The following is a 50,650-nucleotide window of genomic DNA, read 5'->3' as shown; positions in this document are numbered from 1 at the left end:
GAGACGATGAGGTCAATAGGTCCGAGGTGGAAGCGTGGCGACACGTGCAGCTGACGGATACTAATCAATCGATGACTTAACTACATCCCTTTGTGAAAAATTAACGAATCGAATCCTGATGTGTTGTATAACCTCTTATCCAGTTTTGAGGGTTTACCTCAAACCAAATGATGTGGTGGTGACAGCGAAGAGGTCACACCTGTTCCCATGCCGAACACAGCAGTTAAGCTCTTCAGCGCCGATGGTAGTCGGGTTGATCCCCGTGAGAGTAGGACGCTGCCACGTCAATATAAAAGCCTTAGAAGTATACATGCTTCCAAGGCTTTTTTGTTGTCTCAGAAATTATATATGTTCTACAGGTTGGTGAAAAGCTTGAATGGATGCATTCATGGTTCCTCTATTAAAATATGAAGAAAAGGGACCAGGAAAAAAACCTTTTAATCGGGGCAGGAGAAAACTCCTCCTTGATCTGCGAGTGCCGGAGCCACTCCTGTCTGCTCCTTCCTCAGTAATGGAACTTGGAGACTTGTGAAAGGGCATGCCGCCTCTCCTTCCTTTAGACGTTTCGGTTATTCGTTCGCGTTTACCCGGACGCGTGCGTCTTTGTTTTGTATACCCCAAGCCTGCCGTCCTCTATTACCGGAAAAATTCTTTGAGAAATTAGTATAGATTTCATAGATTCGGAGATACTAATGTTAAAGATAGCTTGTCTTTATAAAGACAGCTGAAGGAGGTAAACTAATGGAAAGCAAAGAGTGTTGCAGCATTTGTTCCATGCAGAAAGCCGACGGGATTTATTTACTCCGCATTTATATTTGTTCTTCCTGTGAAAAAGAAATGATTCAAACGTCAGTAGACGATCCGAAGTACAAGTTTTATATTGAACAGATGAATAAAGCTCATCGCGCGATGATTTATTCATAGATTCCATTCCATCCTTAAACAATTAGGGGTGGTCTTTTTTTGGTGCTTTCATGTAGCATTTAAAGTAGACATTTTAAAGAGAAGGTGACGTCAATGCAGGACAACAACAACGCTCCATTATATGAACGGCTCATTCAGCATATAGAAAGAAGACCACTCTCTTTCCACGTACCCGGTCATAAGTTTGGGGAAGTTTTTTCGGAAAAAGGGTACGATATCTTTCAAGGTATTCTTTCAATTGATGCTACGGAAGTACCGGGGCTGGATGACTTGCATGCAGCGGCGGAAATCATTAAGGAATCACAAGATTTGGCTGCACGTTTTTTTGGCTCAGAAGAAACCTATTTCTTAGTAAATGGAAGTACTGCCGGCAATATGGCGTCCATCTTAGCTGCGTGTCGTCCCGGCGACACGGTTCTGGTCCAGAGAAATTGCCATAAGTCGGTGCTTCACGGGTTAGAGTTGGCGGGAGTCGATCCTGTTTTCTTTACTCCTGAGTTTGAAGATCATACCAGCCGGTACTCGTTCCTCCATAAGAATGTCATCATCGAAGCATTAGAGCTGCACCCGCGGGCATCTGCTGTTATTTTAACTTATCCGGATTACTTTGGCCGCGCCTATCCGATTAAAGAAGTCATTGACGCGGTGCATCAATACGATGTTCCAGTTATTGTTGATGAAGCCCATGGAGTTCATTTTTCACTGGGAGACCCGTTTCCCCCCTCCTCCGTTCATGCGGGAGCTGATCTGGTTGTTCAGTCCGCTCATAAAATGGCTCCGGCTTTAACGATGTCTTCTTATTTACATATATCAGGGGAGAGGGTGAACAGGGCACGGCTTTCGTATTATCTGCAAATGCTTCAGTCGAGCAGTCCCTCCTATCCGTTAATGGCAAGCTTAGATTTAGCACGACTTTTTTTAAGTACGTTTGAAGAAAAGGATAAAGAAAGTTTACTGTCCTATTTAGGAAAGATGAGGGAAGTGATTGCTGGAGCAGAAGCTCCATATAGGGTTCTACCTGTAGACCTTTTTGACGACCCTTTAAAAATCACCTTAGAAGCTCAGAAAGGGTACACAGGATTTGATATTGCAGCAAAGCTTGAATCTGTGGGGATCTATGTGGAGCTCGCTGATACAAAACAGGTCCTGCTCATAGCCGGACTTAGTCATAGCATAGAACTGGGCAGATTAAAGAAACGTTTAAGTGAAGTGAATTGGCAATTAAAAAGTCCTGACGACCATGGTACAATGAAGAGAGAACTACTTAGCATTCCAAAGGTACAGTCTTTGGCGTTAAGTTATCAAGATATGCAGCAGGAAACCCCTGAGTTTGTAAACTGGTCCCAGGCCGCAGGACGGATTTGTGCAGAGGCTGTCATCCCATACCCTCCTGGTATTCCTTTCATATTAAAAGGAGAAAGATTGACGGAGCAGCAAATTCATTATGTGCAGAGCCTGCATGAGCAGGGAGCAAGTTTTCAAAACACAGATATTAAACAGGGGACTTGGGTGTTTTAAAAGGAGAATGTTTGTGGTGAAGGGTCTTTTTGTTACGTTTGAAGGCGGCGATGGAGCCGGGAAATCTTCTATATTAAAAATCATTGGCGAAGAATTAAAAAGCCGCGGTCTTTCAGTGTTAGAAACAAGAGAGCCGGGTGGAATTCACATCGCGGAGCGCATTCGCCAAGTCATTCTAGATAAAACTCATACGACAATGGATGGACGGACTGAAGCTTTGTTATATGCCGCTGCACGGAGGCAGCACCTGGTAGAGAAAGTCCTTCCAGCTTTAGAGGAAGGCAAGGTTGTCCTGTGCGATCGTTTTGTAGATTCGAGTTTAGCTTATCAAGGTTATGCGCGGGGATTAGGAATGGAAGAGGTTTATCAAATTAATAAGTTTGCGATTGAGGATTGTATGCCGGATGTAACCTTATTTTTTAATATTGAACCTGCCAAAGGCCTGCAGCGAATTGCAAGCAATGAGGAAAGAGAGAAAAACCGACTGGATTTGGAGGCCATTGATTTTCACGAGAAGGTATATAAAGCTTACTTGTACCTGCTTCAAAAGTATCCGGAGCGTATGCAATCGATTAATGCGGACCAACCTATTGAAGACGTGAAAAAAGCCGCTATGTCTGTACTTCAGCCATTTTTATCAAATGGCTGAGTTTGGTATAATAGTAAAAAAATCCTATGGGAGGTTATTTCCTCATGAAGATGATCATTGCGATTGTCCAAGATAAAGACAGTAATCGTCTGACGGATGCTTTATCTGAAAATAATTTAAAGACGACGAAATTATCAACAACCGGCGGTTTTTTGCGAGAGGGAAACACTACATTTATGATCGGCTGTGATGATGGTGATGTAGATAACGCCTTAGAAATTATTCGCAAAAACTGCAGCCAGCGTGAACAAATGGTGGCGCCTATTTCCCCTATGGGCGGAAATGCCGATTCTTATATTCCAAAGCCTGTCAAAGTTGAAGTAGGCGGGGCTACTGTATTTGTTCTGCCCATCGACTCATTCTTTCAGTTTTAAAAGGAGTTAACGTATGAAAATCACGCAGGATGTGAGAACCCAGCTTGAGGGTACAAAGCAGCAAGCTCAGTTAAATCATAAAGGCCGTCAAAGCTTCGATTCTATGGTGCAGTCACAAACGAGACAGCTCCATGAAAGTCAGCTTAATCAGCTGATGGATACCATTACGACTCAGGGAGAAAAGGTGGCCCGCTTTCGATCCTTCCGTGATTTAGCTAAATATAAACGGCTGATCAAAGATTTTCTTGAGGAAGCCGTACAGTACGGCTATAACGTTAAACAGAGCCACAGCTTTGACATCAATGGGCGCGGGAGAAAGTTAACGATTGTGGAATCAGTCGATGAACGATTAGCAGAGCTGACGGAAGCGGTTATGGATCAGGAAAGAAGGTCAATTGATCTTCTCGGTATTATAGGAGAAATTAAAGGGTTATTAGTTAACTTATATACTTAAGGACGGAAAGCTTATGTCGACATGGACAGAATTGAAAGAAATACAGCCTTTAGTTACTCAAATGCTGACCAACAGCTTTAAGAAGCGCCGTATTTCCCATGCTTATTTATTTCAAGGGGACCGCGGCACAGGGAAACGTGATATGAGTGCGTTATTTGCGAAGAGTATCTTTTGTAAAGAGAAAGATGGTGTAGAGCCCTGTCAGCAGTGTATTGAATGCAGACGGATTGATTCAGGCAATCACCCTGACCTTCATTGGGTGGAGCCTGATGGTCAATCGATTAAAAAAGAACAGATCCTTAATTTGCAGAAAGAATTCACATATACTGGCCTTGAGTCCAATCGAAAGGTTTATATTATTGTCGACGCTGACAAAATGACGACCAATGCATCCAACCGCCTGCTTAAATTTCTTGAAGAACCGAGCCAGCAGACGACGGCGATTCTTTTAACGGAAAACAGTCAGGCGATGTTAAACACGATTCGGTCAAGGTGTCAGCTGCTTGCCTTTCAGCCGCTGAACCCAGAAAGAATTGAGCAGCAATTAGAGCACGAGGGTGTTTCAAAATCAAACGCCAAAATCCTCGCATCTTTGACAAATAATTTAGCAGAGGCTCAAGAATTAAATGATGATGAGTGGTTTGCTAATGTGCGAAAATTAGTGATACAATTAGTTGAAGTGCTTCTTAACAAACCTAATGAAGGACTTTTATTTATCAACCATCAGTGGATGCCTCATTTTAAAGAAAGAAAACAGTTACAGATTGGGTTAGATGTCCTGATGCTTTGGTTCCATGATTTGATTCATTACAATTTGGACCGTGAGCAATCCATTGTTTTTCAGCAGGAGAGAGAAAAAAGGGAACAAGCATCGTTTCATTGGTCGCGGCAGTCTGCTGCTCATTCCTTATCTTTGATACTTGAGGCGAAACGAAAAATAAATCAGAATGTCCATCCGACACTCGTGATGGAGCAGCTTACACTTCAACTGCAGAGGTGATTATATAGTGATCGAAGTTGTAGGTGTCCGATTCAAACAGGCGGGAAAAATATATTACTTTGATCCTGGCGAATGCCATTTAACGACCGATGATTATGTCATCGTGGAAACGGTTCGAGGGATTGAATTCGGGAAGGTCGTTATTGCTAATCGACAGGTCGAAGAAGAAGACGTTGTTTTGCCATTGAAAAAAGTAATGCGCAAGGCGGATGAGAAAGACAAGCTGTCTGTCGATGAGAATAAAGAGATTTCTGACGAAGCTTATCGAGTTTGTGTAAGTAAAATACGTGAACATAAATTGGACATGAACCTAGTAGATGTAGAATATACGTTTGATCGAAAGAAAGTAATCTTTTACTTTACCGCAGACGGACGAGTTGATTTCAGAACACTCGTTAAGGATTTAGCGTCTGTATTTAAAACACGAATTGAATTACGGCAGATTGGAGTTCGTGACGAAGCTAAAATGCTGGGAGGCATAGGGCCTTGCGGACGTATGCTTTGTTGCTCGACTTTTCTGGGTGATTTTGAGCCTGTATCTATAAAAATGGCAAAAGATCAAAACTTATCTTTAAATCCAGCAAAGATTTCCGGCTTATGTGGTCGACTGATGTGTTGTCTGAAGTATGAGAACGACGAATACGAATCCGCTAAGAAAGAGCTTCCGGATATTGGGGAAGCGATTGCTACTTCTTACGGAAAAGGTAAGGTGGTCGGTCTCAATATGCTGGAACGGCTTGTTCAAGTCGAATTTCGTGAGCAGGAACGAACGCTGGAATATTCCTTACAGGAGCTGATCGATGAAGGTATCGTTCAAACCGAAGCCACAGAATGACGGGGTGGAGTCAAGCGTGAACAAGAAAGCTATATTTGAACAAGTATCTCACTTAGAAACGCAGATTGGCGAGCTTTATGAACAATTAGGTGATTTAAAGAAGCAGCTTGCTTATTTACTAGAAGAAAATCAGCACTTGTCGCTTGAGAATCACCATCTTCGTCAGCGTTTAGACCATGAAAATGAAATTGTGGAGCAGTCAGATTCTAAATCGAAGAATGAAAAGGGAACGGTGGTCGGGGAAGGATACGACAATTTAGCCCGTTTATATGAAGAAGGCTTTCATATCTGTAACTTGCATTTTGGCAGTCCACGTGATGAAGATTGTTTATTCTGCCTCTCATTTTTAAACAAAAAATAATTCTATGGGTCCAGGCCTTTCCTTTATACACATAAGGAAAGGCTCTCTTTTTCTGATTTATTCAAGTAAAGCCCCTCTTTTCTTGAAGACTTGAAAAGCTAATGGCTGGGAGGGGCAGGGAAAACAGTCCGCTTTCCTCGGGCAGCCGTCGAGGCTCCTCGAGATCAGAATTATTGTTACGTGAGAAAAATAAAGACCGTTAAGATTAAAGGAAGTGCAGACGTATGGTGAAGTTAAAAGGCGATGAACGCATCGACTTTTTATTAGCAGAAGAGAACATGAGAATAATTCAAAGTGATTCCGTCTTTGCGTTTTCTATTGACGCGGTTTTTTTGGCACGCTTTACCTCCGTTCCACGAACGCGCGGCAGAATCCTGGACCTTTGTACAGGAAATGGAGTTGTACCTCTATTTTTATCGAGAAGATCTCAAGTTCCTATTACAGGGGTGGAGCTTCAGGAGCGGCTCTATGATATGGCTGTACGTAATATCGAGCTCAATCAATTAGAAGAACAGCTGACCATGATTCACGGTGATCTAAAGGATATGCCCAAGACGCTGGGTAACGGGAAATACGACCTTGTGACCTGCAACCCCCCTTATTTCCCAACCCCCGCTCATGATAAAAGAAATATCAATGAACACTTAGCCATTGCCCGTCATGAAATTTACTGCTCACTTGAAGATGTAGTGAAATCGTGCAGCCGTTTGACGAAATCAGGGGGAAAAGTTTCACTTGTGCATCGTCCGGGGCGTCTGGCTGATATTATTACTTTATTTCGAAAGTATCAGCTGGAGCCAAAACGCATTCAAATGGTCCATCCTAAGCGGGGAAAAGAAGCCAACGTGCTTTTGATTGAGGGGACGCGCGACGGAAAGCCTGATCTTAAATTTCTGCCTCCCCTGTTTACCCATAAGGAGAATGGGGAGTACAGTGAAGAGTTCAGGGAGATTCTATATCATGGCAGGTAATCATTATGTTTATATTATTCGCTGTAAGGATCAAACCTTGTATACAGGCTATACGAATGATTTATCAGTCCGCCTGAAGAAACACGTTCTCGGTAAAGGGGCGAAGTATACGCGGGGGCGGGGCCCCTTCAGCCTTGAATACTGCCAGCAGTTTAATTCCAAGACGGAAGCGATGCAGCAGGAGTATCGAATAAAACAATGGTCAAGATTGAGAAAAGAAACGTGGATTTTAGAGCAGGAGGGAGGGTTACGGAATGAATATTCAAAAGAGCTACTCCAACCATGAAGGAAGAGGGACGCTGTTTATCGTGCCGACGCCGATTGGAAATTTAGAAGACATGACTTACCGGGCCGTTTCTGTGTTAAACGAAGCTTCAGTCATTGCGGCTGAAGATACGAGAAATACCAAAAAGCTGCTTCACTATTTTGAAATAGCAACACCGTTAATAAGCTACCATGAACATAATAAACAATTACGTGGGCCACAGCTGATAGACCGGCTTCAAGCCGGAGAGGATGTAGCGGTAGTCAGTGATGCCGGGATGCCGGGAATTTCTGATCCAGGTGCTGATCTTGTGCAAATGGCTGCAGAGGAGGAATTCCCAGTCGTCGTTCTTCCAGGGGCGAATGCGGCTCTTCCGGCTCTTGTCGGTTCAGGACTTTCGACGGAGGACTTCCGCTTTTGTGGCTTTTTGCCACGTAAGAAAAAAGATCGCCTTGCTGCATTGGAAGAACTTAAGAAAGAGAAAGCCACGCTGATTTTCTATGAATCCCCTCACCGGTTAAAAGAGATGCTGGAGCACGTGCATCAGCAGTTTGGCAGCCGGCGGGCCGCTCTTGTCCGGGAGTTGACGAAGAAATATGAAGAGTATGTCCGTGGGTCTATTGAAGAACTGCACGAATGGGCAAATCAAGAAGTAGTCCGGGGCGAATTTTGTGTCATTGTGGAAGGAACTAGTGAAACGCAGACGGAAGACTCGTTCTGGTGGACCCATTTATCCCTTATGGATCACGTGGAGTATTATATAAACGAAAAAAATCTAAAGTCAAAAGAGGCAATTAAGCAGACAGCGCTCGACCGAAAAATGCAGAAGCGGGATGTTTATCAAGCCTATCACGTGAATGAATAGTAAAAAAATCAGCCCTTACTGTTAGAAAGTAAGGGCTTTGTTGTCCGAGCATATGTCAAATGTCAATATTAATTAACCAGCAGTAATCATCGATCTCTCTATATTATTTGTTGTTTAACTGTCCTTGAATTTCCTGAAGCAGCATATTAGCTCCTTCTTTGCTTAATACAAGGTTGCCGTTGGCAAGCTTCATATTCTCGTCAGACACTTCCCCTGTGACGTGACAAGTCATGTTCGGTTTATATTTTTTTAGAACAATGCGGTCATCGTCAACATAAATCTCTAATGCGTCTTTCTCATTGATTCCTAGTGTGCGGCGCAGTTCAATCGGAATTACTACGCGCCCCAACTCGTCGACTTTACGTACAATACCTGTAGATTTCATGTTTTTTTGTCTCCCCTCAATCAAAAGTTATTCGTCAAATATCGACATATGTCTCGCACTATATAGTACCAACGTTTCCCAAAGCTGTCAATTCACTTAATTTCCAAAATTTCTTGACATCACATACCGTACAGGGTATATAAAAGTAGTTGTGAAATAAGAATTAACGCTCAATATATATACATTGAGCGAATTCATACATTCCAAAATTGGTTTATATATCCAATGGGGTTTATTAGTAGTTTATCAAATAATACCTCAACGTCCTACAAATTTGTTTTCATAAGATGATTGAATTTTTGACATTTTCGTTAAGGATTCGGTATATTTTAGAGTTAGATATGGTTATACAGAAATTAACCGAAAAGAATGGTACAATACACTGTATGAATGTTTGAAAATGAGGAGGGCACATGATGTCAGAGGATAAGAAGACATTTTATATTACTACACCAATTTACTACCCAAGCGGTAACTTGCATATAGGCCACGCTTATACAACAGTGGCAGGAGACGCGATGGCACGTTATAAGCGGCTTCGCGGATTTGACGTCATGTACTTGACTGGGACGGATGAGCACGGACAGAAGATTCAGCGGAAAGCCGAAGATGCCGGCGTGACTCCTCAGGCTTACGTCGATGATATTGTAACCGGCATTAAAGACCTTTGGGACAAGCTGGATATTTCATATGATGATTTTATCCGAACAACTCAGGATCGTCATAAGAAAGTAGTAGCCAAAATTTTTGAATACCTGCTTGAAAAAGGTGATATTTACCTTGATGAGTATGAAGGCTGGTACTGCACGCCCTGTGAGTCTTTCTTTACGGAACGACAGCTTGAAGACGGACACTGTCCGGACTGCGGTGGTCCTGTCGAAAAAGTAAAAGAAGAATCTTATTTCTTTAAAATGAGTAAATACGTGGATCAGCTGCTGGAGTTCTATGAAAAAAATCCAACGTTCATTCAGCCGGAAAGCCGTAAGAATGAAATGATTAATAACTTTATTAAACCTGGGCTTGAAGACCTCGCTGTGTCGAGAACTACCTTTGACTGGGGAGTGAGGGTTCCATCAAACGACAAGCATGTCGTTTATGTATGGATCGATGCCTTAAGCAATTATATTTCAGCGTTAGGCTACGACAGTGATAATGACGAGCTTTATCAAAAATATTGGCCGGCAGATGTCCATCTTGTAGGAAAGGAAATTGTGCGTTTCCACACGATATATTGGCCGATTATGCTGATGGCGCTTGACCTGCCGTTACCGAAAAAAGTATTTGCTCATGGCTGGATCCTCATGAAGGACGGCAAAATGTCCAAATCAAAAGGCAATGTTGTTGACCCTGTTCAATTAAGCGACCGCTATGGTCTTGATGCGCTGCGCTACTACCTGCTGCGCGAAGTTCCGTTTGGTTCTGATGGTGTCTTTACGCCGGAAGCCTTTGTGGAGCGGACAAATTATGATTTGGCGAATGATTTAGGAAATCTTCTGAACCGTACAGTCGCTATGATTAATAAATATTTTGACGGAGACATTCCAGAGCTTACCCTGGCAGAGGATGAGTATGATCAGCACCTTGAGAAGCTTGCGCAGGAAACGAAGGAAGCAGTCGAGGAATCACTTGAAAATATGGAGTTCTCTGTGGCTCTAGCTGATTTATGGAAGTTCGTCAGCCGTACGAACAAATATATTGATGAAACGCAGCCGTGGGTATTAGCCAAAGACGAAGCGAATCAGCGACGTTTAGGCAATGTTATGGCTCACCTGGCAGAGTCACTGCGTCATATTGCTGTTATGCTTCAGCCGTTCTTAACGGAAACACCAGAGAAGATTTTCAAACAGCTTGGTGTAGCGAATGAACAGGATAAAGAGTGGAACAGCATTGCTGAATTCAAAGGTCTGCAGTCTGCGGTACAGAAAGACGACCCTATTTTCCCTCGTCTTGAGGCAGAGGAAGAAGTACAGACCATTAAAAACATGATGAAAAAACCGGCAGCGCCAGTTCAGGAGAAGAAAGAAAAAGCGAAGAAGGACCAGCCTGAGGAAGTGACCATTGATGACTTCATGAAGCTTGATTTCCGTGTGGCAGAAGTCACGAAAGTGGAAAAAGTGAAAAAGGCAGATAAGCTTTTGAAGCTTCAGCTTGACCTTGGTGGGGAGAAGCGTCAGGTAGTCTCCGGTATTGCTCAGCATTATGGTGAAGAAGAGCTGACAGGGAAGAAGGTCATCTGCGTAACGAACTTAAAACCTGTGAAGCTGCGCGGCGAGCTCTCTCAGGGTATGATTTTAGCTGGTGAAGACGATCAGGGCAAATTAGCTTTAGCGTCCATTGATCAGACTCTTCCAAATGGAGCCAAAGTAAAATAAATGACAAATCAAGGGGAAAAGCAGGGTTAAAGGCTTTTCCCTTTTCTTATTAATGAGGAGGATCACAATGTTATTTGATACCCATGTTCATTTAAACGCAGATCAATTCGAGGATGATTTAGAGGAAACGATCGACAGAGCCCGTGAAGCGGGAGTAAAGTATATGACCGTCGTGGGTTTTGATCGAAAAACCATACCACTCGCGATCCAAATCGCTGAAAATCACGATCATATTTATGCAGCAGTAGGGTGGCACCCCGTAGATGCCGTAGATATGACGGATGAAGACCTGCAGTGGATAGAGGAGTTATCCGCACATCCTAAGGTCGTAGCGATCGGAGAAATGGGTCTCGATTATCACTGGGACAAATCGCCGGCAGATGTGCAGAAAGATGTGTTTCGGCGTCAGATCCGGCTTGCCAGGAAGGTGAAGATGCCGGTCATAATTCACAACCGCGAAGCTACAGAAGATATTGTGGAGATATTAAGAGAAGAAAATGCTGCTGAAGTCGGAGGGATCATGCATTGCTACAGCGGGCCTGTTGAGACGGCGAAGGAATGTGTGGAAATGAACTTTATGATTTCACTTGGGGGTCCAGTGACTTTTAAAAACGCCAAGCTGCCTAAACAGGTAGCGGAAGCCATCGATTTGGAGCATATGCTTGTCGAAACCGACTGCCCGTTTCTAGCTCCTCATCCGAACAGAGGAAAGAGAAACGAACCGGCTTACGTCAAGCTTGTAGCGGAACAGGTCGCTGAAATAAAGGGGCTTTCCTACGAAGAAGTGAGTGCGCGAACAACCGAGAATGCGCTCAATTTTTTCCGGATTAAGCCATAAATTGGAGGACTTTAGAACTAATATTACAATGGGGTTAACAATCTGTATAGGAACTGTAACATGCTTGTTATGTTAATTAACTAGGTAAAAGTGCATAATGTTAAGAGTCAGCAGAGTGAATGCTGACTCTTTTTTATTTAGACAGAATATTCTTTGAAAAACGATTGTCATATTTTTAGAAAAACGTGGACGAATGAAAGGAGGAAGGAACTATGAAACTTATGAAGAACACTAAAGCAGCAATAACTTCTGCATTAATGTGGACCCTGATAATTTCAGCCTTTACCATTACTTTTCTTGGATTCGTTACGTATGAAGCAACGAAGGCTTCAGTGAAGGTGACACACGACGGGGAAACTCAGGTGATTCGCACTCATGCTCAGACTTTCGAGGATTTATTACAGGAACTTGATATTAAACCCGAAGCCCATGACCGGCTTTCACATGAATTATCAGAACCTATTGAATACGGAATGGATGTTGAATACATAGCTTCTAAATCCATTAACTTAGCCATAAATGATGATACGAAGCAATTTCATACCACTGCTTCCACAGTAGGTGAATTCTTTGAAGAACAGGAACTCGAGTGGAAGGAGCATGATGAAATATCGCATGACTCCAGGGCTCCTATTGAAGAAGAGATGGGGATCACTGTTGATCGAGCGATCCAGATAACGCTCAATGACGGCGGAGAGGAAGAAGAAGTGTGGACGACCGCTTCTACAGTCGATGAGTTACTGGATTCAGAACATATTAATTTAGGCGAACTTGATGAACTAAATATGAAGAAAAACGAATCCCTGCACCAAAATGATCATCTTGATATAACACGCATTGAGAAAAAGACAGAAACCATTGAAGAAGATGTGGAGTATAAAGTGGTAACAGAGAAAGATGACTCCCTTCCGAATGGTGAAGAAAAAGTAGTGACTTCCGGCGAAGACGGCAAGGTAACGAAAGAATTTGAAATTATTATTAAAAATGGAAAAGAGTCAAAACGTGAATTAGTGAAAGAAAAGGTAGATAAAGAAAGTATAGATGAAGTAGTAGCTCTGGGAACTAAAGAAGAATCGGCACCTGAGCAGTCGAGACCAGAGGAAGATAACAAGTCGAATTCCTCCGAACCTACATTAGTTTCGACTTCTTCGGATTCCTCTTCTAAAGAGGACCATTCGAGTTCTTCTAAAGAAGAAGAAAGTAGTTCAAACACAATGAAAATGAAGGCTACAGCATATACAGCCAGCTGTTCCGGCTGTACTGGAAAAACGGCTACAGGTATTGATTTGAATTCCAACCCTGGCAAGAAAGTCATCGCTGTGGATCCAAGTGTCATTCCTCTTGGCAGTGAGGTTTGGGTCGAGGGTTATGGAACTGCAGTTGCAGGAGATACCGGCGGTGCGATAAAAGGAAATAAGATTGATGTTCACGTTGCTTCTACGGGAGAAGCTCAAAGCTTTGGAAGCAAAACGGTGGACGTAAAAGTGTTAGATTAATAACCAGCAAGCAGAGGAAGGTCGTTTCCTCTGCTTTTTTTCTATGCTATGATATGGAAGATTATACGAGAGATTGATGGAGGAAATACGATTGAAAATTAAAGAAGTGATTGTCGTAGAAGGCAGAGATGATACGGCAAGAATTCAACAGGCAGTTGATGCAGATACAATTGAAACGCAGGGTTCAGCTATTGATAGAGAGGTACTGGAGCGAATAGAGCTGGCTCAGCAGAAGCGGGGCGTTATTATTTTCACAGATCCCGATTATCCAGGTGAGCGGATCCGGCACATCGTTTCTGAGCATGTGCCAGGGTGTAAACATGCCTTTCTTCCTAAGGAGCTGGCAAGAGCTAAACACGATAAAGGAATCGGTGTAGAGCATGCCAGTACGGAGGATATAATAGAAGCACTGCGGGGCGTCTATGAGTTGACCGAGCAGGACGCGGGAATGATAGAAAAAGACGAACTCGTGACATACGGATTGATCGGCGGCCCACGGTCCCGTGAGCGAAGAGAGAAGCTCGGCCTCATACTTCGCATAGGAAAGACGAACGGTAAGCAGCTTTTGAAGCGTTTGAATATGTTTCAAATTTCAAAAGAGCAATTGCAGGAAGCCATGAATCAAATTGTTCAGGAGGAAAAAGATGAGAAATAAAGCTGTAGCAACACCAACTCGCACGAAAGAAATTCTCGACACGTATGGCTTTGCATTCAAAAAAAGCCTGGGTCAAAACTTTTTAATCGACGTTAATATTTTGAAAAATATTATAGAACATGCGGGTATAGACCGTGAATCTGGAGCTATAGAGATTGGCCCTGGAATCGGCGCATTAACTGAACAGCTCGCCATCCACGCTGACCGGGTCGTGGCATTTGAAATTGATCAGCGCCTTCTTCCTATCCTGGAGAATACACTGGAGGCTTATCAAAACGTGAGCGTAATCAATCAGGACATTCTGCAGGCCGATGTCAGGGAAGTGATGGAACTGAAGTTTAAAGAAGGACAGCCTGTTAAAGTAGTCGCCAACCTGCCTTATTACATCACTACACCCATTTTAATGAAGCTGCTGATGGATCGTCTGCCGGTAGAAAGCATTACTGTAATGATTCAGAAAGAAGTCGCAGAACGTATGGCCGCTTCTCCTAACTCGAAAAGTTATGGTTCCTTATCGATTGCCGTCCAGTATTACACGGAGGCAGAAGTAGCTATGACTGTACCAAAGACAGTGTTTATGCCCCAGCCAAATGTCGATTCCTCGGTTTTACATTTAAAAATGCGCCACGTGCCTCCTGTAGAAGTTGAGAATGAGGAATTTTTCTTTGACCTTGTCCAGGCGACTTTCGGGCAGAGAAGAAAGACATTAATGAACAACTTAGCCCGCCATTTTAAAGCAACAATGGATAAGCAGCAGATCAGAGTACGTCTTGATGCTGCAGGCATTGATCCCGGACGCCGCGGGGAATCGCTTTCTATGGAGGAATTCGCCGAGCTAGCCCGTCACTTTTACGAAAAGTAACAGGTAGAGAACTCACACATAGACTAATGTAGTGCTTGCTGTGAGGTGGGATGCGGATGTTAACACATGGAGACCTGGTAACCAGAAAATCATATGACCATGACGTTTTATTTCGAGTTTACTCCATTGAAGGCTCAATGGTGAAATTAATTGGTGAACACGTCCGACTACAAGCGGATGCTCCTCTTGAAGATCTAAAAAAAATCACTGGATCTGAATACGAAGAGCGAAAAACACATATAAATAAACAAGAGGCTTGTTCGTATCGTCTCTTTCGTCAAGACTACCGCCTGCTTAAGGAAAAACGGGAGGTGGAAGCTGGAGGCGGTTATGAAAACCTGGAAGAAAAATTGAATTACTTTCAAATTTCCCCAAGAATCCTCCATATTGACGGTGATCCGTTATTTTTAAAAAAATGTGTTCAATTGTATGAACAGCTGGGCCTGCAAGTACACGGCCAATATATTCAGGAGAAGAATATGCCTTCTGAAGTGACTGCCCTTGTACAGAAGATTCAGCCTGAAATCATCGTGCTGACGGGTCACGATGCATACTCCAAAGCAAAAGGTTCAATAAGAGAACTGGAATCCTACCGCAATTCAAAGTACTTCGTTGAGGCGGTGCGAAACCTAAGACAGCACTACCCTCATTTCGATCATTTAGTGATATTTGCCGGAGCCTGTCAATCTCATTTCGAATCGATTATTAAAGCAGGTGCTAATTTTGCCAGCTCCCCAGCCAGAGTCAACATTCATGCTATTGATCCAGTATATGTAGCGGCACGGGTAGCTTATACTTCTTTTATGGACCACATTAATATTTGGGAAGTGGTTCGTAATACGATCAGCGGTGAAAAAGGGTTAGGCGGTCTGCAGACAAGAGGATTATTAAGAATAGGAATGCCCTATTCTGAAGATGTCGAAAATTAGCATAATATGCAGGACTATAAAGGGATTTACCGACGATTGTCTACTGATAAAATACAAACTTATTAAATTTACAAAATAACCTCTAATTCAAGTAATATTATATTGACATTGAAATTAGCATACTGTTATAATTAAATATTTTATTTGACTTTGTCCGAAAAAAATGATATGTTTATCATTAGTGAGGTGGAGTATAGTGGCTAAAACGTTAGTAGAAATCAAACAATCCCTTGAAGGGCAAATTGGAAAACGTTTAACATTAAAAGCGAATGGCGGACGCCGTAAAACCATTGAACGATCAGGGGTTCTTGCTGAGACTTATCCAGCCGTTTTTATTGTTGAATTAGACCAAGACGAGAATGCTTTCGAACGTGTATCATATAGTTATGCAGATGTACTCACAGAGACTGTCGAACTAAGCTTCGACGACTTATCAACGGTGGCTATGGAGCAGTAAACCTGAGGGTTGCTGCTTTTTTTGTTGCTGGAATAAAGGGAGAGGGAAAAATTTTATCGACTCTCACCATGTAAAGGGAGCATAATCGTTGGCGGTGAGCAAAACCCTCCCTCTTTTTCCTTTTTCTACATTACATGAATATCCCGTTGCTCTTCATACTAATATTGTCGTAGCTAAGTGATGGCGAAAGGAGCTGAAGACGATGGGGCGCAGAAGCAGGAGTATGATGTCCGATTCGTTGAAAGAAGAAATCGCAAAAGAACTTGGGTTTTACGACAAAGTCGAAAAAGATGGCTGGGGCGGCATCACAACTCGTGATGCTGGTAACATGGTGAAGCGTGCCATTCAGATGGCAGAAGAGCAAATGGTGAAAAACCAAAAGTAACGAAGGACAGCTCAGTGAACGATATGTTTGCTGGGCTGTTGTTTATTATATCTCTAAAAAAGAAATAATCGAGGCACCTGATACTGGAAAACTTTTTTTGATTTTTGACTCACATTCAGCTTTCCAGTACTTTGTACCATTGAGCACATACTATAGGAAACGGAACCCATTTAAGGATAGAGGGAAACAAAAGGTCTCTACCTCTCTCCATTTATAATGTGGTACAATGCTGAAAGAGATTGTGACTTAGGGAGGTGGGCTTGTGGTTGTTTTAGAGAAGGCACCGGCCAAGATTAATTTATCACTTGACGTGTTACATAAAAGAACTGATGGATTTCATGAAGTGGAAATGGTAATGACGACTGTCGATCTGGCCGACCGCATTGAACTGAAGCTGATCGAAAGGAATCAGATTAAAGTTGTATCGGAAAGCCGCTTTGTTCCAAATGATGAAAGAAACCTTGCGTATCGTGCAGCTAAGCTGATGAAGGAGCATTTTTCAATAAAAAAGGGCGTCCGCATTTTTATTGAAAAAAATATTCCGGTAGCGGCTGGACTTGCCGGGGGGAGCAGTGATGCAGCAGCAGTGCTGCGCGGCCTCAATAAAGTATGGGAGATTCATGCTGATTTAGATGAGCTTGCTGAGCTTGGAGCCAGGATAGGATCAGATGTCTCATTTTGTGTATATGGCGGAACAGCGCTTGCCCGGGGACGAGGAGAGAAAATTACTGCACTGCCTTCCCCGCCTCCATGCTGGGTGGTGCTGGCTAAACCTTCGGTAGGAGTCTCCACTCAGACCGTGTATCAGAAGCTCAATGTTAATAAAGCGGAGCACCCTGATACAGAAGCCATGATTAAAGCGCTTGAGAATAAAAATTTTGAAGCGATCTGCGCCAATGTATCGAATACATTAGAAGGTGTGACGACGAGACTTCATCCTGAAGTAAATCAGATCAAAGAAAAAATGAGGGATGCCGGGGCGGACGCGGTGTTAATGAGTGGAAGCGGTCCTACCGTTTTTGCTCTTGTGTCGCAGGACGCCAGAGTGCAGCGGATTTATAACTCTTTAAAGGGGTTCTGTCCGGAAGTTCATATTGTGAGAATGTTGGGAAATCGAGAAACCCCTTGCTAAAATCCGTACAAATCTGATATATTTAATAATAATATTCGGATTTCGGGGTGTCATTTTCTATGAAGAGAAGTGAACGATTAGTCGCCATGACCCATTATGTGCTTGACCGTCCTCGTGAATTGATCTCTCTGCCCTTTTTATCAGAGAATTATGAAGCAGCCAAGTCCTCAATCAGTGAAGATTTAGGGATAGTAAACAAGATTTTCAAACAAGAGGGTATTGGATATTTAGAAACGGTTTCTGGTGCTGCAGGCGGTGTTAAATACATTCCTGCGTTTTCCCAAAAATATAGTGAGCGATTTGTTGACGAGCTGTGCAGCCGGTTGGAAGACCCTCAAAGGCTGCTTCCGGGCGGGTACTTATTTATGAGTGATCTGCTGGGAGAGCCGGATACGATTAGGAACATTGGACGTTTGTTAGCTTCTGCTTTTGCAGATAAAGAGATCGATGCTGTCATGACAGTGGCCACGAAGGGGATTCCATTAGCTTATGCTGTTGCCTCTTACTTAAACGTTCCTGTAGTGATTGTAAGACGAGACCCTAAGGTGACAGAAGGATCTACAGTAAGCATCAATTACGTATCTGGTTCTACTCGAAAAATTCAAACGATGGTATTGACGAAACGGTCATTGAATGAGGGATCGAGAGTCTGCATTATTGATGACTTCATGAAAGCCGGCGGAACGATTAACGGAATGAAGAGTCTGCTTAAAGAGTTTAATGCAGAGGTTGCGGGCATTGGCGTACTGGCAGAAGCGGAAGATGACGAAGAAGACCGTGTTGTCGATGACCATGTGTCACTTGTCCAAATTATGAACGTAGATGATCGTCAATCTAAAATTGAGGTTCATCCTGGTAATTTTTTAGCACGGATGAATAAAAAAAATTAAAATGATGTTTCTAAGAAAGAAAGCCGTGAACCGTTGGTGTGAAGGCTTTCTTTTTGTATGTCTAAAGTCTCACAAAACTGCTAAATTATTGTTTATTAATTTTTTTTAGAAATTAAGCAGGAATTTCTGGTGGTTTGTGGAATTTATTTAGTAAGTTCTTTTTGGGAAAAGGTGGTGAACTTTAATGGAAGTAACTGACGTAAGACTGCGACGCGTGAATACCGAAGGAAGAATGCGAGCAATTGCTTCTATTACCTTGGATCAGGAGTTTGTTGTCCATGACATTAGGGTGATTGACGGCAACAATGGCTTGTTTGTAGCAATGCCGAGTAAGCGTACTCCTGACGGGGAATTTCGTGATATCGCCCACCCGATTAATTCGGGGACACGTGGTAAAATTCAGGATGCTGTTCTTGAGGAGTACCATAATGTGGGAGAAGCGGAATCGGGAGTTGAATATGAAGAGGCAGGTGCATCTTAATTACCGCTTGTAAAACAGAAGTCTGACCTTCAAGGGGGGGTCCGGCTTCTTTTTTATGCTTGTCTTTAAAGGCAGCCGGATGCCTTTGCTTCTTCATGACAGGAAGTTTGTTGTAACGAGGGATATCTGCTGATTTTAAAAGGGGTAGTTGTTGAAATCAGGCCTGTTTTAAGATATTATTCATAGTGGATAAATAGGATGGAGGTTGCTTCATGACCCAAAAATATGCAGTTGTATTAGCCGCTGGCCAGGGGACTCGAATGAAGTCTAAGCTATACAAGGTACTGCACCCTGTATGCGGTAAACCTATGGTTCAGCATGTGGTTGATCAATTAAATAAACTACAATTAGAAGAGTTAATTACGATCGTAGGTTTTGGTGCGGAAAAGGTTCAGGATCAGCTTGGAAATAAAAGTCATTATGTCGTACAGAAGGAGCAGCTGGGAACAGGTCACGCCGTTCAACAGGCGGAAGACATTCTCGCTGACAAAGAGGGCGTAACGATCGTTGCCTGCGGTGACACTCCTTTACTGACAGAGGAAACCCTGCAAAATATGGTGGATCATCATATCGAGACGGAAGCGAAGGCCACGATATTAACAGCTCATGCTGAAGATCCTTCCGGGTATGGAAGAGTAATCCGGGGCGGAAACGGTCAGGTTGAGCGTATCGTAGAGCAGAAAGACGCTTCAACAGATGAGCAGGCTGTACAGGAGATTAATACAGGAACGTACTGCTTTGATAATAAACACCTTTTTGAAGCGCTCCAGAACGTGTCTAATGACAATGCTCAAGGGGAATACTATCTTCCGGACGTGATTCAAATCCTTAAAGGTCAAGGAGAAGTGATTAGTGCCTATCAGACCACAGACTTCTCAGAATCACTGGGTGTCAATGACCGGGTGGCCTTGGCAAAAGCGGAGAAAATGATGAAAGAACGTATCAACACCGCCCATATGCGTAATGGCGTATCTATCATTGATCCCGATAATACTTACATTGGTCCTGATGTTACATTTGGACAAGACGTTACAATTTACCCGGGAAGTATTCTAAATGGAAATACCCATGTAGAAGATGACGCCGTTATAGGTCCGCATTCAACAATTACAAATTGCCGCGTTGGTACGGAAAGTGTACTCAAACAAAGCGTGGCGTCAAATAGTAAGATCGGTACTCGGGTACAAATAGGTCCTTTTGCTCACATCCGTCCTGATTCTTCATTAGGTAATGATGTCAAAATTGGTAATTTTGTAGAAGTGAAAAAGGCTGAATTTGGTGATGGAAGCAAGGCTTCTCACTTAAGCTATATCGGTGACGCAAGCGTAGGTACAGGTGTTAATATCGGTTGTGGTACAATAACAGTGAACTATGACGGTCACAACAAATTTTTAACGACCATTGAAGATGATGCTTTCATTGGTTGTAATTCAAATCTTGTGGCTCCGGTCACAGTAGGTAAAGGAGCATATGTTGCAGCCGGATCGACGATTAATCAAGATGTGCCTGCAGAGGCTTTGTCCATTGCCCGCTCGCGTCAAACGAATAAGGAAGGCTACGCTGCAAAAATCCAATCGAATAAAAAAGACTAACGGAGGGTTCAAATCCATGGCAACTGGATATAAGGATTCAGCATTAAAGGTGTTTTCTCTTAACTCAAACCCTGAGCTTGCTAAAGAGATTGCTGAGAATATCGGGACAGAATTAGGAAAGTGTACAGTCACCAGCTTCAGTGATGGTGAAATACAGATCAATATTGATGAAAGTATCCGCGGATGTGATGTATATGTTGTCCAATCGACGTGTGCACCGGTGAATCAGCACATTATGGAATTGCTAATCATGATTGATGCATTAAAGCGTGCCTCTGCCAGAACAATAAATATTGTGATGCCGTACTATGGCTATGCACGGCAGGACCGTAAAGCGCGGGCAAGAGAGCCTATTACAGCCAAGCTTGTCGCGAACCTGCTTGAAACGGCTGGAGCGTCCCGAGTAATTATGCTGGATCTGCACGCACCGCAAATCCAAGGGTTTTTCGATATGCCGATCGACCACCTGGTTGGGGTGCCGATTTTATCAGACTACTTTAATTCCAAGAGCTTCGATGATGTTGTCATAGTTTCTCCCGACCACGGTGGAGTTACAAGAGCACGGAAAATGGCGGATCGTTTGAAAGCTCCGATTGCAATCATAGATAAACGCCGCCCTAAACCAAATGTTGCCGAAGTGATGAATATCGTTGGTAATGTGGAAGGTAAAACGGCAATTATGATTGATGATATTATAGATACAGCGGGAACGATTACGCTGGCTGCTAATGCCTTAGTGGAAAATGGGGCAAAGAACGTGTATGCTTGTTGTACACACCCTGTTCTTTCAGGTCCGGCATTAGAGCGGATTGAAAACTCTAAGATTAAAGAGCTTGTGGTCACCAACACCATTCCACTGGGAGAAGAAAAAACGATTGATAAGATCACTCAACTCTCTGTTGCCCCGCTTATCAGTGAGGCCATCATCCGTGTGCACGAACGTCAATCTGTAAGTATCTTGTTTGATTAATACTGACTATTGTAATGAAAAATGTTTAACTTCTGTTAGAAAAGGGAACCTGAAAATAATGAATGGTTAATTAACTGGAGGAGATTATTTTGGCAATTACATTGAAAGCGAATCAAAGAAAAGATTTAAAACAATCAGTGACACGTGAACTGCGGCACGAAGGAAACGTTCCTGGTGTCGTATATGGTAAAGATAAAGAACCTGTAAACGTAGCTGTAAACAGCATTGAGCTGTTAAAGACAGTACGTGATGAAGGTAAAAACGCAATTATTTCGCTGGATATTAATGGTAGTTCTACTGTTAATGTCATGCTTCATGAATATCAAGTTGATCCGTTAAAGGACGAGTTGATTCATGCGGACTTCTATATTGTTAACATGTCTGAGGAAATGGATGTAGAAGTTCCGGTACGCCTTGAAGGTGAGGCTGCGGGAGCTAAAGAAGGCGGCGTTGTTCAGCAGCCGCTTTATGATTTGGCCATCCGTGCAAAACCGGGAGACATTCCTGAAGAAATCCTTGTAGATGTTTCTGAGTTAAACATAGGTGACGCCGTGATGGTTGGTGATCTAAAAGAATCCCGTAAGTATGAGATTACTGAGGATGACAACACGACAATCGTTTCCGTGACTCCACCGGAAGAAATGCCGGAAGAGCCAGACTTGGATAACGCTGATGCAGAGCCTGAACGCGTTGGAGAAGAAGCTGACGACGAAGGAACTGAAGACGATAACAAAGGAAACAAAGAAAACGAAGATAAATAATCGTATAGTAAAGCATAGGGCGTAGCCGGTGGTTGCGCTCTTTTTTTACGTAAACGGTATTTTGACAATTTTTTTATTGTGGATTTGTTATAATGAAGCGAATGTGAATGAAAGAATAAAGGAAGATCATATATGAAGTGTATTGTTGGATTGGGAAATCCAGGGAAAAAATATGAACGCACACGCCATAATGTAGGATTTATGATTCTCAATGAATTAGCGAAACAAAACCAATGGAGCATCTCTCAGGAGAAGTTCAAAGGCCATTATACCGTGGAGCACGTTAATGGGGAGAAGATACTTCTGCTTAAACCGCAGACGTATATGAACCTATCTGGTGAATCGCTTCGATTATTCATGGATTATTATGATATTGCAGAAGAAGATGTCCTTGTAGTATATGATGATTTGGATCTCCCTCCAGGTAAAATCAGATTGCGTCAAAAAGGAGGGCATGGCGGTCATAACGGTATCCGCAGCATTATTGACCAGCTGGGCACTAAAGACTTCAACCGCCTTCGCGTAGGAGTGGGACGGCCTTTAGGATCCACAACTGTCGTTGACTACGTGTTAAGTCCTTTTAGCAAAGAGCAGCAGGAGCCCGTCAATGAGGCCGTGACGCATTCCGTGAAAGCCTGTGAATCCTGGATGGGACTTCCTTTTAACGAAGTGATGAATGAATTCAATGCCAAATAAGAACTGTATAGGCTTGTAAGAAGCCGGCAACAATAGTGACATGTACTGCTAACAAGGAGAGTGTATGTATGCAAATCAACTATATATGCCGGCATTGCCAACGCCAAGTTGGAAAACTAGATCGGGAAAGGGTCGAGGTTTCTGAGCTTGGCTTAGAGTGTTTGTCTGAAAATGACCATCGAGAAATGATTACGTATGATCGAGAAGGGAATATGAACATCAAAACCATTTGTGATTCGTGTGAACGTTCCCTTCAACAGCATCCTCATTATCATGAGCTGGACTTTTTTATTCATTAAACCAGAACGACTCCTCTAACGAGCGCTTCTGGTGATGGAGGAGTATGTTATGGACGGAATTAAAGAGTATTTGTATCCGCAGGACGATATTCATTCAGTGATTGAAGGCTTTCAATCAGGAATGAACGAACAATTGGTGGCTGGCTTATCCGGGGCTTCCCGAAGCTTAATGATTTCACTGCTTAACGAATCATTAGAACGGCCGGTCCTCGTAGTTACCCATCAGCTGATTCAAGCTCAGCAGCTGTATGATGACTTAGCAGAGCTTAGTGATAAGGATAATGTTCATCTTTACCCGGTGAACGAGCTGATCGCTTCAGAGATTGCAGTAGCAAGCCCTGAGCTGAGAAGTCAGCGGATTGAAGCGCTCAGCCAGTGGCTGAGACAGAAATCTGGTATTCTCATTGCTCCTGTAGCTGCGTTGAAACGGATTATGCCGCCTAAATATTATTGGGAGCAAAATATGCTCCCTTTTCGTGTTGGTGAAGATGTAGATTTGGATGATTATTTAACCCGGCTTATTCGTATGGGCTATGAGCGTACGGATATGGTGTCGAGCCCGGGAGAATTTTCGCTTCGCGGTGGTATTATCGACGTTTATCCATTAACGGCAGAATATCCATACCGTATCGAGCTTTTCGATACAGAGTTGGACTCCATTCGTACATTTGATTCAGAAACACAGCGTTCACGTAATAAATTCAGCTCGGTCAACATAGGGCCTGCTACTGAAATGCTGTTAACCGAAGAGGATTTTACGAGGGCCTCTCATAAACTTGAGGAAGCGTTAAGTCATTCTTTAAAAAAACTGACGAAGTCTGAAGCAAAAGAGACACTTACGTCTTACATTGAACGTGACATTGAGCAGCTGCAGCACCGTGAGCGTTTTCAGGAAATGTATAAATATATTGGATATTATTATGAAGAGCCGGTAAGTCTGCTTGATTATTTACCGGATCATGGACTTATCGTATTGGATGAGGTAAGTCGTATTCAGGAGACAGCAGGTCGCCTGGATCAAGAGGAAGCAGAGTGGCATAACAGTCTGCTTGAAGTAAATCAAATGGTCCGGGATTTACGTATTTCGTTTGACTGGCATGACACTTGGGCGGGTATGAAGCAGACGAAGCTGTATTTATCAGTGTTTATGCGTCATATTCCAAATACGCACCCTCAAAACATCGTAAATATTTCAAGCCGTCAAATGCAGCAGTTTCATGGTCAGATGAACCTGCTGAAAACGGAAATGGATCGCTGGATAAAGCAGAATTACAGCGTAATCATTTTAGCTCCTGATGATACGAGGGCGGAGAAGATTCATTCAGTGCTGGATGATTATCAAATGGAGGCCGTCATTGCCAAACAACATCCTAAGCTGCCTGTACAAACTCCGACTATCGTAAAGGGGAGTATTAGCAGTGGTTTTGAATGGCCAATGCATAAGCTTGCTGTTTTAACGGAGAACGAGCTGTTTAAAAAGCGCACGGCGAAGCCGAAGCGCCGTCAGAAGTTATCAAATGCAGAGCGGATAAAAAACTATCAGGAGTTAAAAGTCGGCGATTATGTTGTACATGCGAATCACGGAATTGGCAAATACATTGGTATAGAAACATTAAAAGTCGGAGACAGTCACAAAGATTTCATGATGGTGAAGTATTCAGGAAATGATAAGCTTTTTGTTCCTATTGACCAAATCGATTTAATTCAGAAGTACGTAGGGTCAGAAGGCAAAGAACCTAAAGTTTATAAACTCGGCGGCAGTGAGTGGGCCAAGGTGAAGAAGCGGGTTCAAACTTCTGTGGAAGATATTGCTGATGACCTGATTCAGCTTTACGCAGAGCGGGAAGCTTCTAAAGGGCACGCTTTTGACGAGGATGGCGAAATGCAGCGTGATTTTGAAGCAGCCTTCCCATATGAAGAAACCGAAGACCAGATTCGTTGTGTCGATGAAATTAAAGAGGACATGGAGAAAATCCGGCCAATGGACCGTCTATTATGCGGAGATGTAGGCTATGGAAAGACTGAAGTTGCTATCCGCGCCGCTTTTAAAGCGGTGGAAAATGGGAAACAGGTGGCTTTGCTAGTACCTACCACCATCCTGGCTCAGCAGCACTATGAAACAATGCAGGAAAGATTCCAGGATTTCGGCATTAACATCGGTCTCCTCAGCCGCTTTCGAACGAAAAAGCAGCAAAAAGAAACAACGGATCGATTAAGGAAAGGACTCGTTGATATTGTCGTTGGAACCCACCGCATCTTATCAAAGGATATTCACTTCAAAGACCTTGGTCTGCTGATCGTCGATGAAGAGCAGCGATTTGGTGTAAAGCATAAAGAAAAAATTAAACAATTGAAGTCAAACGTAGATGTGTTAACGTTAACTGCTACTCCTATTCCGAGAACACTTCATATGTCGATGCTCGGTGTCCGTGATTTATCGGTCATCGAAACGCCGCCTGAGAATCGTTTCCCGATACAGACCTATGTCCTTGAATATAACCCTGTATTTATGAGAGAAGCCGTTGAACGCGAAATGGCTCGTGACGGGCAGGTCTTTTTCCTGTTTAACCGTGTGGAGAACATTGAAAGAATGGCGCAGGAAATATCCGCTCTTGTTCCTGAAGCGAGAGTGGCGTTTGCTCATGGACAGATGAATGAAACTGAGCTTGAAAATGTCATGTTCTCATTCTTAGAAGGGGAATTTGATGTGCTGGTCAGTACGACGATCATTGAAACAGGTGTGGACATACCTAACGTTAACACACTGATTGTATTTGATGCGGATCGTATGGGACTGAGTCAGCTGTATCAGCTTCGAGGAAGAGTAGGGCGTTCCAATCGTGTCGCTTACGCCTACTTCACGTATCACAAAGATAAAGTGTTAACCGAAGTTGCGGAGAAGCGGCTGCAGGCTATTAAGGAATTCACGGAACTTGGATCAGGCTTTAAAATTGCGATGCGTGACTTATCCATTCGCGGAGCTGGAAATCTGCTTGGCGCCCAGCAGCATGGTTTCATCGACTCTGTAGGCTTCGACATGTATTCTCAGATGCTTAAAGATGCCATTGAGGCAAAACGTCAAGGCAAGGAGCCCGAAGCGATTCAGCCATTCCAAACTGAGCTTGACTTAAACATCGATGCTTATATTCCAGAAGACTACATTTCTGATGAAAAACAAAAGATTGATATGTATAAGCAGTTCCAGGCGGTAGAATCCGTAGAAGATATTCATGACCTTCGTGATGAATTGATCGACCGGTTTGGGGATTATCCGGATGAGGTTGAGAATTTGTTCCGGGTTTCTTCGATCAAACACTATGCCAAACAGGCACGAATAGTGTCTATATCTGAGAAGAAAAGGAAGATCGTAATGCTTATGGAAGCCGGTCAAAGTCAGCTTATTGATGGCGCAAAGCTGTTTGAAGTGGCGAATGAATTCGGCCGCATGATCCAGCTTGGTACGGAAGACAGTCAGTTGAAAGTCACTATCACCTGGGACCGTCAGGCTCAGGCGAAACGTTATGATGCAGTAGAAGAGTTTTTAGAAAAGCTGCCTCAGTTAACTCGCGAAGCAACAAGCGCTTGACGTATAGACGCCTTTATTCATAAGAGTAAGGGCGTCTATTTTGTTCTGCTCTGTTAATAAACGGGTTAGTATGAATGAGAGCCGTTTCGGCTGCAAATTGAAGAAAAGCGCTGACAAATCCTTCCCTTCAACTACTTTTTATTTTTTATGCATAGGTTTTTTATGGTGTATCATACTATATTTATCACCCATTTATTCTGTATGGAAATTTTGGCAGGATAATGTAGGTTGTAGCACCATGAAAGGGAGGCAGCATTAGAATGAAAGCAACTGGTATTGTTCGTCGTATCGATGACTTAGGTCGGGTTGTCATACCTAAAGAAATTCGCCGCACATTGCGTATTAGAGAAGGGGACCCATTGGAGATTTTTGTTGATCGTGAAGGAGAAGTTATTTTAAAGAAATACTCTCCTATTAGTGAACTTGGCGATTTTGCTAAGGAGTACGCCGAAGCCCTGCACGATTCCTTGAAGGTTCCTGTCCTTATTTGTGATCGAGACGAATTTATTGCCGTCGCCGGCGAGTCGAAAAAGTCGTATTTAAACCGTCAAATAGGAAGTCTGATGGAACAGGTGCTGGACAAGCGGTCTGCTGAGTCAGAGAAGCATCCCCAGCCTGTAGAAATCGTGCGTGATCAGGAAGAGGACGTTATTTCTTATATTATTTATCCTATCATTGCGCAAGGTGATCCAATCGGCTGCGTAGCTGTGTTTAACAAAGAAGGTTCACCGATAGAGGACGGAGCCCAAGTGGCAGTACAGACAGCTGCCCAATTTTTAGCGAAGCAGATGGAATAGGAGAGAAGCCAGGTCTATCAAGAGATCTGGCTTGTTTTATGCTATAATATAACTCAATTATTCTGTACAACGGAAAGGGAAAACCATGGAACACTCTAACGCGTCACACCGGCTTGTAAAAGGTGCGCTTTTACTCACGGCAGCCGGACTCATCGGTAAAATATTAAGTGCGGCTTATAGGATTCCATTACAGAACATTGCCGGGGACGTGGGTTTCTACATTTACCAGCAAATTTATCCGGTGTTAGGAATGGCACTAATGCTCTCTTTATACGGCTTTCCCGTGGCTGTTTCTAAGCTTGTAGCTGAGCTTGAAGAGCACGGGATTAAACTTACATTCCGCTCTTTTTACATACCTGCGTTTACCTGGTTGTCTATCGTTTGTGGAGGTATCTTTCTTGTTGGCTTTACGCAGTCAGGACGTCTGGCGGATGTCATGGGAGACCGCGATCTTACTTCGTCTCTTCAGGCTGCTTTTTTTGTTTTTCTCCTTCTGCCATTGCCCTCCCTGATCCGAGGGGTTTTTCAAGGAAAGGGTATGATGATGCCGACGGCTGTATCCCAATTGAGCGAGCAATTCGTCCGGGTGATTGTAATAATAGGCGCCGCGCTTTATGTATCGCAGGCCGGGGATCTTTACTTAATTGGAAAAGGAGGGGCCGTCTCATCTATATTAGGAGCTCTCGCGGCTGGATTGGTGCTTTTTGTTTTCTGGATCCGGCGGGAAAGGCCGGCCGCAGGGAAGAAAGTTTTTTCTAACCTTTACTTTGTTAAAACAATATTCTTCTATGGCTTATTTATCTGCATGAATTATATGCTGCTGCTTTTTTTACAGCTCATTGACGCACTGACCCTTATTTCGGGGCTGCAGACGGCAGGATTTTCATTAGAAGAAGCTAAAGCTGCCAAAGGTGTATTTGACAGAGGTCAGCCCTTAATCCAGCTTGGGACGGTATTAGCCTCCTCTCTTGCTTTGGCCTTAGTGCCATCAGTGACGAAAGAGAGGAAAAGCAAAGATCCTGAACGAGTCAACCGTTATATCTTTGGGGGAGTGAAATATTGTTTGCTAATTGCGGCAGGGGCAGCGGCTGGACTAGTCACTCTATTTCCTTACGTAAACGAAGTGTTCTTTCAGGATTCAAAAGGTTCTCCGCCGTTGCAGCTTCTTATGCTTGCCATTTTGTTCAGCTCTCTGGCGATTACGTTTTCTTCTATTCTCCAAGGTTTTGGCAAGGTTATACATACCGCCCTGGCAGCAGTGCTGACGCTTGTTGTGAAGTGGTTATTGAATGTGTGGTGGGTTCCTCCATTTGAAGAATATGGGGCGGCTGCTGCTTCTGTAGTTACTGCAGCCTTTGTTGTAGGGTGTCATATCTATATGCTGCATAATGAATATAAGACCACGAATTGGGTGGAGCTTCCCTGGCTGCAGATGACAGGGGCGTTAACAGGCATGATCGGCTTTTTGTTGATGGTTAGTCCGTGGTTGGACACCATTGAGGGCCGGCTCGCTTTATTGGTCTCTCTGCTGTTAATCATAGCGTTTGGTGCCTCGATTTACCTTTACCTGCTGATTCGCTTTAAGGCGCTTGACCAACAGGAACTAGAGCCGCTCCCTTTTTCTGAAGGATTGATCAAACTATTACCGGGAGGAAGATAAGGCATGAATACAATATCAGTGATCGGGCTTGGTGCTGGAGACATTGACCAGCTGCCTTTAGGGATTTATCGCGAATTACGGCATAGCGAGGGCGTGATTTATGCTCGAACGCTTGACCATCCTGTCGTTACGGAATTACAAAAAGACGGGCTTACTTTTCAAAGCTTTGATGCTATATATAAACTTCATGATCAATTTGAAGATGTTTATGAAGAGATTGTTCAGCGGTTGGTAAAAGCAGTAGAGAAAGAGGATGTGACATACGTGGTTCCCGGGCACCCGATGCTTGCTGAGCGGACAGTTCAGCTTCTGATGGGGTGTGAAGACTGCAAGGTAAAAATAAAAGGTGGTCAGAGTTATTTGGATGACCTGTTTACTGCTCTTCGTATTGATCCCATTGAAGGGTTTCAGTTCGTGGATGCGACTTCTTTCCATCGGGATCAACTCCAGCTGCAGCAACACCTTGTGTTCTGTCAGGTGTATGATGCTATGATGGCTTCAGAAGTGAAGCTGGTGCTTCTTGAGGACCTGCCTCCTGATTATGAGGTGACGGTCGTAACGGCAGCCGGGGGACGTGATGAGAAACTTGTGAAAGTGTCTCTTGAAGAATTGGACCGTGCTGTCGAAGTGAATAATTTAACGAGTGTGTATGTACCGCCAGTCAGTAAAGAGCAATTAAATCATCAATTCTTCCGTCTGCGTGAAGTAATTCGGGATCTCCGCGGACCAGGAGGCTGTCCATGGGACCAGAAGCAGACTCATGAATCGTTGAGGAAGTATTTGATTGAAGAGGCGTATGAATTGATTGATGCTGTCAATCGTCAGGACGATGAAAATATGATCGAGGAGCTGGGTGATGTGCTCCTGCAAGTGATGCTTCACAGTCAAATTGGTGAGGATGATGGTTTCTTCACTATAGATGAGGTGATTCAGACGGTAACGGATAAGATGATCCGCCGCCACCCTCATGTATTTGGAGAAGTCCAGGTCGAGGATGCCGAAGAAGTGGTAACGAACTGGGACCAAATTAAGAAGCTGGAAAAAGGAGAAGAGCCGGAATCTCTGTTAGACCGTGTGCCTGTAAGCTTTCCGGCGTTACTGCAGGCGGAAGATTTGCAAAAGAAAGCTGCGAAAGTAGGATTTGACTGGGATAATGTCGAATTAGTATTAGCAAAGGTAGAAGAAGAGTGGCGGGAATTTTTGGAAGCGGAGCAGGCTTTGGACCGGGAAGAAATGGAGAAAGAATTTGGAGACTGGTTATTTGCAATTGTGAACGCAGCCCGTCATTATAAAATTAACGGGGAAACTGCTTTACAGCGGACTAACCAAAAATTCCGGTACCGTTTTTCTTCTATGGAGAAGCAAGCGAACAAAGTTAATCGGAAATTAGAAGATTATTCATTAGAAGAAATGGAGCAGCTATGGGTGCAGGCGAAATATGAGAAGGAGGAAGATAAAGGATGAGGCTGGATAAGTTTCTAAAGATCTCAAGGCTGATTAAACGGCGGACACTGGCCAAAGAAGTCGCTGATCAAGGGCGTATTAACATTAACGGCACACCAAGCAAAGCAGCAACTAAAGTTGAGGTGGGGGATGAACTGACCATCCAGTTTGGGCAGAAGCTGCTGACGATCGAAGTGAAATCACTGCGGGAAAATGTGAAAAAAGATGAAGCTGCGACCCTTTACGAAATAAAAAGAGAAGAACCAGTAAAGCAGTAAAAAGACCCTCTCCAAGGGTCTTTTTTTCGTGAATATAAGGAGGGTGTTAACGGTTCTATTTTCTTCTTATTCTTCATAGCTTGTACTAGAGAAGGAGGCTGTGAAATGGAAGGGTATGAAAAGAATCTAAGTGGACGCAGTAATAGTCATCACCAGGCCGAGCATAATGTAAAGGTGTGGAATCGCCGCAACCTTGAGATATCAGGTGTAAAGGAAGTTGACAGCTTTGACAGTGAAGAGTTTCTTCTTCAGACATCAATGGGCTACCTCGTTATTCGCGGTGAAAACCTTCAGATGAAGAATTTGAATGTAGATGAAGGCGAAGTCGCGATTAAAGGTCGTGTATATGAAATGACTTATCTGGATGAGAATCATGGGGAGAAAGCTAAAGGTTTATTTAGCAAGCTGTTCAAATGACGCTCACCACGCAATTCATGACGATGATCGCTATGGTCGCAGGAGGTATATATACTGGCGCAGCCATCGACACGTTTGAACGGCTTTTCCGTAATAGAAATAAGAGAAGCTGGCTTGAGTTTGCGTGGCAGTCTGCCTTTTGGATGACTCAGGCTGCTTTTCTTTTTTTTCTATTGTATTCGGTAAACTACGGTGAGATCCGAATGTATATCTTTGTCGCTTTATTCTGTGGGTATGCAGGATACAGGGCATTGTTTCAACGTGGATATAACCGTATTCTCGAAGCTGGAATCCGGGTGGTTATGGGAATTCTACGCTTTTTAAAACGATTATTTGACATCTTTATCGTCTGGCCCCTCACAACCTTGATCATAATATCGAAAAATGTATTAATATGGGTTTATCGTATTCTATATAAGGGTATATTCATAGTGTTTACTGTCGTATTCTACCCTATTTTGTTACTATTTCGTATCATATGGAAGCTGTTACCGGAAAAAATAAAAAAATATTTTCTCCAATTAGCAGGATTCTACGATACAATAAAGAATATTATAGTTAATAAATGGAATGGGAAAGACAAAGATGAATAAAGTCTTATGATGCGTAGTAAGGACAAGCACTGAAGATCCGTAGACTATTAAACAAGGGGGCCCGACGGAAATGGCAGATAAGTCTTCAGTTACTCGCATGGATTCTACATACATGAAGAATTATGATGCTCAGTTGGAACGTCATGCCAGGAAAAAGAAACGGTTGATGCGCCGGATTATACTGTTCAGCCTTTTAGTTATAATTGTTGCAGGATCAATGGTTACCTATCACTTCCAGCAGAGAGCACTCCATGCCGAGAAAGTAGAAGAGTACAAGCAGTTACAGGCCGAGATGGACGAATTGGAAACTGAGGAAAAGAACATAAATGAAGAGATCGAGCTGTTAAATAACGAAGATTACGTCTTACAAATTGCCAGATCGAACTATTTCTTCTCCAAAGACGGCGAAATTATCTTTAAAATGCCAAATGATGACCCATCTTATTGACACTCTTTTCATAGCTTATATATAATAGTAAAGAAGGATATTTTTATCGAAATCTAAGGAGGAGCATTTTTTTTATGTCAATTGAAGTAGGCAGCAAGCTACAGGGTAAGGTAACGGGTATCACTAATTTCGGAGCATTCGTCGAGCTTCCAGATGGGAAGACTGGACTTGTGCACATTAGTGAAGTTGCCGACAACTATGTTAAAGACATTAATGAGCACCTGAGCCAGGGTGACGAAGTTGAGGTTAAGGTCATTAATGTTGGAGATGATGGGAAGATCGGTCTATCCATCAAAAAAGCAAAAGAAAATTATGGTCGTCGTGCGCCTAAGAAGCCTCGTAAACCTGTCGAATCATTCGAGCAGAAGATGAACAACTTTCTTAAGGACAGCGAAGACCGCTTAGCATCACTGAAGAAGCAAACCGAGACCAAACGTGGAGGTCGAGGTGCTAAAAGAGGATAGCTTGCTGTCTAGGACAATAAGTAAAAGATGCGCGTTTATATAAAGGCAGGCCTGCTTAAGTAGCAGGCCTGTTTTTTTATAAAAGATCCATTTAATGCGGCTGTGGTTATTAGATGAACATTAGTTCACCTTTATCACTGCCGGCGTTATTTGGTTATTTAGGAGGGAGTCTGTGATGTCACTGCTGTTATTTGTATTAGCAGGGTTAGCTGAAATCGGGGGAGGCTACTTAATATGGCTTTGGCTCAGGGAAGGCAAGCCGTATTATTTCGGGATTGTCGGGGCCGTTCTGCTCGCATCCTACGGAGTAATCGCCACCTTTCAATCATTTCCTGCCTTTGGACGGGTGTATGCAGCTTATGGAGGGGTATTCATAATTTTGTCGGTGCTGTGGGGCTGGGGCATTGACCGTAAGATGCCAGATGTTTATGACTGGATAGGAGCGTCTGTCTGCCTTATTGGAGTAGCTATCATGTTGTTTGCTCCAAGAGGATAATCCTTGTTTGCTTGTGATATTCTGCTGACCTCTACATATGATTCAAGTATAAGAGAGGAAAGAACAGTTGTAATTGTGAATCCGTACGCAAGGAGGAAGGCGGATAGAATATTTTAAAAAGCACGGATGGATTGGCACTAGTATTCTCTTAGCATTGTGGTTTCCAGCCGGAATCTATTTACTCATTAAGTATGGCGCAGGTCCTGACAATAGTGAATGGATTGGTTTCTTTGGCAGTTACCTGGGCGCAATAGTTGGAGCGATTGTGGCTTTAGCTATCAGCCGTATGCAGACGCGGAGCTCGAGAGATGATTTAAGGATTCAAATAAAAAACCAGGAACAGCTAGTGACAGAACAATTGGCACAGGAGAAACATTTACAAAGAATGGAGAATCGTACGTTCGTTGATTATACGATGTTTCAAGGTCCTTTGTTAATGGAGGGCCGGCCGGGGGATTCCACAAGAATTTTGCTCCATGAAAGAATCAGTCTTATTATTAAAAGCCGTTCTAATGAATGGTTACAAAAGCAAAAGGCTCTCTTTATTAAGGTGGACTACTACGGGAAAGCTCCATGCATTTTAGATGTCCACTTCACTATGGAGATCCAATCTGAAGAGGAAGCCTACACTATCACTGCTTATAAAAATGGAATAAACAAGGAAGATCATATTTTTATTCCGGTTAGTCTAGCAGGAGGCACAGAGCAATTAACGAAGCTTGAAGTTAAATATACGACTTTATTTAATGAGAATTTGATGTTTGTTAGTGACTTAATTAATAAGATAGAGAGGTACTATTCTTTGGAGGGAGGGGTGGAGACACTACTATATGAAAGAGAGTTTAACAGTGAGTCTTATATGTTTCCAGGTAATACAGAGGATCTTTAAAGAATGAAAAAACGTCTTTCTCTTCAATACTAGAGAAAGACGTTTTTTTCATAATGTGATGACCCGTACGGGATTCGAACCCGTGATACCGCCGTGAAAGGGCGGTGTCTTAACCACTTGACCAACGGGCCTGGTTACTATGTATATCATTGTGTGCGGTATGTCTTATTCGAGTCGCATCTATCAAAGCCATTCAGCACTTAATAGTAGCGGCGGAGGGGATCGAACCCCCGACCTCACGGGTATGAACCGTACGCTCTAGCCAGCTGAGCTACACCGCCATGTGTTTGGTGCTTTTAGGCACAAGAGTTATAGTACACTATGAAAAAAAACATGTCAATATAAAATAAAATTGTGAGATTACTCTGTCAATTTCGATAGAGAATCTTTGGTTATTTTGGATAAGTAACGAATGTCGTGAGTGCTATTTTGTAGAAAGGGGCTCCGATTGTTGGAATTCCATCGAAGTTTTTGTTCTTGTCCATCTGTTGTTTTGACAAAATGATCCAGTTGGATGTGGTTTAATAGGTCTATCAAAAAGGAGTGGTGAATATTATGTTGGGGACGGTTATGAAACGAGCAGGTCGCGAAGCTATATGGAGAGAGTCATCATTAAATAAAGGAATTGAAAAAATGGCGCTTTCGGCGTTCACGTTTTTAGCCAGCAAGGGTGTCTTCCATATGGCTCTTAGTTTATTACTGGGACGAGCTGTGATCTTGTCTTCGATGGCTCCGTTCGGTGTTGCTTTCTTAGCTGTGATCTGGTGGTTCAAGCGTCCACTCATCCTTCCGGCAACAATGATGATGGCGGTCGGTGCAGCTACATATAGTTATGGACATGCTGGATTTATTGCTGGTGCTGCTGCTTCCATTCTTTTATTAACGGGCTTTTTAAACAAGCTTCATCAACCGCAGAAGTGGCTGCCGGTAATGGCAGCGTTAGCGAGTATGATTCCCCGGACGATCAGTCTGGCCTTCTTAGACCGGTGGCATCTGTACGAAATCTTTCTTCTCCTTTCCGAGGGGGTTCTGACTTTTATACTTGTACTTATCTTTATGCAGAGCCTGCCCCTTTTATCACCGCAGCGCTATCATCCTACTTTAAAAAATGAAGAAATTGTCTGTTTTATTATTTTGCTGGCTTCCGTTTTGACGGGGATGATCGGGTTTGAATATCAGGATGTGGCGATGGTTGATGTCTTCTCGCGATATTTGGTAATTTTGCTGGCATATATTGCCGGTGCGGCTATAGGGTCTACGGTGGGGGTGGTCACCGGCCTTGTCCTGAGCCTGTCTAATGTGGATCATCTATATCAAATGAGTCTGCTCGCTTTCTCGGGGCTGCTGGGAGGTTTATTAAAAGAGGGAAATAAACTGGGGGTAGGTGCAGGGCTTTTTGTAAGTACCATTTTAATGGGGTTTTATACAGGGGATGGCTTGACTGCTTCATTATGGGCTTCCTTTTTTGCGATCATTCTGTTCTTTATGACGCCTGACCGCTGGGTGAAACGATTATCACGTTTCGTTCCAGGGACTGATGAACATCGTCAGGAACAACAGAAGTATTTACAAAAAGTTAGAGATGTAACAGCTGTTCGAGTTGGGAAGTTTTCGGATGTGTTTGAGGCTTTGTCTAAGAGCTTTCATCATATAGAACGTTCTCAAGTAGAGGAGGATGCTAATCGCGAAGTTGATTACTTTTTAAGTCACGTCACGGAAAAAACCTGCCAGGCCTGTTTTAAAAAGGAAAAGTGCTGGATCAATCAATTCGATGAGACCCACAATTTAATGACAGATTTAATGGAGGAGATTGATGAGAAAGAAGAAGTAAGCCGGATGATGCGGAAGAATGTGGACCAATATTGTGTGAAGTCCCAGAAACTGATCGATACGATGAAGCACGAGCTTTCGTTTTATCATGCCAATAAGCAGCTGAAACAGCAGGTGCAGGAGAGCCGTAAGTTTGTCGCAGAACAGCTTCACGGCGTTTCAGAAGTGATGAACAATTTTGCGAAGGAGATTGTAAAGGAACGGGAGCATCATGAGCAGAAGGAGCATATTATTCACGAAGCATTAGAGAGGCTAGGTTTAAACGTTGCGAAGCTCGAAATCTATACATTGGACGCAGGTAATATAGACCTGGAGGTAATTATTGAAATTGACCAATATCGAGGGGAAGGTGAAAAGTTAATTGCACCGCTGCTTACAGATATCCTTCAGGAAACCATTGTGGTTACGATGGAGGATATCTCGCCCTATCCAAATGGGCGCTGCTTAATGACGTTTGGGTCTGCAAAGCATTATACCATTGAACCAGGTGTGGCTCATGCCGCTAAAGGAGGAGGATTTATTTCGGGAGACAGCTATTCCATGATGGAATTAGGAAGGGGGAAATATGCGTTAGCGATAAGTGATGGGATGGGAAATGGGGAGAGGGCACATGAAGAGAGTGTGGAAACGCTGCGTCTGTTGAAACAGATTCTGCAGTCGGGGATACAGGAATCTGTGGCCATACAATCGATTAATTCGATTCTTTCCTTACGAAGCAATGATGAGATTTTTTCTACTCTAGATTTAGCGGTGATTGATCTTCACCTCGCCACCTCTAAATTTATTAAAATAGGCAGCACTCCGAGTTTTATAAAGAGAGGAGATCAAATTATTTCTGTTGAAGCGGGCAATCTGCCAATGGGAATTATTCGAGAGGTGGATGTAGATACAACCAGTGAACAGTTACGAGCAGGGGATCTTTTAATTATGGTGAGTGATGGCATCTTAGAGGGACCAAAACACGTCGAAAATGTGGAGGTGTGGCTGAAGAGGAAAATAAGAGAAATTCATCAGGAGGATCCTCAGGAATTTGCAGATATTCTATTAGAAGAAGTCATTCGTGCTCAATCTGGAGGAATTGATGACGATATGACCATCATTGTCGCAAGGCTTGACCATTATATGCCTGAATGGACCGCCATCCCTTTTCAGAAAAAACAAGCGTAGATTAACGTATATTCTTCCTCAGTTTCGGCGAAAATGGTCGTAACACATGAGGAGGGAAACTCGATGAACGCAGGTCGATTAAAACAAATTCTATTGATAACGGATGGGTGCTCAAACTATGGAGAGGACCCTGTTGCTGTCGCTGCATTAGCGAGAAACCAGGGGGTAACGGTCAATGTCATCGGGGTGCTCGATGATCATCAGCCAGGGGAGCCGCAGGGTCTAAAAGAAGTAGAATCCATTGCTGAAGCCGGAGGCGGGGTTAGTCAGATCGTTTATCAAAAGAATTTATCTGAAACGGTCCAAATGGTGACGAAGCAGGCGATGACTCAAACGATTCAAGGGGTGGTCAATAAGGAATTGCAGCACATCCTGGGCGAACGTAAAACGATTGAAGAACTTCCCCCCGAGCAAAGGGGAGAAGTGGTCGAAATTGTGGACGATCTTGGGGAGACCTGTCAGCTTGAGGTCCTTGTGCTCGTGGATTCAAGCGCGAGTATGCATCATAAGCTGCCTACAGTGAAGGAAGCACTGGCCGATTTATCCTTAAGTCTCAATGCGAGAAGCGGCTCAAATCAGTTTAGTGTATACTCCTTCCCGGATCCAAAGCATACCATTAAGCAAAGAGTGGACTGGACGTCTGAGCTCAGTGCTATTCATAACCTTTTTTCCAGGTTGTCGAGTGGAGGATACACACCGACAGGACCTGCTCTTAAAGAAGCTCTTTATGCATTTACAAATAAGTCTATTCGACGAGATGAAGGCAGGGTGGATCCATATGAAGAAACCGGTTTTTAATGTAACCGACGGCACTCTTGTGCGCGGAAAATGGAATCATCATGCTTACCATATTGTGAATAAGCTTGGAGAAGGAGCTTGCGGGGCAGTTTATTTGTGCCGGAAAAACGGGGTTTCGTATGCGCTGAAAATAGGGACCGAGAGTTCGAGACTCATGCTGGAAGTGAATATGCTTAAGAAATTCAGTAAGGTCCAAGGAGTGAAGCTTGGGCCTTCTTTTGTTGATGTGGATGACTGGGTCACTTCCACAGGCTCCACTTATCCCTTTTATGTCATGGAATATATAAAGGGAGATTCTTTAGCGGCATTTTTAAGAGGAAAGAAAAAGGAGTGGGTAGGGATTTGTGCCATGCAGCTGCTAAGTGATTTAGAGCACCTGCATCAAGCCGGTTTTGTTTTTGGAGACCTTAAAACTGATAATCTATTGATCGCTGATTCAAAGGTTCAATGGATTGATGTTGGCGGCGTCACCGCAATAGGGCGTGCGATTAAAGAGTATACAGAGTTCTATGATCGTGGATACTGGGGATATGGATCTCGAAAAGCAGAACCGGGGTATGATTTATTTGCTGTTACGATGATAATGCTCGAAACGGTATATCCTAAGCGTTTTAAAGCCCAGAAGGATCCGAAGAAAACACTTCAGGAAAAGCTGAAGCAGGCCCCTCTCCCTTCAGAATATAAGAAGGTCATTAACGATTGCTGGCAAGGTAAATATTATACAGCTAAAGGTATGAAAGAAGCTTTAGGCCAAATCCTTATGAAGAGAGCACATCCTGCTCAGACGGTCACTCGGAAAAGCCTTCACCACGAGGCGGCAGAATGGGGGGAAATGCTCGGGGTCACCTTTATTGCTTTAGTGTTTTACGGGATCTCCGCTTGGAATTTATGGTTATAAAGGAAAGCTTTGCAGGAGAGGGCTTTGTGGTGGTACGATGGTAGGAGATGTGATAGGAGGTTTACAGCAAGTGAAAGACGTGGAAATCTTTATTAACAAACATGAACTGCTTCAATCGAACCATCGCGTTGTGCTTGCTGTATCCGGCGGCCCGGATTCTCTCGCTCTTTTTCATTATTTTTTACAGATTAAAGCTAAATACCAGCTTTCTCTTGTTATTGCTTCAGTGGACCATGGTCTGCGTGGAGACGAATCAAAGCAGGACTTAGAGTATGTTAAGTTACTTGCAGAGAATTGGGGAGTCCCTTTCTGCGGGACGACGGTCGATGTTTCTTCCTATAAGAAAGAGACGGGCATGGGGACTCAGGAAGCGGCAAGAGAGATGCGTTACCGTTTTTTGGCGAAAGTAATGGAAGAGGTAAAGGCGGATAAGCTGGCTTTTGGACACCACGGTGATGATCAAGCAGAAACGATGCTGATGCAGGTGACAAGAAGTGCTATGCCCGAAGCTGTTCACGGCATGCCTGTAAAGCGCCCCTTTTCCTGTGGTGAGATCATCCGCCCATTTTTGTGCTTAAACAAAGAGCAGCTGCTGAACTATTGTACTGAAAATCATCTCAAGCCACGTTTCGATCCTTCAAACGAAGAGGATGATTATACTCGTAACGCTTTCCGTAAGCAGGTGCTCCCTTTTCTAAAGTCGTTAAACCCTAAATTGCATCAGCATATGCAAGGGCTGAGCGAGCGCTTTTCACAAGAACGTTCCTACATTCAAGAACAGGCTGGACAAGTTCTGCAGATCGCTGAGATGGCAGGTGGAAAAGGCGGCTTCACACAATTTTCAAAAACTGCTTTTCAAAAGCATCCGCTTGCTTTACAAAGGAGTGCCTTTCATCTAATATTAAACTATCTGTATGGTAATCAAATTGAAGAAATCTCCTATTTACATGAGGAGATGTTTTTTCACCTTTTGGATGAACAAAAACCTAATGCAAGCTTAGATTTTCCAAAGGGTTTAAAGGTAGTCCGTGCTTACGATGAAATCACATTCACCTTTAATCCGGAACCGGAAAAAACTGCATTTGAACACACATTATACATAGGAGAGCAAGTTTCACTTCCAGATGGATCAACCATTTCCCTAGAGGCGGGAGGAGATCCCCGGGAGCAGGAAGGATATGAATACGTTTGTGATTCACATCACGTGTCCCTGCCGTTAATTGTTCGAAATCGAAAACCGGGAGATCGAATGATACTTAGAGGAATGAATGGGTCTAAGAAGGTAAAGGATATTTTTATCGACCAAAAGATCCCTGCACAGCTTCGCGGCACATGGCCGGTTGTTACGGATCATGATGGTCAAATCCTATGGCTGGTTGGTTTAAAGAAAGGTGAGGGGTGTACTAGGAACCCTTCCGGTACATGGCTTCGATTACAATATAAAAAATAACTGAGAACGTAGGAGGAGCTTTCATGCACAACGAAATTGAGAAAATCTTAATTTCTGAAGAAGAAATTCAAAATAAGTGTAAAGCACTTGGAGCACAGCTGACAGAAGAGTACGACGGACGTTTTCCTTTGGCGATCGGAGTATTAAAAGGGGCCATGCCATTCATGGGGGATCTGCTGAAGCGGATAGAAACCCATCTGGAAATGGACTTTATGGACGTATCCAGCTACGACGGGGGCATGCGTTCCACTGGCGAAGTAAAAATTGTCAAGGATCTGGATACTCAAGTAGAGGGAAGAGACTTAATCATTGTAGAAGACATTATTGATAGTGGCTTGACGTTAAGCTACTTAGTGGACTTATTTAAATATCGTAAAGCAAAATCCATTAAAATTGTTACGCTGCTTGATAAACCAGCAGGCAGAACATCCCATATTAAAGCCGATACCGTCGGGTTTGAAGTACCTGATGAATTCGTCGTAGGATATGGTCTTGATTACAATGAAAAATATCGTAACCTCCCTTACATCGGCATCCTTAAGCCGGAAGTGTATGGTGGATAATGACTTCCAATATACGACTTCCATTAAACGTGCTGAATGTAAGGGCAATTAGTTGTGTGTTTCGTTTTTTGTGTGATAACATTTACTATAGTTTTTCTCGCTTGGGAGGAGGTAGGAAATGAACCGGATATTTCGTAATACAATCTTTTACTTACTAATCTTCCTCGTAGTTATCGGCATAGTCGGTCTATTTAGAGGTCAAGGTGAGCCAGAACAAACATTAAACGTGAACGAATTTTACGATAGATTGAATAATGGTGAAATCGAAGAAATGACGATGCAGCCTTCTAATGGTGTCATTCGTATCACAGGTTCAGTAGCTGGCAGTGAAGAAGGTGAAACATTCACCGCAAACATTCCAGCCAACGAAGAAATTGTTTCTAACGTAACAGAAGAAGCACAGCAGCAAAGTATTTTAAACGTTGAAGAAGAAGAACAACCGAGTGTATGGGTGACTGTACTTACATCCATTATTCCGTTTGTGATCATATTTATCTTGTTTATCTTCTTGCTTAATCAGGCTCAGGGCGGCGGAAGCCGGGTCATGAACTTTGGTAAGAGTAAGGCGAAGATGTACAGTGAAGATAAGAAAAAGGTGCGCTTTAAAGACGTTGCCGGGGCAGATGAAGAGAAACAGGAGCTTGTTGAGGTCGTTGACTTCTTGAAGGATCCTCGTAAATTCACCGCTGTAGGTGCGCGTATCCCTAAGGGTGTCCTGCTTGTGGGACCTCCGGGTACTGGTAAAACATTACTTGCGAGAGCCGTTGCGGGTGAAGCGGGAGTACCTTTCTTCTCCATCAGTGGTTCCGACTTCGTAGAAATGTTTGTCGGTGTCGGTGCTTCCCGTGTGCGTGACTTGTTTGAGAACGCTAAGAAAAATGCGCCATGTATCATTTTTATCGATGAGATTGACGCAGTCGGACGTCAGCGTGGAGCCGGTTTAGGCGGCGGGCACGATGAACGTGAGCAAACGCTGAACCAGCTGCTTGTTGAAATGGATGGGTTTGGAGCTAATGAAGGAATCATAATGGTTGCAGCTACCAACCGTCCGGATATTCTTGACCCGGCCTTGCTGCGTCCAGGACGTTTTGACCGTCAAATTACGGTCGACCGCCCGGATGTTAAAGGACGTCAAGCGGTACTGGGTGTTCACGCTCGTGATAAGCCTCTATCTGATAATGTTGATTTAAAAACCATTGCTCTTCGTACACCAGGGTTTTCTGGTGCCGACTTAGAAAACTTATTAAACGAAGCGGCCCTTGTGGCAGCTCGTTCAGACAGTAAAGAGATTGATATGCTCCATGTTGATGAAGCTATTGATCGTGTTATTGCCGGCCCTGCTAAGAAGAGCCGTGTAATTTCTAAGAAAGAGCGCAATATTGTGGCTCACCACGAAAGTGGACATACCGTTATTGGTATGGTATTAGACGATGCGGACATGGTTCATAAAGTAACTATCGTGCCTCGCGGTCAGGCAGGCGGTTATGCGGTCATGCTTCCAAAAGAAGATCGTTACTTCATGACGAAGCCGGAATTGCTTGATAAGATCACAGGTTTACTTGGCGGCCGTGTTGCTGAAGAGATCATGTTTGGTGAAGTATCAACCGGTGCTCACAATGACTTCCAGCGTGCCACTTCTATTGCCCGTAAGATGGTAACTGAGTATGGTATGAGTGAGAAGCTTGGACCGCTTCAATTCGGTCAGAACTCCGGAGGACAGGTATTCCTGGGTCGTGACATTCAAAATGACCAGAATTATAGTGATCAAATCGCTTATGATATTGATACAGAAGTTCAAAGGTTTATTACGGATAGTTATGACCGGGCTAAGACGATTCTCACAGAAAATAAAGATAAGCTTGAACTTATCGCAAGCACTTTATTGGATGTAGAGACACTGGATGCCACTCAAATCGAGTCCTTATTTAAGAAGGGGCGCCTGCCGACGGATGAAGAGCTTGAAGAAATTGCGGTTGAAAACAACAAGCAGCTTCGAGCTAATCAGGAAGAGCAGAAAGAGATTGATGAGCGTCAATCCAATAATGAAAATGTTCGTGTGAATCTCAAATCTAAAGATGATGAACAAGATTCTTCTGAGGGATCTTCCTCACCATCTAATGAGAACCAAAATGATAAAGAAGACCAGCAGGATAACCATGATCGTAATGATCGGACGTAACAGTCTTAAAGTCACATTCCCTATAAAGGGGATGTGGCTTTTTTCTGGCTTTAGTCAAAACTCATCATCCCATTGAGTTCTTTAATTGTGATATGATGGAAGCCGAAGGAAAAGAAACAGGAGGCTTGGCATATGATTTTTGTCCTTGATGTAGGGAATACAAATACGGTTCTCGGCGTCTTCGAAGACAGCCAATTAAGTTATCAATGGCGGATTAAAACAGACAGATACAAAACAGAAGATGAATACGGCATGCTCATTAAATCATTGTTTGACCATGAAGGTCTTACGTTTGAAAATATAGATGGAGTCATTATTTCCTCGGTAGTTCCACCAATAATGTTTGCGCTCGAGCGCATGTCACGCTATTATTTCAAAAAAACACCGATGATCATTGGGGACAAAGAAGTAGATCCAGGTTTACCTATGAAATATCCGAACCCTCACGAAATTGGAGCAGACCGAATCGTTAATGCTGTGGGAGCGATTGAAGAGTATGATACTCCGCTCATTATCATTGATTTTGGTACAGCGACCACCTATTGTTATATCAACAGAAACGGCGAATACGTGGGCGGAGCCATAGCTCCAGGAATCAATATTTCAATGGAAGCCTTATATGCAAAAGCCGCAAAGCTGCCAAAGATTGAAATAAAAAGTCCTGAGCAGGTTGTAGGAGCTTCCACGGTGGAAGCCATGCAGTCAGGCGTTTTTTATGGGTACGTCGGCCAGGTGGATGAAGTCGTCCGGCGAATGAAAGAAACGGCTGAAGCTCCGCCGACGGTTATTGCAACTGGAGGGCTGGCCACACTAATTGGTAATGAATCACGGACGATTGATGTAATCGATCCTTATTTAACATTAAAAGGGTTGAATAAAATTTATCAAAACAACAAAGATAATAAAGCATTCAAAGGAGAAGGATGATTTATGTCAGATTATTTAGTACGAGCAATCGGTTATAACGGCCAAGTGCGTGCTTATGCTATTCAATCTACAGAAACTGTAGAAGAAGCCCGCCGCCGGCAGGATTCCTGGGCAACAGCTTCTGCTGCGCTGGGGCGTACACTTACCGTTAGCGCTATGATGGGTGCTATGTTAAAAGGTGAAGATAAACTCACTGCAAAAATTGAAGGAAATGGACCTGTCGGGGCCATAATTGCCGACGCTAACGCCAAAGGAGAAGTTCGAGGTTATTTAAAGAACCCACATGTTGACTTTGATTTAAACAGTCAGGGGAAACTGGATGTTGCTCAGGCTGTAGGTACAGATGGCACGCTGAGCATTGTGAAAGACCTTGGCATGAAAGATCACTTTACAGGCTAGGTTCCGATTGTGTCTGGTGAAGTGAGTGAAGACTTTACGTATTATTTTGCAAACTCAGAACAGGTACCTTCTGCTGTGGGGGCTGGTGTTCTGGTAGATACCGATCATTCAATTCTGGCCGCCGGCGGGTTTATTATTCAAATGATGCCGGGAGCCGATGATGAGACGACGACGGCTTTAGAGCAACGTTTAAGTACGATTGCTCCCATTTCAACTATGGTACGTGAGGGTAAAACACCGGAAGAGATTCTGGAAGCATTAATTGGGGATGAGCTTCAAATCCTTGATTCCATCCCTGTGCAATTTAAATGCCACTGCTCAAGGGAACGAGTGGAAATTGCCATCTCAAGCTTAGGAGATGAAGAGATTCAACGTATGATTGATGAAGACAAAGGTGCGGAAGCGAAATGTCACTTCTGCAACGAAGCGTACAATTTTAACGAACATGATCTAAAAGAATTGCAATCCAACCCTTCTTAACTATAAATCAGCGTAAAGCGAAGCGTAATTATTATTGCGTTTCGCTTGTTTTGTTTAAGGGAACATTTTTATGAAAGTTGATAGAAATGTTTGACAACAGTCTGTGTATTGCGTACATTAGTATTAAATCCTATTAAAATACTTGGTTTTAGGAGTGAGATCATGCGTATAGCGAATAGTGTTAGTGAATTAGTGGGGCAGACCCCTTTAGTAAAATTGAACAAAAGCGCTGATGAAAACAGTGCAGACATCTACTTAAAGCTTGAATACATGAACCCCGGCAGCTCGGTGAAAGACAGGATTGCCCTTTCAATGATTGAAGCTGCCGAAGAGTCAGGTGATTTAAAAGAAGGCAGCACGATTGTTGAGCCTACAAGCGGTAATACAGGTATCGGACTTGCGATGATCGCGGCTGCTAAAGGGTACAAAACGGTTCTTGTTATGCCGGATACAATGAGTCAGGAGCGTCGTAACCTTTTACGTGCTTATGGTGCTGAACTTGTTTTAACCCCGGGAGCTGACGGAATGAAAGGAGCTATTAAAAAAGCTTCGGAACTTCAGGATCAACATGGATACTTCATGCCTCAGCAGTTTAATAACCAGGCAAACGTAACGGTACACGAAAAAACCACAGGACCTGAGATCGTAGAGCAGATGGGTAATCAGCTGGATGCTTTCGTATCTGGGATTGGTACAGGCGGTACAATTACGGGTGCTGGAAAAGTGTTAAAAGAGAAGTACCCGGAAGTGAAAATTCATGCAGTGGAACCAGAAGGATCTCCGGTATTGTCCGGAGGCCAGCCGGGACCTCATAAGATTCAAGGAATTGGAGCAGGATTTGTTCCTGGAATTCTCAATACGGAAATCTATGATGAAGTACACCAGGTTACCACAGAGGAAGCTTACGACTGCGCAAGAGAAGCCGCTAGAAAAGACGGCATTCTTGGAGGGGTTTCTTCCGGTGCAGCCATTCACGTAGCTAAGAAAGTTGCTAAACAGTTAGGAAAAGGTAAAAAAGTTGTGGCTATTATTCCTAGTAACGGTGAACGCTACCTTTCCACACCTCTTTACCAATTTGAAGAGGAATAAACTGACCCCCAAACAAAAGCTGTGCCCTTATAAAGAGGGGCGCAGCTTTTTTGTTTTAATAAGGGAGGATGGTGTAAAATAGAGAAATAATTATTGTGGGAAATGAGGAAGTGAAATGAGTTTTCAGCTAGTGACAAAAAAACGCTCCTATTCATTAACAGAACAGACACTTGTAATGGGTATCTTAAACATTACTCCTGATTCCTTTTCTGACGGCGGACGGTTTAATCAAATTGATGCTGCTGTTGCCCATGCGGTTCAAATGGAGAAAGACGGGGCGCACATTATAGACGTTGGCGGCGAATCTACAAGGCCTGGACACCGGCCTGTTTCAGAACAGGAAGAAGCAGACCGGGTCGTTCCAGTGATTGAAGCCGTAAAAGAACGGGTTTCCATTCCCATCTCTATCGATACGTACAAAGCTGCAGTAGCAAGGCGCGCTCTAGAAGCCGGGGCAGACATAATCAATGATGTTTGGGGGGCAAAGAAAGAGCCGGAAATAGCTGAAGTGGCTGCTGAACTTGCCGCTCCAATTATTTTAATGCACAACCGTGAGAATAAAAATTACAGTTCGTTAATTGTCGATATGAAGGAAGATTTGAAGGAAAGCCTTAAACTGGCAAAGGAAGCCGGGGTCAGCGACCAACAGATCATATTGGATCCGGGCGTCGGCTTTGCTAAGACAATGGAGGACAACCTTGAAGTCATGCGTCAGCTTGACCAGTTTCATGACCTTGGCTATCCGCTGTTATTGGGAACCTCGCGGAAGTCGTTCATCGGACATGTCTTAGATCTGCCCGAAACAGAGCGTATGGAAGGCACAGGAGCAACGGTTTGTCTCGGTATTGCAAAAGGAGCTAAAATTGTTAGAGTGCATGACGTAAAAGAAATTGCTCGAATGGCAAAAATGATGGATGCTATGACAGGGAGGTCAAGGTGATGGATCAAATTCAGTTAAATGGAATGGAGTTCTGGGGGTACCATGGACTTTTTCCAGAAGAAAACAAACTCGGACAACGTTTCTATGTTGATTTAGAATTAGAAATGGACCTTAAACCTGCAGGGCGGTCCGATGATATGGACCTTTCCATAGATTATGGCGAAGTCTATGAAGTGACAAAGAAAGTTGTCGAAGGGAAAACGCGGAAGCTGGTAGAAACTGTAGCTGATCATTTAGCTGATGAATTATTGCAGCAATTTACTCAGTTAGCAGCCTGCAGGGTGAAGGTGACGAAGCCTGATCCTCCTATCCCTGGTCACTACAAGTCCGTAGCGATTGATATCTACAGGAGAAAAGAGAATGAATAGAGCTTACATTGCCCTCGGATCAAATCTGCAGGAACGGGAGCAGTTTTTAATGGAAGCTGTCGAACTTCTTAAGACTCATTCAGAAATAGATTTCATACGAAGCTCGAATATTTACGAAACGGCCCCTGTGGGCTACACAGACCAGAATGATTTTCTAAACGCAGTGATAGAAGTCGAAACACGGCTGAATCCTTTAAGTCTGCTCGATTATTGTCAAAAAATCGAAGCAGATTTAGGCAGGAAAAGAGTAGTTAAATGGGGTCCGCGCACAATAGATCTTGACATTCTGCTCTACAATCAAGAAAATATGAAAGATGAGCGTTTAACGATCCCTCATCCACATATGCATGAGCGGGCTTTTGTGATGGTACCTTTGGCTGATTTGAACCCGGAGGCCTACATTTCTGCATTAAAGAAACGCGCAGAGGAAATAGTGAGAGATCTTCCTCCTGAGGAAGTCGCCGGCGTAACCCTTTGGAGGGGAAAAATTTTATAAGTAATAGTCTGGTATAGATCGTGGAATAAGACTATCTCAGGTTTCACAATTCTGCACCGGGCAGCCTCGGCCAAGTGGCCGGTGTATGTAATTCAGCCTTCCGTTTAACGGTTAAAAAATAAGAAATGCTGGAGATTCTTTATGAATTGGCAGCAGATCTAAATGAGCGCATGAAGTTTCGTTGGCGTTTCTACATTGACACCTTTCGAGGACTTTTCTATACTAAATCATAGTTAGAATACTGCCAGTGGTTTACTGGCAGTTTTTATTTGTGAGGTTATGTTAAATGCAGGTGTTGATGTATTAAGGAAATAATTAAGCTTGTATTGAATTAAAGCCCCTGATAGTTGAAACGATATTTCAATATATTTTTAGGGAGATATTAAATTCAGTGTTTAACAGAGCTAATTGCGAAAACGTTAGGTTTATATATAAACTTTTATAAGAATGGAGTGATGATTCATGTCCGAAGAGCTCAATGACCAAATGCAGGTGAGAAGAGAGAAGTTGAACAATTACAAAGAACAGGGACTTGACCCTTTTGGCAGTAAGTTTGAGCGTACAGCACTGGCAAGCGAACTGCAGTCGCAATACGATGAATATACAAAAGAAGAACTTGAGGAGAAACAAATTCCCGCCACAATAGCAGGTCGAATTATGACGAAGCGTGGAAAAGGGAAAGCGGGTTTCGCTCATATACAAGATCTCAGCGGTCAAATTCAGCTGTATGTGCGTAAAGATGCCATCGGGGAAGAAGCCTATGCGATCTTTAAGTCTGCTGATATCGGTGATATTGTCGGAGTTTCAGGAGAAATGTTCAAAACAAACGTAGGAGAGTTGTCCGTTAAGGCAAACAAATTTGAGATCTTAACAAAATCTCTACGCCCTTTACCTGAAAAATTCCACGGTCTAAAAGATGTCGAACAGCGCTACCGTCAACGTTACTTAGATTTGATTACTAATCCGGACAGCCGTGATACTTTTGTGCTGCGCAGTAAAATTATTCAGTCTATGCGCAGATATTTAGATAACTTAGGATTTCTGGAAGTCGAAACTCCAATGATGCACAGCATACCTGGAGGAGCATCGGCGCGGCCTTTTGTTACTCATCATAATGCGCTTGATATGGAGCTTTATATGCGTATTGCGATCGAGCTTCATTTAAAGAGACTGATTGTAGGCGGGATGGAGAAGGTCTATGAAATCGGGCGAGTCTTCCGTAACGAAGGCGTCTCAACCCGGCACAACCCGGAATTCACAATGATCGAGCTTTACGAAGCTTACGCGGATTACCATGACATTATGAGTTTAACGGAAAACTTAATCGCGCATATTTCCAAAGAAGTGTTAGGCACAACTATAGTACAGTACGATGATCAGGAAATTGATTTAGAACCGGAATGGACACGCCTGCATATGGTAGACGCTGTAAAAGAATACACTGGGGTAGACTTTTGGAAGCAAATGAGTGACGAAGAAGCAAAATCCCTTGCTAAAGAGCATGATGTAGAAATTCAAGAAACAATGACATTTGGTCATATAGTCAATGAGTTCTTTGAGCAGAAAGTGGAAGAGAAGTTAATTCAGCCTACTTTCGTATATGGGCACCCGATTGAGATATCACCACTTGCTAAGAAGAATCCGGAAGATGCTCGTTTCACTGATCGATTTGAGTTGTTTATCGTAGGACGTGAGCATGCAAATGCATTTTCTGAGCTAAACGATCCAATTGATCAGCGTGAACGTTTTGAAGCACAGTTAAAAGAAAGAGAAGAAGGAAATGATGAAGCTCATTTAATGGATGACGATTTCCTGGAGTCATTAGAATATGGCATGCCTCCAACAGGCGGTTTAGGAATCGGGATCGATCGTTTAGTGATGCTTTTGACAAATTCTGCATCCATTAGGGATGTATTGCTTTTCCCTCAAATGAGGAAGAGATAATAACAAAAAGAACTTCCAGCCTGATTTAAAGGGCTGGAAGTTCTTTTTTAGTTAGAATATCTGAAGGGGTTCTGATATACGAAAATTAGTATTCTATTTATAGTGATATGTATGTGCGTATGCAGCCTGCTTGGACATGAAGGTCAGTTCACTTTTGCTTTATCGCAGAAATGTTTTGAGTAAATGCATTAGCAGGATTGTATGTTACGAATTTCACATTAAAAAATCTGTGGATGGCGTCCTGGTTACATCAATGCTTCTGTGGAGATCTAAGAAAACCGGACTGTTCATCTTTCGATATTCTGTACCGGACTGTAATAGAATAAGTAAACTTAAATTCACCTTAATTTTCGACTAAATTCAACAAAAAATCTTATATTGAATGCGATAAGTCAGAATTTACTTTTATTTAAAAATGTACTTGATGTGGAATGGGAACCGTGATATATTAATAAACGTCGCAACAAGAGGTGCGGCATCGCAAGAAAACAAATCAAATCATCTTCGAAAAAGTTATTGACTTCAACTCGTTAAGATGATATATTAATTAAGTCGCCATTTTGAGGCGTCAAACGAAATTTTGATCTTTGAAAACTGAACGAACCAACCAGTACGTCAACATCTTCTTTCTATAT

The 50,650-nt window shown here is 43.2% G+C and carries 51 protein-coding genes, 2 tRNA genes, 1 rRNA gene and 1 pseudogene; 52 read left to right on the top strand and 3 right to left on the bottom strand.

Annotated features, from left to right (window positions below):
* Window positions 1-171 precede the first annotated feature (171 nt).
* From rrf to rsmI, 12 genes are all read left to right on the top strand, one after another.
* Window positions 172-285 (top strand): 5S ribosomal RNA (gene rrf, locus LF822_RS22655).
* Window positions 286-741: 456 nt separating this feature from the next.
* On the top strand, window positions 742-924 hold the full coding sequence (locus LF822_RS22650; RefSeq protein ID WP_253926374.1) for a sigma factor G inhibitor Gin: 183 nt from the start codon (window positions 742-744) through the stop codon (window positions 922-924).
* Window positions 925-1,017: 93 nt separating this feature from the next.
* On the top strand, window positions 1,018-2,442 hold the full coding sequence (locus tag LF822_RS22645; protein WP_253926372.1) for an aminotransferase class I/II-fold pyridoxal phosphate-dependent enzyme: 1,425 nt from the start codon (window positions 1,018-1,020) through the stop codon (window positions 2,440-2,442).
* A 16-nt stretch (window positions 2,443-2,458) separates the two neighbouring features.
* Entirely contained in the window at window positions 2,459-3,091 is a 633-nt protein-coding gene (gene tmk / locus LF822_RS22640) for a dTMP kinase (RefSeq protein ID WP_253926383.1), read from the top strand.
* A gap of 44 nt (window positions 3,092-3,135) precedes the next feature.
* Window positions 3,136-3,465 (top strand): cyclic-di-AMP receptor, encoded by a 330-nt coding sequence (locus LF822_RS22635; RefSeq protein ID WP_253926371.1) that lies wholly within the window; start codon window positions 3,136-3,138, stop codon window positions 3,463-3,465.
* Window positions 3,466-3,478: 13 nt separating this feature from the next.
* Complete coding sequence (locus LF822_RS22630; protein ID WP_253926370.1) at window positions 3,479-3,919, top strand: YaaR family protein; 441 nt, start codon at window positions 3,479-3,481, stop codon at window positions 3,917-3,919.
* Window positions 3,920-3,932: 13 nt separating this feature from the next.
* Complete coding sequence (gene holB, locus LF822_RS22625) at window positions 3,933-4,919, top strand: DNA polymerase III subunit delta' (RefSeq protein WP_253926369.1); 987 nt, start codon at window positions 3,933-3,935, stop codon at window positions 4,917-4,919.
* 7 nt (window positions 4,920-4,926) lie between these two features.
* Window positions 4,927-5,754: a PSP1 domain-containing protein gene (locus LF822_RS22620; protein WP_253926367.1), complete on the top strand. Its 828-nt coding sequence runs from the start codon at window positions 4,927-4,929 to the stop codon at window positions 5,752-5,754.
* A 16-nt stretch (window positions 5,755-5,770) separates the two neighbouring features.
* Entirely contained in the window at window positions 5,771-6,115 is a 345-nt protein-coding gene (gene yabA, locus LF822_RS22615) for a DNA replication initiation control protein YabA (protein WP_253926379.1), read from the top strand.
* Window positions 6,116-6,339: 224 nt separating this feature from the next.
* Window positions 6,340-7,086: a tRNA1(Val) (adenine(37)-N6)-methyltransferase gene (locus LF822_RS22610; protein ID WP_253926366.1), complete on the top strand. Its 747-nt coding sequence runs from the start codon at window positions 6,340-6,342 to the stop codon at window positions 7,084-7,086.
* On the top strand, window positions 7,076-7,372 hold the full coding sequence (locus tag LF822_RS22605; protein WP_253926364.1) for a GIY-YIG nuclease family protein: 297 nt from the start codon (window positions 7,076-7,078) through the stop codon (window positions 7,370-7,372). The genes LF822_RS22610 and LF822_RS22605 overlap by 11 nt, the downstream gene beginning before the upstream one ends.
* Window positions 7,341-8,216 (top strand): 16S rRNA (cytidine(1402)-2'-O)-methyltransferase, encoded by an 876-nt coding sequence (gene rsmI / locus LF822_RS22600; RefSeq protein ID WP_253926363.1) that lies wholly within the window; start codon window positions 7,341-7,343, stop codon window positions 8,214-8,216. Before LF822_RS22605 ends, rsmI begins: the two co-directional genes overlap by 32 nt.
* Before the next feature lie 103 nt (window positions 8,217-8,319).
* Here the strand turns inward: rsmI and LF822_RS22595 are convergent, their stop codons facing one another.
* Complete coding sequence (locus LF822_RS22595) at window positions 8,320-8,601, bottom strand: transition state genes transcriptional regulator AbrB (RefSeq protein WP_253926362.1); 282 nt, start codon at window positions 8,599-8,601, stop codon at window positions 8,320-8,322.
* Window positions 8,602-9,017: 416 nt separating this feature from the next.
* Here LF822_RS22595 and metG point away from each other — a divergent pair, with 416 nt between their 5' ends.
* From metG to LF822_RS22460, 27 genes are all read left to right on the top strand, one after another.
* On the top strand, window positions 9,018-10,973 hold the full coding sequence (metG, locus tag LF822_RS22590; RefSeq protein ID WP_253926361.1) for a methionine--tRNA ligase: 1,956 nt from the start codon (window positions 9,018-9,020) through the stop codon (window positions 10,971-10,973).
* 67 nt (window positions 10,974-11,040) lie between these two features.
* The gene (locus LF822_RS22585) at window positions 11,041-11,811 is read left to right on the top strand and encodes a TatD family hydrolase (RefSeq protein ID WP_253926360.1); all 771 of its coding nucleotides are present in this window, start codon (window positions 11,041-11,043) and stop codon (window positions 11,809-11,811) included.
* A 212-nt stretch (window positions 11,812-12,023) separates the two neighbouring features.
* Window positions 12,024-13,307, top strand: coding sequence for a G5 and 3D domain-containing protein (locus tag LF822_RS22580; RefSeq protein WP_253926345.1), 1,284 nt, complete (start codon window positions 12,024-12,026; stop codon window positions 13,305-13,307).
* A gap of 91 nt (window positions 13,308-13,398) precedes the next feature.
* On the top strand, window positions 13,399-13,962 hold the full coding sequence (gene rnmV, locus LF822_RS22575; RefSeq protein WP_253926343.1) for a ribonuclease M5: 564 nt from the start codon (window positions 13,399-13,401) through the stop codon (window positions 13,960-13,962).
* Complete coding sequence (gene rsmA / locus LF822_RS22570) at window positions 13,952-14,824, top strand: 16S rRNA (adenine(1518)-N(6)/adenine(1519)-N(6))-dimethyltransferase RsmA (RefSeq protein WP_253926341.1); 873 nt, start codon at window positions 13,952-13,954, stop codon at window positions 14,822-14,824. Before rnmV ends, rsmA begins: the two co-directional genes overlap by 11 nt.
* Window positions 14,825-14,880: 56 nt before the next feature.
* Window positions 14,881-15,753 carry a sporulation peptidase YabG gene (gene yabG, locus LF822_RS22565; protein ID WP_253926340.1) on the top strand — a complete coding sequence of 291 codons (873 nt, stop codon included), beginning with the start codon at window positions 14,881-14,883 and terminating at the stop codon, window positions 15,751-15,753.
* 196 nt (window positions 15,754-15,949) lie between these two features.
* On the top strand, window positions 15,950-16,210 hold the full coding sequence (gene veg / locus LF822_RS22560) for a biofilm formation stimulator Veg (protein ID WP_253926339.1): 261 nt from the start codon (window positions 15,950-15,952) through the stop codon (window positions 16,208-16,210).
* A 202-nt stretch (window positions 16,211-16,412) separates the two neighbouring features.
* Entirely contained in the window at window positions 16,413-16,595 is a 183-nt protein-coding gene (locus LF822_RS22555) for a small, acid-soluble spore protein, alpha/beta type (RefSeq protein ID WP_253926337.1), read from the top strand.
* A gap of 262 nt (window positions 16,596-16,857) precedes the next feature.
* Complete coding sequence (gene ispE, locus LF822_RS22550; RefSeq protein ID WP_253926336.1) at window positions 16,858-17,727, top strand: 4-(cytidine 5'-diphospho)-2-C-methyl-D-erythritol kinase; 870 nt, start codon at window positions 16,858-16,860, stop codon at window positions 17,725-17,727.
* Between the two features lie 59 nt (window positions 17,728-17,786).
* Window positions 17,787-18,617, top strand: coding sequence for a pur operon repressor (purR, locus tag LF822_RS22545; protein WP_253926334.1), 831 nt, complete (start codon window positions 17,787-17,789; stop codon window positions 18,615-18,617).
* Window positions 18,618-18,801: 184 nt separating this feature from the next.
* Entirely contained in the window at window positions 18,802-19,098 is a 297-nt protein-coding gene (spoVG, locus tag LF822_RS22540) for a septation regulator SpoVG (RefSeq protein WP_253926333.1), read from the top strand.
* Window positions 19,099-19,310: 212 nt separating this feature from the next.
* Window positions 19,311-20,690: a bifunctional UDP-N-acetylglucosamine diphosphorylase/glucosamine-1-phosphate N-acetyltransferase GlmU gene (glmU, locus tag LF822_RS22535; protein WP_253926332.1), complete on the top strand. Its 1,380-nt coding sequence runs from the start codon at window positions 19,311-19,313 to the stop codon at window positions 20,688-20,690.
* 16 nt (window positions 20,691-20,706) lie between these two features.
* Window positions 20,707-21,660: a ribose-phosphate diphosphokinase gene (locus tag LF822_RS22530; RefSeq protein ID WP_253926331.1), complete on the top strand. Its 954-nt coding sequence runs from the start codon at window positions 20,707-20,709 to the stop codon at window positions 21,658-21,660.
* A gap of 89 nt (window positions 21,661-21,749) precedes the next feature.
* The gene (locus tag LF822_RS22525) at window positions 21,750-22,421 is read left to right on the top strand and encodes a 50S ribosomal protein L25/general stress protein Ctc (protein WP_253926330.1); all 672 of its coding nucleotides are present in this window, start codon (window positions 21,750-21,752) and stop codon (window positions 22,419-22,421) included.
* Between the two features lie 132 nt (window positions 22,422-22,553).
* The gene (gene pth / locus LF822_RS22520; protein WP_253926329.1) at window positions 22,554-23,117 is read left to right on the top strand and encodes an aminoacyl-tRNA hydrolase; all 564 of its coding nucleotides are present in this window, start codon (window positions 22,554-22,556) and stop codon (window positions 23,115-23,117) included.
* Between the two features lie 68 nt (window positions 23,118-23,185).
* The gene (gene fin / locus LF822_RS22515) at window positions 23,186-23,416 is read left to right on the top strand and encodes an anti-sigma-F factor Fin (protein WP_253926328.1); all 231 of its coding nucleotides are present in this window, start codon (window positions 23,186-23,188) and stop codon (window positions 23,414-23,416) included.
* 49 nt (window positions 23,417-23,465) lie between these two features.
* Complete coding sequence (mfd, locus tag LF822_RS22510; protein WP_253926327.1) at window positions 23,466-27,002, top strand: transcription-repair coupling factor; 3,537 nt, start codon at window positions 23,466-23,468, stop codon at window positions 27,000-27,002.
* Window positions 27,003-27,262: 260 nt separating this feature from the next.
* A complete protein-coding gene (gene spoVT / locus LF822_RS22505) occupies window positions 27,263-27,799 on the top strand; it encodes a stage V sporulation protein T (RefSeq protein WP_256522707.1) in 537 nt (178 codons plus the stop codon).
* 85 nt (window positions 27,800-27,884) lie between these two features.
* Window positions 27,885-29,459: a putative polysaccharide biosynthesis protein gene (locus LF822_RS22500; protein WP_253926326.1), complete on the top strand. Its 1,575-nt coding sequence runs from the start codon at window positions 27,885-27,887 to the stop codon at window positions 29,457-29,459.
* 3 nt (window positions 29,460-29,462) lie between these two features.
* Window positions 29,463-30,923 carry a bifunctional methyltransferase/pyrophosphohydrolase YabN gene (gene yabN, locus LF822_RS22495; RefSeq protein WP_253926325.1) on the top strand — a complete coding sequence of 487 codons (1,461 nt, stop codon included), beginning with the start codon at window positions 29,463-29,465 and terminating at the stop codon, window positions 30,921-30,923.
* A complete protein-coding gene (locus LF822_RS22490) occupies window positions 30,920-31,180 on the top strand; it encodes an RNA-binding S4 domain-containing protein (protein ID WP_253926324.1) in 261 nt (86 codons plus the stop codon). Before yabN ends, LF822_RS22490 begins: the two co-directional genes overlap by 4 nt.
* Before the next feature lie 105 nt (window positions 31,181-31,285).
* On the top strand, window positions 31,286-31,597 hold the full coding sequence (gene yabP / locus LF822_RS22485) for a sporulation protein YabP (protein WP_253926323.1): 312 nt from the start codon (window positions 31,286-31,288) through the stop codon (window positions 31,595-31,597).
* A complete protein-coding gene (yabQ, locus tag LF822_RS22480; RefSeq protein ID WP_253926322.1) occupies window positions 31,594-32,190 on the top strand; it encodes a spore cortex biosynthesis protein YabQ in 597 nt (198 codons plus the stop codon). The genes yabP and yabQ overlap by 4 nt, the downstream gene beginning before the upstream one ends.
* A 70-nt stretch (window positions 32,191-32,260) precedes the next feature.
* The gene (locus LF822_RS22475) at window positions 32,261-32,638 is read left to right on the top strand and encodes an FtsB family cell division protein (RefSeq protein ID WP_253926321.1); all 378 of its coding nucleotides are present in this window, start codon (window positions 32,261-32,263) and stop codon (window positions 32,636-32,638) included.
* A gap of 74 nt (window positions 32,639-32,712) precedes the next feature.
* Window positions 32,713-33,102, top strand: coding sequence for a S1 domain-containing RNA-binding protein (locus tag LF822_RS22470; RefSeq protein ID WP_253926320.1), 390 nt, complete (start codon window positions 32,713-32,715; stop codon window positions 33,100-33,102).
* A gap of 175 nt (window positions 33,103-33,277) precedes the next feature.
* On the top strand, window positions 33,278-33,598 hold the full coding sequence (locus LF822_RS22465) for a YnfA family protein (RefSeq protein WP_253926319.1): 321 nt from the start codon (window positions 33,278-33,280) through the stop codon (window positions 33,596-33,598).
* A gap of 154 nt (window positions 33,599-33,752) precedes the next feature.
* The gene (locus LF822_RS22460; RefSeq protein WP_253926318.1) at window positions 33,753-34,487 is read left to right on the top strand and encodes a hypothetical protein; all 735 of its coding nucleotides are present in this window, start codon (window positions 33,753-33,755) and stop codon (window positions 34,485-34,487) included.
* 59 nt (window positions 34,488-34,546) lie between these two features.
* Here LF822_RS22460 and LF822_RS22455 read toward each other — a convergent pair.
* Window positions 34,547-34,618, bottom strand: a tRNA-Glu gene (locus LF822_RS22455).
* Window positions 34,619-34,694: 76 nt separating this feature from the next.
* Window positions 34,695-34,768: transfer RNA gene (locus LF822_RS22450), tRNA-Met, on the bottom strand.
* A 274-nt stretch (window positions 34,769-35,042) separates the two neighbouring features.
* On the opposite strand from LF822_RS22450, the gene spoIIE reads away from it, so the two are divergent.
* The 13 genes and pseudogenes from spoIIE (at window position 35,043) to lysS (ending at window position 50,015) form a co-directional block, all read left to right on the top strand.
* Complete coding sequence (gene spoIIE / locus LF822_RS22445; protein WP_253926317.1) at window positions 35,043-37,484, top strand: stage II sporulation protein E; 2,442 nt, start codon at window positions 35,043-35,045, stop codon at window positions 37,482-37,484.
* Between the two features lie 63 nt (window positions 37,485-37,547).
* A complete protein-coding gene (locus LF822_RS22440; protein ID WP_253926316.1) occupies window positions 37,548-38,282 on the top strand; it encodes a VWA domain-containing protein in 735 nt (244 codons plus the stop codon).
* Window positions 38,263-39,180 (top strand): protein kinase domain-containing protein, encoded by a 918-nt coding sequence (locus LF822_RS22435; protein WP_253926315.1) that lies wholly within the window; start codon window positions 38,263-38,265, stop codon window positions 39,178-39,180. The genes LF822_RS22440 and LF822_RS22435 overlap by 20 nt, the downstream gene beginning before the upstream one ends.
* 70 nt (window positions 39,181-39,250) lie before the next feature.
* A complete protein-coding gene (gene tilS / locus LF822_RS22430) occupies window positions 39,251-40,630 on the top strand; it encodes a tRNA lysidine(34) synthetase TilS (RefSeq protein ID WP_253926314.1) in 1,380 nt (459 codons plus the stop codon).
* Between the two features lie 23 nt (window positions 40,631-40,653).
* A complete protein-coding gene (gene hpt / locus LF822_RS22425; protein WP_253926313.1) occupies window positions 40,654-41,193 on the top strand; it encodes a hypoxanthine phosphoribosyltransferase in 540 nt (179 codons plus the stop codon).
* A 118-nt stretch (window positions 41,194-41,311) separates the two neighbouring features.
* Window positions 41,312-43,372 (top strand): ATP-dependent zinc metalloprotease FtsH, encoded by a 2,061-nt coding sequence (gene ftsH / locus LF822_RS22420; RefSeq protein ID WP_253926312.1) that lies wholly within the window; start codon window positions 41,312-41,314, stop codon window positions 43,370-43,372.
* Between the two features lie 132 nt (window positions 43,373-43,504).
* A complete protein-coding gene (locus LF822_RS22415; protein ID WP_253926311.1) occupies window positions 43,505-44,299 on the top strand; it encodes a type III pantothenate kinase in 795 nt (264 codons plus the stop codon).
* A gap of 3 nt (window positions 44,300-44,302) precedes the next feature.
* A pseudogene (gene hslO, locus LF822_RS22410) lies at window positions 44,303-45,178 on the top strand (Hsp33 family molecular chaperone HslO).
* 159 nt (window positions 45,179-45,337) lie between these two features.
* Window positions 45,338-46,267: a cysteine synthase A gene (cysK, locus tag LF822_RS22405; RefSeq protein ID WP_253926375.1), complete on the top strand. Its 930-nt coding sequence runs from the start codon at window positions 45,338-45,340 to the stop codon at window positions 46,265-46,267.
* Window positions 46,268-46,382: 115 nt separating this feature from the next.
* Window positions 46,383-47,207, top strand: coding sequence for a dihydropteroate synthase (folP, locus tag LF822_RS22400; RefSeq protein WP_253926310.1), 825 nt, complete (start codon window positions 46,383-46,385; stop codon window positions 47,205-47,207).
* Window positions 47,207-47,575, top strand: coding sequence for a dihydroneopterin aldolase (folB, locus tag LF822_RS22395; protein ID WP_253926309.1), 369 nt, complete (start codon window positions 47,207-47,209; stop codon window positions 47,573-47,575). Before folP ends, folB begins: the two co-directional genes overlap by 1 nt.
* On the top strand, window positions 47,568-48,071 hold the full coding sequence (folK, locus tag LF822_RS22390; RefSeq protein WP_253926308.1) for a 2-amino-4-hydroxy-6-hydroxymethyldihydropteridine diphosphokinase: 504 nt from the start codon (window positions 47,568-47,570) through the stop codon (window positions 48,069-48,071). The genes folB and folK overlap by 8 nt, the downstream gene beginning before the upstream one ends.
* 462 nt (window positions 48,072-48,533) lie before the next feature.
* On the top strand, window positions 48,534-50,015 hold the full coding sequence (gene lysS / locus LF822_RS22385; protein ID WP_253926307.1) for a lysine--tRNA ligase: 1,482 nt from the start codon (window positions 48,534-48,536) through the stop codon (window positions 50,013-50,015).
* Window positions 50,016-50,650: the final 635 nt, after the last annotated feature.

Source organism: Halobacillus sp. A5 (genome assembly GCF_024189315.1).
GTDB lineage: Bacteria > Bacillota > Bacilli > Bacillales > Halobacillaceae > Halobacillus_A.
Note: the sequence above shows the minus strand (reverse complement) of the source record. Positions and strands in the feature narration are given on the sequence as shown.

Excerpts from the sequence above, each read along its gene's own strand:
- rsmI (WP_253926363.1), top strand. The coding sequence starts at position 7,341 with ATGAATATTCAAAAGAGCTACTCCAACCATGAAGGAAGAGGGACGCTG.
- LF822_RS22470 (WP_253926320.1), top strand. The coding sequence starts at position 32,713 with ATGTCAATTGAAGTAGGCAGCAAGCTACAGGGTAAGGTAACGGGTATC.
- holB (WP_253926369.1), top strand. The coding sequence starts at position 3,933 with ATGTCGACATGGACAGAATTGAAAGAAATACAGCCTTTAGTTACTCAA.
- ftsH (WP_253926312.1), top strand. The coding sequence starts at position 41,312 with ATGAACCGGATATTTCGTAATACAATCTTTTACTTACTAATCTTCCTC.
- fin (WP_253926328.1), top strand. The coding sequence starts at position 23,186 with ATGCAAATCAACTATATATGCCGGCATTGCCAACGCCAAGTTGGAAAA.
- yabN (WP_253926325.1), top strand. The coding sequence starts at position 29,463 with ATGAATACAATATCAGTGATCGGGCTTGGTGCTGGAGACATTGACCAG.
- glmU (WP_253926332.1), top strand. The coding sequence starts at position 19,311 with ATGACCCAAAAATATGCAGTTGTATTAGCCGCTGGCCAGGGGACTCGA.
- spoIIE (WP_253926317.1), top strand. The coding sequence starts at position 35,043 with ATGTTGGGGACGGTTATGAAACGAGCAGGTCGCGAAGCTATATGGAGA.
- spoVT (WP_256522707.1), top strand. The coding sequence starts at position 27,263 with ATGAAAGCAACTGGTATTGTTCGTCGTATCGATGACTTAGGTCGGGTT.
- purR (WP_253926334.1), top strand. The coding sequence starts at position 17,787 with ATGAAGAGAAGTGAACGATTAGTCGCCATGACCCATTATGTGCTTGAC.
- LF822_RS22475 (WP_253926321.1), top strand. The coding sequence starts at position 32,261 with ATGGCAGATAAGTCTTCAGTTACTCGCATGGATTCTACATACATGAAG.
- LF822_RS22490 (WP_253926324.1), top strand. The coding sequence starts at position 30,920 with ATGAGGCTGGATAAGTTTCTAAAGATCTCAAGGCTGATTAAACGGCGG.
- LF822_RS22435 (WP_253926315.1), top strand. The coding sequence starts at position 38,263 with ATGAAGAAACCGGTTTTTAATGTAACCGACGGCACTCTTGTGCGCGGA.
- pth (WP_253926329.1), top strand. The coding sequence starts at position 22,554 with ATGAAGTGTATTGTTGGATTGGGAAATCCAGGGAAAAAATATGAACGC.
- LF822_RS22580 (WP_253926345.1), top strand. The coding sequence starts at position 12,024 with ATGAAACTTATGAAGAACACTAAAGCAGCAATAACTTCTGCATTAATG.
- LF822_RS22645 (WP_253926372.1), top strand. The coding sequence starts at position 1,018 with ATGCAGGACAACAACAACGCTCCATTATATGAACGGCTCATTCAGCAT.
- LF822_RS22650 (WP_253926374.1), top strand. The coding sequence starts at position 742 with ATGGAAAGCAAAGAGTGTTGCAGCATTTGTTCCATGCAGAAAGCCGAC.
- LF822_RS22595 (WP_253926362.1), bottom strand. The coding sequence starts at position 8,601 with ATGAAATCTACAGGTATTGTACGTAAAGTCGACGAGTTGGGGCGCGTA.
- LF822_RS22635 (WP_253926371.1), top strand. The coding sequence starts at position 3,136 with ATGAAGATGATCATTGCGATTGTCCAAGATAAAGACAGTAATCGTCTG.
- LF822_RS22605 (WP_253926364.1), top strand. The coding sequence starts at position 7,076 with ATGGCAGGTAATCATTATGTTTATATTATTCGCTGTAAGGATCAAACC.
- hpt (WP_253926313.1), top strand. The coding sequence starts at position 40,654 with ATGCACAACGAAATTGAGAAAATCTTAATTTCTGAAGAAGAAATTCAA.
- lysS (WP_253926307.1), top strand. The coding sequence starts at position 48,534 with ATGTCCGAAGAGCTCAATGACCAAATGCAGGTGAGAAGAGAGAAGTTG.
- folB (WP_253926309.1), top strand. The coding sequence starts at position 47,207 with ATGGATCAAATTCAGTTAAATGGAATGGAGTTCTGGGGGTACCATGGA.
- rsmA (WP_253926341.1), top strand. The coding sequence starts at position 13,952 with ATGAGAAATAAAGCTGTAGCAACACCAACTCGCACGAAAGAAATTCTC.
- metG (WP_253926361.1), top strand. The coding sequence starts at position 9,018 with ATGTCAGAGGATAAGAAGACATTTTATATTACTACACCAATTTACTAC.
- mfd (WP_253926327.1), top strand. The coding sequence starts at position 23,466 with ATGGACGGAATTAAAGAGTATTTGTATCCGCAGGACGATATTCATTCA.
- LF822_RS22585 (WP_253926360.1), top strand. The coding sequence starts at position 11,041 with ATGTTATTTGATACCCATGTTCATTTAAACGCAGATCAATTCGAGGAT.
- LF822_RS22530 (WP_253926331.1), top strand. The coding sequence starts at position 20,707 with ATGGCAACTGGATATAAGGATTCAGCATTAAAGGTGTTTTCTCTTAAC.
- folK (WP_253926308.1), top strand. The coding sequence starts at position 47,568 with ATGAATAGAGCTTACATTGCCCTCGGATCAAATCTGCAGGAACGGGAG.
- LF822_RS22630 (WP_253926370.1), top strand. The coding sequence starts at position 3,479 with ATGAAAATCACGCAGGATGTGAGAACCCAGCTTGAGGGTACAAAGCAG.
- yabP (WP_253926323.1), top strand. The coding sequence starts at position 31,286 with ATGGAAGGGTATGAAAAGAATCTAAGTGGACGCAGTAATAGTCATCAC.
- LF822_RS22610 (WP_253926366.1), top strand. The coding sequence starts at position 6,340 with ATGGTGAAGTTAAAAGGCGATGAACGCATCGACTTTTTATTAGCAGAA.
- yabQ (WP_253926322.1), top strand. The coding sequence starts at position 31,594 with ATGACGCTCACCACGCAATTCATGACGATGATCGCTATGGTCGCAGGA.
- LF822_RS22500 (WP_253926326.1), top strand. The coding sequence starts at position 27,885 with ATGGAACACTCTAACGCGTCACACCGGCTTGTAAAAGGTGCGCTTTTA.
- LF822_RS22440 (WP_253926316.1), top strand. The coding sequence starts at position 37,548 with ATGAACGCAGGTCGATTAAAACAAATTCTATTGATAACGGATGGGTGC.
- folP (WP_253926310.1), top strand. The coding sequence starts at position 46,383 with ATGAGTTTTCAGCTAGTGACAAAAAAACGCTCCTATTCATTAACAGAA.
- yabG (WP_253926340.1), top strand. The coding sequence starts at position 14,881 with ATGTTAACACATGGAGACCTGGTAACCAGAAAATCATATGACCATGAC.
- LF822_RS22555 (WP_253926337.1), top strand. The coding sequence starts at position 16,413 with ATGGGGCGCAGAAGCAGGAGTATGATGTCCGATTCGTTGAAAGAAGAA.
- LF822_RS22465 (WP_253926319.1), top strand. The coding sequence starts at position 33,278 with ATGTCACTGCTGTTATTTGTATTAGCAGGGTTAGCTGAAATCGGGGGA.
- spoVG (WP_253926333.1), top strand. The coding sequence starts at position 18,802 with ATGGAAGTAACTGACGTAAGACTGCGACGCGTGAATACCGAAGGAAGA.
- LF822_RS22415 (WP_253926311.1), top strand. The coding sequence starts at position 43,505 with ATGATTTTTGTCCTTGATGTAGGGAATACAAATACGGTTCTCGGCGTC.